Genomic DNA, 54755 nt, shown 5'->3' with positions numbered 1-54755 from the left:
CGCACACCGCGGAGGCCGCCAAGTGCAAGTGGTGGGCGCCGAAGGTCGCCCACGACGCCATCACGCAGTGCCTGCTGCTGCACGGCCAGTACGGCTACCGCACGGAGCTGCCGCTCGCACAGCGCATGAACGACGTGCTCGGCCTGCAGATCGGCGACGGCACCGCCCAGATCATGAAGCTCGTGATCGCCCGGCAGCGGGTCGGCCGCGAGCTCGCCCCGTAAGGAGGAACAGTGTCCAGGATCGCCATCGTGACCGGGGCCGGCCGCGGGATCGGCCGGGCCATCGCCGAGCGGCTCGCGGCCGACGGCGTCACGGTCGTCGCGACCGACGTCGACGAGGCCACGGCGAAGGAGACCGGGGAGGCCGTCGGCGGGGTCGGGATCCGCGCCGACGTGACCGACCGCGAGTCCGTGAACGCCATGGTCGCGCAGGTCCAGGAGCGGTTCGGCCGGATCGACGTGCTGGTCAACAACGCGGGCTGGGACAAGGCCGGCCCGTTCGTCGACTCCGACCCGGCCGACTGGGACACGGTCATCCGGATCAACCTCTACGGCGTCCTGCACACGTGCAAGGCCGTGCTGCCGATCATGATCGAGCAGGGCGGCGGCACGCTGGTCAACCTCGCGTCCGACGCCGGGCGGGTCGGCTCGTCCGGCGAGGCCGTGTACTCCGCGGCGAAGGGCGGGGTCATCGCCTTCACCAAGACCGTGGCGCGCGAGACGGCCCGGCACGGGATCAACGCCAACGTCGTGTGCCCCGGCCCGACCGACACCGCGCTGTTCGCCTCGATGGGCGGGGACAACCCGAAGCTGCGGGAGTCCCTGACCAGGGCGATCCCGTTCCGCCGTCTCGCCCAGCCCACCGACCTCGCCGGCGCGGTGGCCTTCTTCGCCTCGCCCGACGCCGCCTACATCACCGGGCAGACCCTCAGCGTCAGTGGCGGGCTGACCATGAGCTGAGCGCCCGTCACGTGAGACGGCGTGAAGGTTCCCGCGAGTCGGGAGTTCCGGCACCGCGAGTCGGGACTTCTGGCACCGCGAGTCGGGAGTTCCGGCACCGCGAGTCGGCAGTTCCGGGCGACCGAGTGTGCGATGTCGGGAGGCCCTGGGTCAGGTCGTGTCGCGGGTCAGACGGTGGAGCGTGACGCCGTCCTGCCCGGTCGGCCGGCTGGTCACGGTCCAGGTCGCCCGGGCGTCGGCGAGGAACTCGGGGGCCAGTGCTCGGCCGGGGTCCGTCAGCCACACCTCCCGCGCGAGCCGGGGGAGAACCGCCAGCAGCTCGACGACGTTGCGGTGCCCGTAGAGCAGGTCGGCGCCGAGCACCAGGTCGACGGGCTCCAGCGCCGGATCGGACCAGCTGCGCGCCTCGGCCCGCAGCACGAGGTCGTTCAGCTCGGCGCTGCGCCGGACCAGGCCGATCGCCGTCGACGACTGGTCGGTGGCGAGAACGTCGGCACCCGCCCGCGCGGCCGCGAGGGCGGGGAGCCCGAGACCGCAGCCGATCTCGAGCACCCGCGTGCCGGACGGGATCGCGGTGGCGGTGTGAGCCAACGCGATCCCGCTCGGCCAGATCTCCGCCCAGTGCGGGGGCAGCAGCTCGTCGCCGAGCTCGTCGAACGGCACCTCGACCCCGGATGCCGGCCGCACGACGACGATCTCGCCGCCCGGCAGCACCAGCGACTCCTGCACCACCTCGATCACGCCCCGACGCTGCCGGGTCCCCCGGGTTCCGGCAAGCCCACGATCCTGTGTCCCGGAATCGCCGACTCGGTGACCGGAGAGTGCCGACTCGCGGTGCCAAATCTCCCGACTCGCGGTGCCGGAGCTCGCGACTCGCGGTGCCGGAGCTCGCGACTCGCGGTGCCAAATCTCCCGACTCGCGGTGCCGGAGCTCGCGACTCGCGGTGCCGGAGCTCCCGACTCGCGGGAGGCGACAGAGCGACTCATGGGGCCACGGCGCGACTCGCGGGACCCACCTCCGCCCCATCTCCGCCCCGCCTCCGCGCCGAACCTCCCCCTCACGCCCGCCCGGGTCTCACCTCACCTCACCTCACCTCGCCCGCTCTGGTCACGACGTGGTCGACGAAGCCGTAGGCGAGCGCTTCCTCGGCGGAGAACCAGCGGTCGCGGTCGAAGTCCTCGGTGATCCGCTCGACCGTCTGCCCGGTGTGCTCGGCGATCAGCCGGGCCATCTCCTCCTTGTTGCGCCGCAACAGCTCCGCGCGGATCCGGATGTCGGTCTCCGCGCCCCCGACCCCGGCCGAGGGCTGGTGCATCAGCACCTTCGTGTGCGGCAGCACGTACCGCTTCCCGCGGGTCCCGGCGGACAGCAGCACCTGGCCCATCGACGCGGCAAGCCCCATGGCGTAGGTGGCGACGTCGCACGGGATGAACCGCATGGTGTCGAGGACGGCGAGCCCGTCGTGCACGGAACCGCCGGGCGAGTTGATGTAGAGGGAGATGTCCGCCTCGGAGTCCTCGGCCGCGAGCAGCAGCATCTGGCCGGCGATGCGGTTGGCGATGTCGGCGTCGACCTCCTGCCCGAGGACGACGATCCGGTGGGTCAGCAGCCGCTCGAACACCGAGTCGGCCAGGCCGGGCGCGGAGGCGGGTGCGCTCATCCGGACCGGGGGCAGCGGGCCCGACAGCGGCGTGGCGGGCAGGTGGAACGGCGGGTTCGGGGACGGGATCGGGACGGGCACGGGTACCTCCTCGCGGGCGACGCCGCGGACCGGAACGCGGTCGCGACGGCGGCGGGACCTGACCCGGCCGACGCTAGGGTCGGCCGGGCCACCGGGAACCCTGCTTCGCCCACGGCGAATCCGGGACCTGCGGTTTTCACCCACCGTGAACGCCCTGAACCTGGTCAGGCCGCGACCGGCGCGGCGAGAACCACGACCGCCGCGACCGGCGCGGCAAGAACCACGACGGCCGCGACCGGCGCGGCGAGAACCACGACCACCCCACCTCAGACCGCGACCGGTCCCCGCCGCAGCACCACGACCACCCCCACCGCCGCACCCACGAGGACGGCGCCGGTGACCGCGAGGGTCGCTGCGTCGGGGGCGATCAGCGACTGCCCCCGCAACGCCTGCCACGTCACGACCGCGAGCAGCCCGGCGTAGGTGGCCGCGGCGACCCCGATCAGCCCGGCCCGGACGTCGACGGACCGCAGCACCGCGACCCGTGCCGCCAGCAGCTCCAGCCCGACGAGCACGAGCGGGAGCACCTGCAGCGCGTGCATGCCCACGAAGTGCGGGATCCGCAGGTCGCCGGCCTCGGTGCTCCAGCCGAGCAGCGGCAGGCCCGCCCCGCCGTCGGCCAGCCCGACGGTGTGCGCCCCGGTGATCCCGGCCGCGGCGGTGGGCCCGGCGATCCCCGGCAGCGTCATCAGGACCCCCAGCCCCATCCCGACGACGGCGAGCACCGCGCCGGCGCGGACCGCCCGGCCGCGGGCGGGGTCGAGCCCGCGGACCCGGTAGAGCTGGGCCGCGGCGTAGAGCGAGGCGAGCCACACGGCGACGATCGAGACCGCCATGATCGTGAAGAGGGTCGAGTCGACCGGGGTCGTACGGTTGAAGTGGCTGGTGGTGCCCCGCACGACCTGCAGGACGATGATCACCAACTCCGCCCCGAGCAGCACCGCGGCGACGGTGCCGGCCCGGTGCGTCCACCGGGCCGCCTCGGGCCGGTGCTCGCGGACGAGGGCGACGAGCCAGGCCCAGGTCACGGCGTAGATCAGGGTCGAGAGGGCGAACTTGGTGGGCTTGGCCCAGATCGGCAGCCCGGTGAGCACCCGGTCGTCGGCGACGAGCCCGACGAGGCCGACGACGCTCAGCGCGGCCATCGCGACGGCGAGCACCATCAGCGGCCGGTGCCAGCCGAGGGCGCCGCGGAGGGTCAGGGACGGGACGGATCCGGTGGTGGCGGGCATGGCGTCTCCCGGGAGGGCGGTGGGAACCGTTGGGCGGACACGTGCTCCTGCGCGAGCCGGCGGAGGGCGGCGAGCAGCCGCTCGCCGAGGACCGTGCCGACCAGCGCGGTCTCCACGCGGGTCTCGGGGTCCTCGACGGCGGTGACCGTGTCGAGGTCGGCCTCGGCGATCCGTTCGGCGGCCTCGGCGTAGACGTCGGCCAGGCCGGTGAGCCGGTCGCCGGTCACGCGCTGCATCGTGGCGAGGACGTCGATCGCGGCCCGGCGGGCCAGCGGGTCCGGCGAGAGCCGCCAGCCCCGCTCCGCGACGATCGCGTCGAGCCGTGCGGCGGCGGCCGCGTGCAGGGGGTCGTCGACGGCAGGCGCGGGCGCGTCGGCGGCGTCGATGGTGAGGCCGAGGGTGTCGTGCAGCGGGACGGCCGGGTCGTCGATCGCGGCGAGGACGGCCCGCACCGCGGCGATCGACAGGCCGCCGACCTCCACCAGCGACCGGACGAGCGCGAGCCTGCGGACGTGCTCCTGGCCGTACCGCGCCTGGTTCGGCGAGGTCGTGACCTCCCCGCGGGGGAGGAGCCCCTCGCGGAGGTAGTACTTGATCGTCGCGACCGGCACCCCGGTCACGCGGCTCAGCTCGGCCATGCGCATGGCCGATACTTTAACTATCCGATAGCGACGCTGTCCACTATTTCTCGAGAGCCTTGCGGAGCAGGTCGGGGAGCGGGCGCTTGCCGGAGCCGTCCGTGGCGATCACGACGTAGACGGTGCGGCCCACGCACGTGACCTCGTCCCCGCGGCGCACCTCGAAGTGCAGGTCGAAGCTGGTGGTGCCGATCCGCCCGGCCGACACCGCGATCGCCACCGGGTCGCCCCAGCCGACCCCGGCCCGCCAGTCGATCTCCGACCGCACCAGCTGGACGTCGTACCCCGCCGCGACCAGGTCGCCGTAGGCGAGCCCGGCATGGTCGAGGAAACCGGACATCGCCTCGTCGAACCAGGCCAGGTACCAGGAGTTGAAGACGACGCCCTGCTGGTCGACCTCGTGGTACCGGACGTGCCACGGATGGACGTACTCCTGCGCCGTCGCCACGCCCGGAGCCTAGAGGCGTGCCCGAGGGGGATCGTTCGCGGCGGGTGATGCCGCTCCCGTCCCGCGGGGCGACGGTGGCGCGACCAGCGCCGCCGTCGAGGAGGAACCCATGACCGAGACCGCGATCGCCGACCACGGACTCATCGGCGACCTCCACACGTCCGCCCTGGTCAGCACCGAGGGCACGGTCGACTGGTTCTGCTGCCCGCGCGTCGACTCGCCCAGCGTGTTCGGCGCCCTGCTCGACGACGAGCGCGGCGGCCACTTCCGGCTGGCCCCGGTGGATCCGCACACCTCCCGGCAGATGTACTTCCCGGACTCGGCCGTGCTGGTCACGCGCTTCTTCACCGACTCCGGCGTCGGCGAGGTCGCCGACTTCATGCCGGTCCTGGGCCGGCACAACGGCGGGAGCCGACTGGTCCGGATGGTGCGCTGCGTGCGGGGGCGGATGCGCTTCGCGGGGCACATCGCGCCGCGCTTCGACTACGGCCGGCGCGCGCACCGGACCGAGGTCACGGATCAGGGCGCGGTGTTCGCCACCGACGCGCTCACGTTGACCCTGAACCCCGTCCGCGAGCCGGAGGACCCGCGCATCGCGCAGGTCAAGGTCGAGGAGGGCGACGTCGGGTTCACCCTGGAGCTCGCCGCCGGCGAGCTGCGCGGGGTGGTGCTCGAGGCCGACGCCACGGACCCGCCGCGCGAGATCAGGGTCGAGGAGATCAACCGGCTCTTCGACGACACCGTGGCCTTCTGGCACACCTGGCTCTCCCGCTCCACGTACCGCGGGCGGTGGCGGGAGATGGTGAACCGGTCGGCGATCACGCTGAAGCTGCTGACCTACGACCCGTCGGGCGGGCTGGTCGCGGCCCCGACCGCGGCCCTGCCCGAGCAGGTCGGGGGCGAGCGCAACTGGGACTACCGCTACACCTGGGTGCGCGACGCGTCGTTCTCGGTGTTCTCGCTGCTCAAGATGGGCTTCGTCGACGAGGCGTCGCGGTTCGGCGGGTGGCTGGGCGACCGGGTGCGGGAGCGGATCGGCGGCGAGGGCGGCCCGCTCAACATCATGTACCGCGTCGACGGCTCCTCGGACCTCAAGGAGGAGATCCTCGAGCACTGGTCCGGATACCGCGGCTCGTCCCCCGTCCGGATCGGCAACGGCGCGGCCGAGCAGCTCCAGCTCGACATCTACGGCGAGGCCGCGGACAGCATCGCGGCGCTGGACCGGGCCGGGCTCCGTGCCCCGCACCGCGGATGGCAGGCGATGACCGAGGTCCTCGACTGGCTCTGTGAGCACTGGGACCAGCCGGAGGAGGGCATCTGGGAGACCCGCGGCGGCCGGCAGTCCTTCACCTACGGCCGCGTGATGGGGTGGGTCGCGCTCGACCGCGGCATCCGGCAGGCGATCGAGTCCGGCCGCCCGGCGCCGCTGGAGCGGTGGCGCGAGGAGCGCGATCGGATCTACCGCCAGGTCATGGAGCGCGGCTGGAACGCCCGCCGCGGCGCGTTCGTGCAGCACTACGACACGGAGGTCCTCGACTCCTCCCTGCTGCGCATGGCGACCGTCGGCTTCATCACGCCGGAGGACCCGATGTGGATCTCCACGCTCGACGCGATGGAGGCCGAGCTGGTCACCGACAGCCTGGTGTACCGCTACGACCCGGCCGCCTCGCCGGACGGGCTGCGCGGTTCCGAGGGCACGTTCTCGCTGTGCTCCTTCGCCTGGGTCGACGCGCTCGCCCGGGCGGGCCGGCTCGACCAGGCGCGGCAGGCGTTCGAGAAGATGCTGACCTACGCCAACCACCTGGGCCTCTACTCCGAGGAGATCGCCCTCACCGGTGAGCAGATCGGCAACTTCCCGCAGGCGTTCACCCACCTCGCGCTGATCGACGCGGCCACCACGCTCGACGCCGCGCTGGACCGCCGGCGCTGACGGGAGGACACCGTGTGCCTGTTCGTCGGACTGCTGCTGTTCGGGCCGCGGATCGTGGACGTGCTGTGGTGGCTCGTCGACCCCGTCCGCTGGAACGCCACCTTCGACACCGTCCTGTGGCCGATCCTCGGCATCGTGTTCCTGCCGCTCACGACGCTGGTCTACGTCCTCGTCGCGCCCGGCGGGATCCACGGGTTCGACGCCGTCTGGCTGGCCCTCGCCTTCCTGATCGACCTGTCGGGGTACGCCGGCAGCCGGCGCTACGGCCGCCGGGGGAGGAGGGTCACGGCCTGACGGGATCACCTGCGCGAGGTGATGCGACCGGTCGGCGCGGCCGGACGATGGACCGTGCCTGGGGGAGGTGCGGCCGCCGCGTGGGACGGCCGCGCCGGGAGGGGGTTCCACGTGCTGCTCGTCCTGCTGCCGGTCGCGCTTGGCCTGCCGGTGCTGCTCATGCTGGCCGTCCTGCTGCTCGCCCGGCTCGAGGCGGCCCTGCTCGCCCCGGCGCGGCGCCGGCCCGCGCCCGGCGCGGCGCGGAACCCCCGGTCGCGGGCCGCGGCGGTCGCCAGGACGCGGGCCCGTCCCGCCCGGGTGGTGCCGCGCCCGGCGCCCGGCCCCACACCCGGCCCGACGCTGCCGTCCTGCCGGACGGCCCGCCCGCGCGTCCGGCGGTCCTGACGCCGCCCGTCACCCGCCGTTCTTCGTGGTGGCCCGCTGTACGGCGCCGAGCAGCAGCTTCGCCACCACGCCGACGGCGAGCAGCCCGGTGACCATCTGCGTCGTCACGATGATCCGCGCGACCTGCGAGACGGGCGTGATGTCGCCGAACCCGACCGTCGCGAACACGGTCACGGTGAAGTACAGCGCGTCCGTGCGGCCGAGGTTCTGCGTGAACGACGCGGGCGCGGCGGTCGACATGACCGTGTAGACCGACGCGTAGAGCAGAAGGAGTGCGGGCAGGCCGATCATCGCGGTCTCGGCCGCGCGCAGCCGGGGCACGTCGGACCGGATGATGGCCCGGGTCTGCCACACGACCGCGAGGGCGAGCGCGACCAGGCCGGCCACGAACCAGAACAGGGTCCCGGGATTGATCCCCCGGTCGAGGGGGGCCCGGTAGTAGACGACGACCAGCAGCACGGTGGTGAGCACGGAGCGGGTCAGGGAGGCCACGGCCTGGCGCCGCCGGGACCCGAGGCGCTCCGGGCGGCTGTTCATCCGCCGTGTCCGGCCGGTTGCCCCACGCCTCCCACCCGATGCCTCCCTCCGCGCGAGCGGCCAGTCTCGCCGCGGATCCGGGGCGGCGGGTCACCCGCCGGAGGTGGCCCCGGTCTGCGGCGAGCGCCGCGCGGGCGGGTGCTCGGAGCGCTCCCGGATCGTCCGGTTCACTGCGCGCCCGAACGCCGTGACCACGCCTTGCACCGTGACGGGCTTGAGCCGGGAGAGCGCCGCCGCCAGCCGGGACCGCTGCTCGGCGGGGCGGCCCGCGTCCCGGTACGGCTGCAGGACCTCCTCCTGGAACAGCGTCATCAGGTCGTCGGCGAGCGCGGAGGTGTGCCGGTCGATGACCTCGCGGGAGCGGCGCCAGAAGTCGGCCGGCAGCCCGAAGTCCAGCGCGTCGAGCCCCGCGCCGAGCGCGATCGGGCCCTGCACGCGGTAGCGGTCCCCGTCCACGGGCTCGACGGCGCCGTAGGCGACCAGCTTGTCGACGGCCCCCTCGTCGAGCCGGCGCCCGGCCTTGGCCTCCAGCCCGGCGTGGTCGACCTCGTCGAGCTGCTCGGGCGCCCACGGCGTGAGCAGCGCGAGCTGCAACGCGAGCTCCTCCGGCCCGGCCGAGTGGGGGAGCCGCTCGAGGTGCCGCTCGATCGCCGTCAGGGTGAAGCCGAGGTCGGAGAGCTCGGCGACCAGGAGCAGCCGGGCGACGTGGTCCGGCCCGTACAGCCCGGTGCGCCCGCGCAGCTGCGGCGGCGGGAGGAGCCCGCGACCTGCGTAGTAGCGGATCGTCCGCACCGTGGTGCCGGTGCGGGCGGCCAGCTGGTCGACCGTGAGGAGCTCGGGATCGGGTCCCGCAGGCGCTGGTGCTGCCATGGCGGCAGGTTACGGCACGGGTTGACCCATGTGACAGTCCTGCTGTAACAATTCTGGTGTCACGATCGGACGCGGGGCGGCGCCACCGCCTGCGCTCCGGGCAGACTTCTTCACGAGAGGGTTCGCATGAGCGAGACCGCCCCATCGATCCCACAGGCGTACGTCTACGACGCGATCCGGACCCCGCGGGGACGCGGGAAGGCCTCCGGCTCCCTGCACGAGGTCAAGCCGGTCTCCCTGGTCATCGGCCTGATCCAGGAGCTCCGCGCCCGGTACCCGGAGCTGGACCCGAACGTCATCGACGACGTCGTGCTCGGCGTCGTGTCCCCCGTCGGCGACCAGGGCGGTGACATCGCCAAGACCGCCGCCATCGCCGCCGGCCTGCCGCACACCGTCGCCGGCGTGCAGCTCAACCGGTTCTGCGCGTCCGGCCTGGAGGCGGTGAACACCGCCGCCCAGAAGGTCCGCTCCGGCATGGAGGAGATGGTCCTCGCCGGCGGCGTCGAGGCGATGAGCCGCGTGCCGATGGGGTCGGACGGCGGCGCCTGGGCCATGGACCCGGACACCAGCTACACCACCGGCTTCGTGCCGCAGGGCATCGGCGCCGACCTGATCGCGACGATCGAGGGCTTCTCCCGCGAGGACGTCGACACCTTCGCCGTCGAGTCGCAGACCCGCGCCGCCAAGGCGTGGGCCAACGGCTACTTCGCCAAGTCCGTCGTGCCGGTCAAGGACCGCAACGGGCTGACCGTGCTGGACCGCGACGAGCACGTCCGCGCCGGCGCCACGCTCGAGAGCCTGGCCGGCCTCAAGCCCTCGTTCGAGATGATGGGCCAGGAGGGCGGCTTCGACGCCGTCGCGCTCCAGCGCTACCACTGGGTCGAGAAGATCGACCACGTGCACCACGCCGGCAACAGCTCCGGCATCGTCGACGGCGCGTCGCTGTGCCTGATCGGCACCGAGGCGGCCGGCAAGGCCGCGGGCCTCACCCCGCGCGCCCGGATCGTCTCCACCGCGCTCTCCGGCGCGGACCCGACGATCATGCTCACCGGGCCCGCCCCGGCCAGCCGCAAGGCCCTCGCCAAGGCCGGTCTCACGGTCGACGACATCGACCTGTTCGAGATCAACGAGGCCTTCGCCGCGGTGGCCCTGCGGTACATGCGGGACATGGAGATCCCGCACGACAAGACCAACGTCAACGGCGGCGCCATCGCCATGGGCCACCCGCTGGGCGCCACCGGCGCCATGATCCTCGGCACCCTGCTCGACGAGCTGGAGCGCCGGGACCTCCAGCGCGGGCTCGCCACGCTGTGCGTCGGCGGCGGCATGGGCATCGCGACCATCATCGAGCGAGTCTGAGGGGAACGACAGCAGTGACCGACCAGAAGGCCGTGCGCTGGGAGAAGGACTCCGACGGGGTCGCGATCGTCACCCTGGACGACCCGAACGCCAGCGCCAACACCATGAACGACGCCTACAAGCAGGCCATGGGCGAGGTGATCACCGAGCTCGAGGCCGCGAAGGACGACATCACCGGCGTCGTGATCACCTCGGCCAAGAAGACCTTCTTCGCCGGCGGCAACCTCGACGACCTGATCTCGGCCAAGCCGGACGACGGCCCGGCGGTGTTCGAGAACGTCACCGAGGTCAAGGCGCAGCTGCGCCGGCTCGAGAAGCTGGGCCGGCCCGTCGTCGCGGCGATGAACGGCACCGCGCTCGGCGGCGGCCTGGAGATCGGGCTCGCCTGCCACCACCGGATCGGCCTCGACGCGAAGGGCGTGGTCTACGGCCTGCCCGAGGTCACCCTGGGCCTGCTGCCCGGGGGCGGCGGCGTCACCCGCATCACCCGGCTGCTCGGCATCGCAGGCGGGTTCATGAACGTGCTCGCGCAGGGCCAGCGGCTCACGCCGGAGAAGGCTCTGGAGCTGGGCGTGCTCCACGAGCTGGCCTCCTCGAAGGAGGAGATGCTGACCAGGGCCAAGGCCTGGATCGCGGCGAACCCCGAGGCGAAGCAGCCGTGGGACACCCCCGGCTACAAGATCCCGGGTGGCACGCCGTCGAACCCGAAGCTCGCCGCGATCCTGCCGGCCTTCCCGGCGAACCTGCGCAAGCAGCTCAAGGGCGCGCCGATGCCCGCCCCGCGCAACATCCTCTCGGCCGCGGTCGAGGGCGCGCAGGTGGACTTCGACACCGCCCTGCGCATCGAGAGCCGCTACTTCGTGGACCTGGTCGTGGGCCAGGTGTCGAAGAACATGACCAAGGCGTTCTTCTTCGACCTGCAGGCCATCAACGGCGGCAAGTCGCGCCCGGACGGGTACGACCGGTACACGCCGCGCAAGGTCGCCGTGCTCGGCGCCGGGATGATGGGCGCGGGCATCGCGTACGTCTGCGCCCAGGCCGGGTGGGAGGTCGTGCTCAAGGACGTCTCGCTGGAGGCGGCCGAGAAGGGCAAGGGCTACTCCGAGGGCCTGGTCGCGAAGGGCGTCAAGCGCGGCAAGGTGACCGTGGAGAAGGGCGAGGCGCTGCTCGGGCGCATCACCCCCACCGCGGACTACGACGACCTCGCGGGCTGCGACATCGTCATCGAGGCCGTCTTCGAGTCGGTGGAGCTCAAGCAGGAGGTCTTCCGCGAGGCGATGAAGGTCGTCGAGCCGGACGCGCTGCTCTGCTCGAACACCTCCACGCTGCCGATCACCGAGCTCGCGGCCGGCCTCGACCGGCCCGGCGACTTCATCGGCCTGCACTTCTTCTCACCGGTGGACAAGATGCCGCTGGTCGAGATCATCAAGGGCGAGCGGACCTCCGACGCCACGCTGGCCAAGGCCTTCGACGTCACCCTCGGGATCCGCAAGACCCCGATCGTCGTCAACGACTCGCGCGGGTTCTTCACCAGCCGCGTGATCGGGACGTTCGTCAACGAGGGCATCTCGATGCTCGCCGAGGGCATCGACCCGCAGACGATCGAGCAGGCGTCGGCCCAGGCCGGCTACCCCGCGCCCGTCCTGCAGCTGATGGACGAGCTCACGCTCACCCTGCCGCAGAAGATCCGCAAGGAGACGCAGGCGGCCGCCGGCGACTCCTGGGTCCCGCACCCCGCGGACGAGATCGTGGACCGCATGGTCGACGAGTTCGGCCGCAAGGGGAAGAGCTCCGGCGCCGGGTTCTACGAGTACGCCGAGGGCAAGCGCGTCCGGCTGTGGCCGGGCCTGCGGGAGCAGTTCGGGGCCACGAACCACGAGGTGGACCTGCAGGAGCTCTCCGAGCGCATGCTGGTGATCGAGTCCCTCGAGACGGTGCGCTGCTTCGACGAGGGCGTGCTCGAGACCGTGCCCGACGCCAACATCGGCTCGATCTTCGGCATCGGCTACCCGGCCTGGACGGGCGGCGTGATGCAGTACATCGAGGGCTACCCGGGCGGGGTCGCCGGCTTCGTGAAGCGGGCGGACGAGTTCGCGGCCAAGTACGGTCCGCGCTTCGAGGTCCCGGAGTCCCTGCGCAAGCGCGCCCAGGAGGCGGCTGCCGCGGCCTGATCGACGTTCCCATGAACGGCACTCTTGTGCGGTAGGTCCGCACGAGAGTGCCGCTCGTGCGTCCGGGGCTCGCCCTCGCTCAGGTTGTTTTCAGGCAAATCGGGCACCCTGGCTAGGTGGCCGACTGGGTTTTCTCGATCGTCGACCGTCTCGGAGCCGCCGGGGTGGGGCTCCTGATCTTCCTCGAGAACGTGATCCCGCCGATCCCGTCGGAGGTGATCCTGCCGCTCGCGGGCTTCCGCGCCCGGGTCGGCGCGATCGACGCCCTGTGGGTCTGGCCGGCCGCGACCGCGGGGTCCGTCGCCGGGGCGCTGGTGCTCTACGGGCTGGGCGCCTGGCTGGGCTACGAGCGGCTCTACGAGCTCGCCGGCAAGCGGTGGTTCGTGCTGTCCAGCCGCAAGGACCTCGAGCGCGGGTACTCGCTGTTCGCCAGGCACGGCAGTGCGATCGTGCTGCTCGCGCGGTGCGTGCCGCTGATCCGCAGCGTCGTCTCCATCCCGGCCGGCCTCGCCCGGATGCCGCTCTGGCGGTTCACCCTGCTCACGGCCATCGGCAGCGGGGTGTGGAACGCCGTGTTCCTCGGCCTGGGCTGGCTGCTGGGGGAGAACTGGGAGCGGGTCGAGGGTTATCTCGCGCCCGTCTCCAAGGTCATGCTCGTCCTCTGCCTCGTGGGGCTCGTCTGGCTGGTCGTGCGCCGGCTGCGGGGCCGGAACCGGCGGGGTGGCGCACACCGCGCCCGGTGAGCTTGCCCCCGAGGGCGGGACGGGCGACGATCGCTCACCGGCGGACGGCGGAGGGGTGAGCGGTGACCACGGAGCAGGACTGGGCGGAGGACCGGCGGCGCTTCGCCCTGCCCGACGACCGGATCGTCGGGCCGCTGGCCGGCGAGTTCGTGGCGCTGGCGTCCGCCCTGCTCGAGGCGGGCACCGTGCGCGACGTGCTGGACCGGGTGATCAGGTCGGCGAAGGCCGTGGTCCCCGGGGCCGACCTGGTGAGCGTCACGCTGCGCGACCCGGAGCGCGGCTTCCACACCCCCGTCGAGACCGAGGAGCTGGCCACCCGGCTCGACGAGCTGCAGTACCGGCTCGACGAGGGCCCGTGCGTGGCTGCCACCCGGCGCGAGGGGATGGGCCTGGTGCACGTGGCCGACCTCGTCGACTCGCGGGAGTTCCCGCGGTGGGGCCCGGCCGCCGCCGCGCTCGGCGTGCGTGCCGTGCTGGCCGTCGGCCTGTTCCCCGAGGGCGACACCCCGCGGATGGGTGCGCTGAACCTCTACTCGCGGGAGGTCGGCGGGCTGGACGTGGCCGAGCGGGACGTGGCGGTGGTGCTGGCGGCGCACGCGTCGACCGCGCTGGCCGCCACCCAGGCCTGTGCGGCGGCGGACCTGGAGACGGCGCAGCTGCGCCGGGCGCTGCAGAGCCGGGACGTGATCGGCCAGGCCAAGGGGATCCTGATGGAGCGCCGCGGAATCTCGGCCGAGGAGGCCTTCGACATCCTGCGGCGCACCTCGCAGGCGCTCAACGTCAAGCTCGCGCAGGTCGCCGAGACGCTCGCCAGCCGCCGGTCCGAGCTGTGAGCCGGCCCGTCACCCGGCCGCGGGCCTGGGCGGGCGGTGCGTCGACCCGGTCTTCAGGCGGCCGGCGAGGCGGACCAGCCCGCACAGCCCCTCGTGACACCCCGTGAGTGGCGATAGCTGCTCCAGCGACCATCGCCACTCACGACGCTCCGAGCCCCGGTCCGGGCCTCTCGGGCACCCCGTGGGTCCGGCGTTCCCGTCAGTCCGCTTGACACCGCCACCTCAGTGGCTGCATGGTTACCTACATGAGTAATGAACCAACGGACTGGGACCGGGCGGGGCGGTCGCCGTGATCGACGACGGGCGGCCCCTCTTCCTCCAGATCGCGGAGCAGATCGAGGCGTCGATCATCGACGGCTCGCTGCCGGAGGAGGGCCAGGTCCCGTCGACCAACGAGCTGGCCGCGTTCCACCGGATCAACCCGGCGACGGCCGCGAAGGGCGTGAACCAGCTCGTCGCCGACGGGGTGCTGTACAAGCGGAGGGGGATCGGGATGTTCGTCAGCACGGGCGCCCGCACGCAGCTGCTGGAGCGACGCCGCGAGGAGTTCGCGAAGCAGTACGTCGCGCCGCTGCTGATGGAGGCCCGCAGGCTCGGGATGGACGCCGAGCAGATCAAGAAGATGATCGACGTCTGGGGGGACGACGAATGACGGCGGTGCGGATGCGCGGGGTCGTGAAGCGCTACGGCGGCTTCACCGCGCTCGACGACGTGAACCTCGAGCTCAGGGAGAACACCGTCCACGGCCTGCTCGGCCGCAACGGTGCCGGCAAGACCACCATCATGCAGATCCTGACCGGGCAGGGCTTCGAGACGGCGGGCGAGGTCGAGGTCTTCGGCCTGCACCCGTACGAGAACCCAGCCGTGCTCGACCGGGTCTGCTTCATCCGGGAGGCGCAGAAGTACCCGGACAACTTCCGGGTGGGCGACGCCCTGCGCACGGCGGGGATGCTCTACCCGAACTGGGACGCCGGCTTCGCCGCGTCGCTGGTCGAGGAGTTCCACCTGCGCCCGAAGCAGATGATCAAGAAGCTCTCGCGCGGCCAGCTCTCGGCCGTCGGGGTGATCATCGGGCTGGCCTCGCGGGCGCCGCTGACCTTCTTCGACGAGCCCTACCTGGGCCTCGACGCGGTCGCGCGGCAGCTGTTCTACGACCGCCTGCTCGCCGACTACGCCGCGCACCCGCGGACGATCGTGCTGAGCACGCACCTGATCGACGAGGTCTCCGACCTGATCGAGCACGTCGTGCTGATCGACAGGGGCCGGATCCTGATGGACGAGGACGCCGACGTGCTGCGCGGCCGGGCCGTCACGGTCACCGGGCCGGCGGCCGCGGTGAAGGCCTTCGCCGAGGGGCACACCGAGCTGCACCGCGAGGAGCTGGGGGGCTTCCTGCGGGTGACGCTCGAGGGCGCCGACCCCGATACCCGGCTGCGCTCGGAGGGGCTGGAGTTCGAGCCCGTCTCGCTGCAGCAGCTCGTGGTCCGCACGACCCAGCTCGCGACGGAACCCCGGCGCGAGAACCACGACGGCCGGGAGGTGGCCGCGCGATGACGACCCCGACCACCGCACTCGACTCCGTCCCCGCCGCCCTGGACTCGCCGGGCCGGCGCCGCCGCCCGCTCGCCGTGGCGCGGATGCAGCTGGTCAACCTGCCGGTGCAGCTGGGCATGCCGTGGCTGATCCTCGGCATCGCCTTCGCGATCAACCTGGTGATCTTCGCGCTGGTCCCGGATCCGCCGGCCGGGGAGCCGAAGGTGACCGGCGGGCTCCTGTCGATCTACATCTTCGTGATCGTCGCCCACCTGGTGACCATGACGCAGGTCTTCCCGTTTGCCCTCGGGCTGTCGGTGACCCGCCGCGACTTCTTCACCGGCACGGCGCTGTTCGTCCTGGCCCAGTCCGCGGTGCAGGGCCTCCTGCTGACGCTGCTGCTCGCGCTCGAGCAGGTCACCGGCGGCTGGGGGATGGGGCTGCACTTCTTCGGCATCCCGTTCCTGACGCAGCAGAACTGGGCGCTCCAGTGGCTGGTCTACACGGTGCCGTTCGTGTTCTTCTCCTTCGTGAGCATCCTGGCGGGCACGATCCTCAAGCGGTTCGGCCAGGTCGGCATGTGGATCGCGTCCGTGGGGCTGCTGTTGCTCGCCGGCGTCGCCGCGGTGATCGTCACCTGGCAGGAGGCGTGGCCGGCGGTGGGTCGCTTCGTCAGCGACACGCCCGCGGCGGTGCTGTTCGCCGGCTACCCGGCGATCGTCGCGGTCCTGGCGGCCGGCGTCGCCTACCTGTTCCTGCGCCGCGCCTCGGTGTAGCGCACACGGCGGTGGGGGGACCGCCGAGGGGGGAGCGGGGGTCGTCGTCCCGGATCGGGGGGTCCGGGGCGGCGGCCCCCGGCGTTCCCAGGACGTCGGCCTTCTCAGGTCCGGACGACGACGTCGGGCCCGGGGGCGCCGGGGAAGTACCGGTGCTCCTGGGCGAGGAAGCGGGCGCGGTGCGGTGCGTAGCCCGGCCAGTCGGGGCGGGCGCGCAGCCGGCGCTCCCGCTCCCCGGGCGGGCAGTCCACCCGGATCGCGGTGCTGGTGAAGGGGCGCAGCGCGGCCGCACCGGAGCCGCAGCCCTCCAGCACGACCACCGGCACGCACGGCTGGGTGCGCGGGTCCGGCGAGCGCTCGTCGCGCTCCCAGACCCATGGCCACCAACGGGCGGGGCGGCCGTGGAAGAGCGGCTCGGCGATCCACTCGCGGGCCAGCGGGATCGCGGCGGCGAGACCGTCCCAGCCGGGGTAGAGCTCCTCGATCGAGAGGACCGGGGCGTCGAGGGCCCGGGCGAGCCGCACCGCGAGCGCACTCTTCCCCGAGCCGGACCAGCCGTCGACGGTGACGAGCCGGCACCCGCCCGGCCCGGGAGGACGCTCCCGGACGAGGTCGGGCAGGGCGCCGGCCGTCACCGTCACGACTGTCACGGCGTCAGCCTGCCGCGGCCTCCCGCTGCGCGGCGCGGTACCCCCGCCAGGCGTCGACCAGCAGGAACGCGAGCAGGCTGAGACCGAACAGCGGGGCCAGCCAGCCGATCGCCACCGCCGCCAGCACGACGGCGAAGCCGACGGGCTGGCTCAGCTCCCGGAACTGCCCGCGCCCGACGAGCGGGGCCGGGCGGCCGGCGTCGGGCCGCCGGACCCACCACATGCGGTAGCCCAGCAGGATCACCGTGACCAGCCCGATCCCGAACGCGACGAGCACGACCTGGTTGGCCACGCCGAAGAGCGCGCCCATGTGGGCGTCGATGCCCCAGCGGGCCAGCTTCGCCATGAACGGGTAGTTGGCGAACCGCACCTCGTCGACGACCGTGCCGGTGCCGGCGTCGATCGCGATCGAGTCGACCTGGGTGGGCCAGCTGCGCTTCACCTCGGTGACGGTCCAGGGCCCGCCCGCCTCCGCGGGCACGCCGACCTCGACCTGGCGCGCGTCGATGCCGGCGCCGCGGGCTGCCGTGAGCACGCTGTCGAACTGTCCCGGGCGGACGGGGACCGGCGCACCCGGGGCACCGCCGCCGTGACCGGCGTGGTCGCCGCCCCCGGTGTCGAGCGCGGGCGTGCTCCAGCCGACCTGCGCCCGGATGTCGCTGATCCCGGCGCCCGCGTAGGTCGACCAGGTCAACCCGGTCGCGGAGAGGAACAGCATGCCGAGCAGCAGCCACACGCCGAGCGCGCCGTGCCGGCCGAGCAGCCGGCGTCGGCCCTTCACCCCGCGCTCCGGCCGCACCAGGTCGGCCGCGCGCCGGATCCGCCGGGCGCGCCAGCGGGCGATCCACAGCACCAGCCCGCCGAGCGCGACCACCCACAACCACGAGGCCGCGAGCTCGGAGTAGAGCCGGCCCGGCTCGCCGAGCAGCAGGTTGCGGTGCAGCTGGTCGAGGGTCATCCGGAGCGGGAGGACGCCGCTGGTGCCGTAGGTGACCAGCTCGCCCCGGACCTCCGCGGTGCCGGGGTCGACGAAGACGGTCCAGCGCTCGGACTCGCCGAGGCCCTCCTGCGTGAACAGCACGCGGGTGGTGTCGCCGGGGTTCGGGGCGGGGCGGACGGCGTCGAGCGTGCCGGCCGGGTTCGTGGCCAGCGCCGCCGCGACCTGGTCGGCGAGCGGCAGCTCCCGGGAGGTGGCGGGAACGTGCAGGTGCTCGTCGTAGATCCACGACTCCAGCTGCGGGAGCAGCGCGTAGAGCACCCCGGTCACGGCCGCGACCAGGATGAACGGGCCCACGAAGAGCCCGGCGTAGAAGTGCATCCGCAGCGCCAGGCCCTTCCAGGCCGAGCGCCGGAGGTGCGGCGGTGCGGGCGGTGCGATCGGTGGGGAGGCGGTTCCCTCGGGGGTGGGTTCGGACACGAGCGACATCGGGGTCTCCGGGTGGGAGGGCGCGTGGGGGCGCGGGGGCACCGCCGGGTCCCGGGGAGGTGGGACGACGGCGGGGAGGACAGCGGATCCGGCCCGGGCCGATGCGCCGCGCGGCGCCGCGACTCCCGTCGGCGACGGATCCGTGTGGGTGGTCGACCGCGGAGGACGGGCGGCCGGTTCAGGGGGCGAGCGGTGGGCCGCGATGGACGATCGCGTGGCGCAGCCGCACACCCCGGACACGGGGCGCGACCGGGGCGGGGCGCCGGACGACTGGTCCGGCAGGACGCGGGAGAATCCGTCCGACCAGGGCGGTGACCAGGGCGAACAGCGCCGCGAGGGCGCGGCGGGACAGCTCGATGGCGCGGCGCTCGCCGCAGCGCAGCCACGCCGCCGCGACCGCGGCGGAGGCGAGGTGGGCGACGAGCACGATCCCGGGACCGAGGCCGTCGTCGTGACCGTGGGCGTGCCCGCCGACCGACGGGCCGGCGGTCGCCTCGAACAGGAGGTGCACCCCGAGCTGCGCGGCGAGCTGGGCCGCGGCGAGCCGTTCCCACCCGCGCTCGTCCCGCGCGAGCCACCATCCCGGACCGGCCAGGGCGAGCACCGCGAGGAGGACCCCGGCGGGCGTGGGCAGGTCGCCGCCGCCGAGCGCGTGCCCGCCGATCGCGGTGACCAGGGCCGTGAGCGTGACCGCCGCCGTCCGGGCGGTCCGCCCACACGGCACCGGACGGCGCGGGCCGTACCGGTGGGCGTGGTGGAGCACTCCGGACCTCCGCGGACGGCCGTCGCGTTCGGGGCGTGCGGGGCGTGCGGCAGCGTCGATCACCGAGCGTGCGCCACCGGTCGCTGTCTGAGTTGGACCATACGGGCGAGCCGGACCCGGGAGCAAGACGCCCACCCGTGGTCGCGCTCACGGTCCGCCGTCGTCGTCGCCGGCCCGGGGGCCCGATCCGGTTCGTTCACCGCGAATTCGGTCGACCGCGGACCGCCCCGCCCCCCAGACTCGGGGCCGTGTTCGTCACCCTTCGTCCCCTCGACGAGCCGCTGCTCGTCGCCCTGCTCGACGCCGCCGTCGCGGGAGCCGAGCCGGCCGAGGTCATGCCCCCGGTCGCCGGTGCCGAGGGCTGGAGCGACGCGGCCCGTGCCGCCTTCCTGACCTTCCACCGCAGCCGGTCGGTCGGCGCGGTCGCGCCGGTGGAGCGGACCTGGGTGATCCTCGAGGGCGACACGGTGGTGGGGGCGGGCCGGCTCGAGCCGGTGGCCGACGGCCTGGAGGTCGGGCTCTGGCTGGCCCGCGGCGCCCGCGGGCGGGGGATCGGCCACGCCGCCGTCCGCGAGCTGGTCGCGCGGGCCGGGGGCCGGCCGGTGGTCGCCGCGACCACCGCCGACAACGTGGCCGCGGTCGCGGTGCTGCGGGACCTCGGCGCGGTGCTGGTCGAGAGCGACGACGCGGTGCACGCGGTCCTGCCCGGCGAGCGCGTCACGGAGGTGGCCGGGCCGGGCCCGGCGCGCTGACGTCCCTCGGCTGCGCCGTGGTGCTCGCGCCGTCCGGGGGGTAGGCCTGTCGGTATGAGGGCTGCGTTCTACGACCACACCGGACCCGCGCGCGAGGTCCTGACCGTCGGCGAGGTCGACACCCCCCAGCCCGGGCCGGGGCAGGTCCGCGTCCGGGTGCGGGTGTCGGCGGTCAACCCGACGGACGTCAAGACCCGGGACGGCACGACGGCCCGGCCGTTCCAGGGCGTCCGCGTGCCGCACCAGGACGGCGTCGGCGAGATCGACGCCGTGGGCGAGGGCGTCGACCCGGTGCGCGTCGGCCAGCGGGTGTGGCTCTGGCTCGCCTCGCCCGGCGGGCCGGGTCCCGCGCCGGTCGCCGAGTGGGGCACCGCGGCCGAGTACTGCGTGGTCCCGCAGGAGCAGGCCGTCCCGCTGCCGGAGTCGGCGTCGGACGAGCTGGGCGCCTGCCTCGGCGTCCCGGCCATGACGGCGTACCACTGCCTGTTCACCGGCGGCTCCCCGGGCAAGTCGAACGTGCTGGTCGCGGGCGGTGCGGGCGCCGTCGGCCACTACGCGGTGGAGCTCGGGACCTGGGCCGGGGCCACGGTCGTCACCACCGTGTCGGGCCCGGAGAAGGCGGAGCTGGCCGCGCGGGCCGGCGCCGACCTGGTGGTGAACTACCGCGAGCCCGACGCGGAGCAGCAGATCCGCGCACTGGTCCCGCAGGTCGACCGGATCGTCGAGGTCGCGTTCGGGGCGAACCTCGACCTCGACCTGGCGCTGCTGGCCAACGGCGGCACGATCGTCACCTACGCCGCCACGCCCCAGGACCCCACGATCCCGGTCCGACGGCTCATGACCGCCAACGCCGTGCTGCGGTTCGTGCTGCTCTACGCCGTGCCGCGCGAGGACCTCGGCACGGCCGCGCGCGAGATCACGGTCGCGGTGTCGGAGGGGGCGCTGAGCCCGCTGCCGGTGCACCGCTTCGGGTTCGACGACATCGCCGCCGCCCACGAGGCCGTCGAGTCCGGCACGACGGGGAAGGTGCTCGTCGACATCGGGTGAGCGCTGAGGTCCGACTCACCCGCCCGGGTGGGACGCGGGGTGCGGTGGGTAGTCCTCGCGTATGCCGGACGAGCTGATCCCCGAGCCCGTCGGCCACGCGGCCGCGGACGGCGAGACCGAGACCGATACCGAGACCGTCACCGTCGTCGGCCTGCTCGCCGACCCGAACCTGCCCGGCGAGCTGGCCACCCGGCTCGCCGAGGGCCTGCCGCAGGTCCTGGCCGCGCGGCTGGACGCGCCGCGGACCTGGGAGGTCGAGACCGTCGTCGAGCCCTTCGAGGCCAACGACCGCGGCGAACGTGCCCTGGACCGGGCGCGCGAGCGGGTCCGCCGGACCCGCTGGGACGTCGCGGTGTGCCTCACCGACGTGCCGGCCAGGTCCAGCGGCGTCCCGGTCGTCGCGCAGGTGGGGGAGCGGGACCGGGTCGCGGTCGTGTCCGTGCCCGCCCTCGGCGGGGTGCGGCTGCTCCCGCGGGTCCGCGACGCCGTCGTCGAGCTGGTGGGGCGGCTGCTCGGGATCGACGCGGCGGCGGCGGCCCGCCGGCCGACCCGGCGCGCGGCCCTGCTGACCGATCCGGACGCGCTCGGCGACGACGCGGACGACTCCGACGAGACCGTGCTGACCCGGCGCGGCTCGCTGCGGCTGCTCGCCGGCATGGTGCGCACCAACCGGCCGTGGCGGCTGGCCGTCGGGCTCGGCACGGCCCTCGCCGGGGCTGCCGCCGGATCGGCCTTCGGGCTGCTCTACTCCAACCTCTGGACGCTCGCCGCCGCGCTCGAACCGTGGCGGCTCGGGCTCGCGTTCGTCGGCTCGATCGCGGTGTTCGTGGCCTGGCTGATCGTCGGCCACCGGCTGTGGGAGCGCGGGGACCCCGAGCTCGGCCTGGATCGGCTGCTCAACCTGGGCACGGTCCTCACGTTGGCGACCGGGACGGGCCTGTTCTCGCTGGCCCTGCTCGTGCTCAACTCGATCGTCGCGGCGGTGATCATTCCGGCGTCGTACCTGAGCCAGGTGCTCGGGCATCCTGCCGGGCTCGCCGACTACGTGCCGATCGTGGTCCTCGCGACGATCATGGGCGTCGTCGCCGGGGCGGTCGGGTCCGGGCTGGAGGACGACGCCACGGTGCGGCTGGTCGCCTACGGCCACCGGCAGCGGGAGCGCCGGGACATCGCGGCCCGGCTCGAGGCCGGGGCCCGGGAGGAGTGACTACCCCACGACCGTCGTGACGCCGTCGTCCCCGACCACCAGCCCCGTCCGGCCGCGTGCGGTGAGCCAGCGCGCCGCGTCGGGCCCGAGGGCGTAGGCGGCGGTGGCGTCGACGTCGGCCTCCGTGAGCGAGGGCGCGATCACGGTGACCGAGCCGAGGCCGGCGGGCGGCAGCCCGGTCCGCGCGTCGACCACGTGGGCGCCGCGGTGGGCCGCACCCGAGGTGGCGACGGCCCCGGTCCGGACGGGCACCACCGCGACCAGCCGCCGGGCGTCGCGGGGATCCTCGACGCCGATCCGCCACGGGGCGTCGTCGGGATGGAGGGTGCGGCAGGTCAGATCGCCGCCCGCGGAGAGGCAGAAGTCGGTGTCCGGCAGCGCGCGCAGCGGCGCGGCCGCCCGCTCCACGGCCCAGCCCTTGACCACGCCGGACGGGTCCAGGCGCCCGTCGCGCCGGACGTCGAACGCGCCGTCGGAGTCGCGGCGGGCGGCCTCGCCGATCGCCAGGACCTCGTGCAGCTCGGGCGGGCAGTCGGACTCGTCGAGCTCGCCCCGATCCAGCCGGGACACCACCGAGTCGGCCCGGAAGGTGCTGAAGACGCGGTCCGCCTCGCGCAGCACGGCGAAGGCCTCGGCCCAGGCGGCGCGGGCGTGGGCGTCGGTGGTGTGCCGGCCGCGCAGGGCGAGGCTGACCGGCAGCCCCATGACGTGCTCGACGTACCGCGCCGGGCGGGGTGCGACGGGCGCCGTCACGCGAGGCCCGCCTGGTCGAGGGCGCTCTGCAGGGACTCGAGATAACCCTGCGAGGTCACGGTCGCGCCGCTGACCATGTCGATGTCGGCGTTCTGCGCGCTGATCGTCTCCTTCGTCAGCACGGGCAGGGCGGACGCGTTGATCTGCTGGTCCTTGCCGTTGCCGTCCGGGTACTGCGGCACGGCGACGTCGGTGATCCTCCGGTCGGCCACGGTGATCGTGACCTGCACGGGTCCCAACCGGGTTTGGGCGACGGAACCGGTGTACGTGGTGGTTCCGGTGCTGCCCGAGGTGCCGGTGCTGCCGGTGCTGCCGGGGCTGCCGGTGCTGCCGGTGTTCGAGCCCGTGCCCGGTGCGGCGGCGACGGGTCCGAGGTGGGGGTGGCGGAGGCGCCGGTCGAGGTCTTGTAGCCGAACAGCAGCGCGACCACGGCGACCGTGCTCAGGAACCAGGTCAGGATGCGGCGCACGCGGTCACCATCCGAAGGTCTCGACGTGGATGCGGCTCGCCGGCACCCCGGCGGCGGCCAGGGTGCGGCGCACGGAGGCGGACCAGGCCTCGGGGCCGCAGAGGTAGACGTCCCGCTGGGCGACGTCGGGGATCAGGCCGAGCAGGACGGCCCGGTCGTCGCCGGGGCCGACCCCGTCGCCGAGCCAGGAGTCCGGCGCGCGGCGCGGTCCGGGGAGCCGGTGCACCTGCAGGCCGCGCTCGCGGGCGAGGACGTCGAACTCGGCGGCGAACAGCGGCGCGCCGCGCTGGAGCAGCACCGCGTCGCCGGGGGCGTAGGGCAGACCCTCGGCCAGCGCCCGCAGCGGGGTGATCCCCACGCCGGCGCCGATCAGCGCGACCCGGTCGCGGGTGCGCGGGCGGGCGGTGAGCCGGCCGTAGGGGCCCTCGACCAGCACGCGGGTTCCGGGGCGCAGGCTGCGGGTGAGCCGGCTGCCGTCGCCCAGGTCCTTGACGGTGATGCGCAGGCTGCGGCCGTCGGGGGCGGCCGAGAGCGAGTACGGGTGCGTGCGGGACCAGCCGGGACCGGTGAGGAAACGCCAGCTCAGGAACTGCCCGGCCGCGACCGGGAGGCGGTCCATGTGCCGGCCGGTCAGGTAGACGGACACGACGTCCGCGGCCTCGGGGACCACCGAGGTGACCCGCAGGTCGTGGCGCAGCGAGCGGACGAGGGGCAGGCCGACCCGCCAGACCAGGACCGCCGCGGCGGCCGCGGCCCACAGGGTCCACCAGTAGACGGTCGCGGCCGTCGAGGACAGGAACTCCTGCCCGGTCCACAGCTGGTGCGGCAGTGCGAGCCCGACACCGAGGTAGGCGTAGAGGTGCAGCAGGTGCCAGGACTCGTGGCGGAGCCGGCTGCGGGCGGCGCGCACACTCGTCACCACGACGAGAACCAGGCAGACGGTGCCGGCCAGCGCCAGCAGCATGCCGGGGTAGTCGACGGTGAGCGTCCAGAAGGTGCCGGGGACCGCGGTGAGCCGGCCGCCGGCGTAGCCCCACGTGATCAGCGCCAGGTGGACGAGCATCAGCGTGAACGAGCCGAACCCGGCGAACCGGTGGACGCGGGCGAGCCGGTCCTGGCCGACGGCGCGCTCCAGCGGCGGGATGCGGGCCATCAGCAGGACCTGGACCAGCAGGAGGTCCGAGGCGAGCAACCCCGTCCACCGGCCGAGCGAGGTCAGGCCGTCGGCCCAGGACGCGAGGTCCTGGATCCCGCCGCCCGCGACCCAGAGGTACGTGACGACCACGAGGCTCGCCGCGACCAGGGTGCCGGCGAGGTAGCGGACGGCGGCGTCGGTGCGGGCCGGGCGGGTGTCGATGCGCGAGCCGTGCCGGGGGACGGGCGGGTCGAGCGTGACGCTCACGCGGAGAGCCCGGTGGTGGTTCCGGTGGTTCCGGTACTCGAGCCGGACCCTGACCCGGTTCCGGCGCCGGTCCCGGTGCCGCCGGTTCCGGTGCCGCCCTGCGGGAGGGCCCCGTCGCCCGGCGTGCCGAGGCCCTGGCCGTCGCCCGGGGCCTGCCCGCCGAGGCGATGACGCTCCCCGCCGAACCCGCCGAGACCACTTGTCCCGCCGTCGATCCCGGCCGCGGGGGTCCCGCCGGTGGCGTGCCCGATCGCGTACCCGCCGGCCCCGCCGGCGAGCACGAGGCCGGCGGCGGCGGCCACCAGCACGACGGTCCGGCGCACGCCCTTTCGGCCGGATGGCCCGGCGACGGCGTGCGTGGCCGTCGAGGTGATGTCGTAGACGGGGTGCGGCGCCCGGTTCTCGCTGTGGTCGTCGGGCGTGATCGGCCCGTCGGGGTGGGCGAGGACGGGGCGCGGGGAGGAGAAGGGTTCCCAGCGGGACCCGCTGGAGGACAGGTCGTTGCTCACGGTGCTCCTTCGGCATCGGTCGAGGACCAGCGTCCGGGGCGTTCGTGGGCGGCGACGGTGTGCGGGCTGTGAACGGGCTGTGGGGCGCCGGCCCTTCCCCACCGGCGAACGGCGGGGTCGACCCGGCGGGGCGGCGGGCGTGAGGATCGGTGTCGTCGTCACGCGGAGGAGGTCGCATGCCCGTCGCTCACTTCCATGTCGTGCGGGCGGGCGTCGACCCCGCCCGGCGACGGAGGCTGCTGGTCGAGGCGAGCCGGATCTACGCCGAGGTACTGGACTCGCCGATCGAGAGGGTGCGCGTGTTCGTGGTCGAGTACGACGCGGAGGCCGCGGCCGTGGGCGGCGAGATCGTGGCCGAGGGAGCGCCGGCCGCGCCCTACTTCACCGCGATCGTGCTCGCGGGCAGGCCGGCGGCGCAGCGCGAGGAGCTGCTCGCGCGCCTGACCGACCTGGTCGTCGACGTGCTCGGGGTGGAGCGACGGCGGGTGCGCGGCCGGATCGTCGAGGTCGCGCCGGAGAACTGGGCCATCGGGGGTGTCGCCGCCGCGAGCGCCCGGGCCGACGAGATCGCCGCCCGGGCCGCCGCTCCGTAGCGCGGCCCGTCACGACATCAGACCGCGGCGCAGGGTGGCGAGGGCGCGGGCGAGCAGGCGCGAGACGTGCATCTGCGAGAGGCCGACCATCTCGCCGATCTCGGACTGGGTCTTGTTGCCGAAGAAGCGCAGCAGCACGATCCGCCGCTCCCGCTCGGGCAGCCCGGCCAGCAGCGGCCACACGCTGCGGCGGAACTCCACGTCGTCCATCGCGGGGTCGGCGTCCCCGAGCCGCTCGCCGAGCGGCGGCTCGCCGGGCTCGATCGACGCGTCGAGGCTGGCGCTGCGCCGCTCGGCCCGGACGGCGATCGCGTCGATCACGTCGTCGACGCGGACCCCCAGGTGCTCGGCGAGCTCGCTCGGCCGCGGCGCCCGCCCCAGCCGCTGGGTGAGCGGGCCGACGGCCTTGTCGAGCGTCACGACCAGCTCCTTCACCGGCCGCGACACCCGTACCGACCACGTGCGGTCCCGCAGGTGCCGCAGGATCTCCCCGCGCACGCAGGGCACGACGTACCCGAGCGCGTCGCCGCGCGCCGCGTCGGGATCCCAGTGGTCGATCGCGTGGATCAGCCCGATCACGCCCGCCTGCGTCAGGTCCTCCCGGGCGGCGTCGTCGCCGTAGCGCCGCGCGAGGTGCTGCACGACCGGCAGGAAGGCGAGGATCAGCGTGGACCGCAGGCCCGGCCGCCGCGGGTCGTCGCCCGGCAGCGCGGCGTACTCCGCGAGCGCCGGCAGGAGCCGGGCGTAGTCGCTGGGGGCGTCCACCGTGCGCGCAGCCTCCTCCGCGGAAGGGGGTGGATCCGGCGTGGCCGGAGGGGAGGACGGGACACGGCCGCCCGCTGCCGCCGCTGCCTGCCGGCGGGCCCGCCGCGCGGAAGCGCCGGGAGTGCGGGGCGGGTGCCCGGGGCCGGGCGGGCCAAACCGGCCACGCAGAGGTTTCCCGTGCTCACCGGCCCGGGGTTTGGCCGGCCCTGCCGGGGGCATGCGGAGCGACGATCCGGGCGGCGACGTGGACGTCGATCCGGACGGCGGGAAGGACTGGTGCGGGATGCAGCTGGTGCGGCATCGTGCGGGTGGCCGCGTGCCACCCGCGCTGGACGTCGAGGTCGCGGGGGTGCTCGAGCTCGCCGGCCTGCGACACGACCTGGGGCGCCTCGCCAGGGACCGCGGCTACGCCGTCGACCGGCAGGCGCGGCTGACGATCGCGGTGGACGAGGTCGTCGCGCACGCCCTGGACCTGGGCGCGCGGTCCGTACGGGTCCGGTGGTGCTCCCGCACCGACGGCGTCCGCATCCGGGTCGACATGGGGCTGTGCGACCCACCCGCCGCCGACGCCCTCCGGGTGGCCACGACGCTCGCGGAGGTCACCGTCCTGCATTCCGCCCGCGGCACCACGGTCCGGCTGGCCTTCCCCTCGTCCGTCGACGACCAGAGCGGCGGCGGGGCGGCGTAGGCAGCCGGACGGCGCCCGGCTCGACCTGCGAGGGGCCGCCCGCTGCGGCTGGGTTCGCGGTGGTTCCTGACCGCACCTGTCAGGGATCCACGGAAGCGTGGGGCGCATGGCGGAGGAGATGGCAGCACTGCGGGGCAGGGTCGCGCTGGTCGCGGGGGCGACCCGGGGCGCGGGGCGGGGGATCGCGCTGGAGCTCGCGGCGGCGGGCGCGACGGTCTACGCGACCGGGCGGAGCACGACCGGGAGGCCGTCGGAGTACGGCCGTGCGGAGACGATCGAGCAGACCGCGGAGCTGGCGGCGGGGTTGCCCGGGCGGGTGGTCCCGGCCGTGGTCGACCATCTGGACCCGGCGCAGGTGGAGGCGCTGTGCGCCCGGATCGACGCCGAGCAGGGCCGGCTCGACGTGGTGGTCAACGACATCTTCGGCGGCGACCCGCTGACCGAGTGGTTCCGCCCGGTGTGGGAGCACTCCCTCGACGACGGCCTGCACCTGCTGCGCCTCGCGATCGACACCCACATCGTGACGGCGCGGTACGCCTTCCCGCTGCTCGTCCGCGAGCCGGGCGGGCTCGTCGTCGAGATCACCGACGGCACCGCGGAGTACAACGCCGAGAACTACCGGCTGACCGTCTACTACGACCTGGCCAAGGTCGCGCCGATCCGGCTGGCGCGCAGCTGGGCGCACGAGCTGCGCGAGCACGGCGGCACCGCGGTCGCCGTGACCCCCGGCTGGTTGCGGTCGGAGGCGATGCTGGACCACTTCGGCGTCACCGAGGACACCTGGCGGGACGCGCTGACCACCGTGCCGCACTTCGCGATCTCGGAGACGCCGCGGTTCGTGGGCCGCGGGATCGCCGCGCTGGCGGCGGACCCGGACCGGGTGCGCTGGACCGGACGATCGACGTCGAGCGGCGAGCTCGCGCAGGTCTACGGCGTCGACGACCTCGACGGTTCCCGGCCGGACGCCTGGCGCTACGTCGTGGAGGTGCAGGACGCGGGCAAGCCGGCCGACACGACCGGTTACCGGTGATCAGTCGAGGGCGCCGCGCCGCGCGAGCCGGCCGATCACCAGCGCGCTGAGCAGCGGCACCGCGGCCAGCACCACCCACGCGACGACGGGCGGGGCGACGGCCGGGTCGAGCAGGGCGCCGGCCGCGGTGCTGCCGACCAGCACCGCGAGCCCGCCCGCCGAGGACAGCACGCCGAAGTAGGCGCCGAGCCGGCGCTCCCCGGCCAGCCGGGGCACGAGGTCCTGCGCGACCGGCACGGCGAGCATCTGCCCCGCGGTGAGCAGCACGACGAACGCGACCGCGGGCCAGAGCGCCGGGGGCAGTGCGGCGATCGCCACCGCCACGACCGCGAAGGCCGCCGCCATCAGCACGAATCCGAGCACCAGCGGCCGCAGCCCGCCGCGCCGCCGCGCCCAGCGCGTGACCGGCAGCTGCCCGACGATCACCATCACCGACGCCAGCACGAACAGCCAGCCCAGCGCCGCCCGGCCGCCGGTCGCGCGGGTGAGCTCGGCGGGCAGGGCCAGGTAGAGCTGGTTGTAGCAGAGCAGGTAGCCGGAGTAGCCCGCCGCGAACGCGAGGAAGCGCCGGTTGGCCAGCACCTCCGCCCACCCGGCGAGGATCGGCTCGCCCGCGTGCGGGGCGGGCCGGCGCGGCAGCCACGCGGCGTGCGCGGCCAGGATCAGCACGAACGCGCCGGCTGCGACCAGGCAGGCCAGCCGGAAGTCGACGAGCAGGAGCGCGGTGCCGAGCAGCGGCCCGAGCACCGAGCCGATCTGGCCGCTGACGGCGAACATCGCGAAGACGTCCGCCCGCGCGACCCCGCCGACCTCCTCCTGCGCCCCGGCCTCGCGGGCCAGCGACGACTCGACGGCCGGCGAGAACAGGGCGGCCGCGAACCCGGTGAGCAGCGCCCCGGCCAGCACGCCCGGCAGCGCCGTCGCGAGACCGAGGAGCACGAACCCCGCGACGCGCAGCACGCAGCCCGCCAGGACGACCGGTTTCGCGCCCCACCGATCGGCGAGTGCCCCGCCCACCACGAACAGGCCCTGCTGGCTGAACGTCCGCAGCCCGAGCACCAGCCCGACGACGCCGCCCGCGAGCGCGAGGTCCTCGGCGAGGTGGGTCGCCAGGTACGGCAGCACCATGTAGAAGCCGACGTTGAACGCCAGCTGCGTGGCCACGAGCAGCCGCATGACCGGCGGCAGCCGCCCGAAGTTCGCCAGGGCGGCGAACCGGCGCAGGCCGGCCCGTGCGGGGGATGGGCCCTCGGGCCGGGTTCCGGGCATAACCGCCCATTACTAGCATTTGCAGTGGAGACGCGATAGGGGACCCGAGCGATCATCGGTGCGGCATTCATGCAGGTCGATGCACATGATTGACAGCTTGTTCCGATGCACGGACGATCTCGGCGGCCCGGCGGCGCCTGCCGGCCCGGCGCCGTGCCGGCCACGAAGCCGGCCCACGGTGCCGAGACCAGGGTCGCGACCAGGGAGGCCTCGATGCCCCGCCCCACCTTGCCCCGTCCGGGCCGGCGCGCCCGTGTCCGGCCCGGCGTCGCCCTCGCGGTCGTCGCCCTGGTCGGTCTCGTCACCGCCTGCGGGTCCGGCGCGACGCCGACCGGCACCCCGGTGCCGGACGGCGAGCTCCGCCTGGCCGCCCAGTTCGCGCCGCGCTCGGGCTACGCGATGGACACCGACGACGCGTTCGTCCTCGCGCAGCTGGGGTCGGCCGAGGCGCTGGTGAAGGCCGGGCCGGACGGCACGCCGCAGCCCGGCCTCGCGACCTCCTGGGCGCAGACCACCGACCCGCGCACGTGGCGGTTCGAGCTCCGGCCCGGCGTCACCTTCCACGACGGCACCCCGCTCACCCCCGCGGCCGTGGTCACCGCGCTGTCCTGGGTCGCCGGCGTCGCCGCCCCGCCGCGGGCGATCAAAGGCATCGGGCTGCAGGTCGCCGAGGACGGCCCGGCCGCCGTCGCGATCACGACGGCGGAGCCGGACCCGATCCTGCCGTTGCGGCTGAGCAGCGTGAACACCGCGATCCTCGCCCCGTCCGCGTACACCGGCGGCCCGCCCGCCGCCGTCGGGACGGGGACCGGGCCGATGAAGCTGGTCGCCGCGAACGGCACCCAGTCGGCCACCCTCGAGCGCAACGACGCCTACTGGGGCGGGCGGCCGCAGCTGGCGAAGGTGAGCGTGCGGTACGTGACCGACCCGGCGGCCCGGGCGCTGGCGCTGCGGGCCGGGGACGTCGACGTCGCCCAGGGGCTGCCCGAGTCCGCGCTGCTCGAGTTCACCCCCGACAGCGGCTACGACGACCAGACCGTCGCCGCCCCGCGGACCGTCTCGCTGATGCTCAACCAGTCCGCCGCGCCCTTCTCCGACATCCGGGTGCGGCAGGCCGTCGCCAGGGCGATCGACCGCACCGCACTGGCCGAGCAGGCGCTGGCCGGGTCGGCCGTGCCGGCGTCGGAGCTCTACGGTCCGGCGGTCGCCTGGGGCAGCCAGGGCCCGCCGCCCGCGCCGGACCTGCAGGCCGCGAAGGATCTGCTCGCCCAGGCCGGCTACGGCCCGGACCGGCCGCTGACCGTGCGGCTGCAGACCTACCCGAACCGCTCCGAGCTGCCCACGCTCGCCACCGCGGTGCAGGGCATGCTCCGCGAGGTCGGCGTCGACGCGCAGATCCGGATCGCCGAGTACGGGCCGCAGGAGCCGGAGCTGCTGGCCGGCCGCTACGACATGTTCCTGCTGTCCCGCAACTACCTCACCGACGTGCCGGACACCGGGTCCACGCTGGTCACGGACTACTCCTGCGCCGGCTCGTACAACATCAACCGGTACTGCTCGGCGGAGTACGACGCGCTCCTCGCTCCGCTGGCCACGACCACGGACCCTGCGCAACGCCAGGAGGTGTTCAGAGCCGCGGCGGCGAAGCTGACCGCGGACGCCGTGGGCCTGCCGCTGGTGCACTCGCAGGAGAACGCGGTGACCAGGGGCGTCTCCGGGTACACCGTCGACCCGCTGGCGAAGTCGCTGGTCACGCCCGAGCTGACCCGCACCGGCTGAGTGGGCGGCACCCTCGCGCGCCGGCTGTCGACCCTGCCGGCGGTCCTGCTCGGCGCCTCGCTGCTGATCTTCCTGCTGCCGCGGCTGGCCGGCGTCGACACCGTCCGGGCGGTGCTGCGCGGCCGTGTCGCGGAGGCCGAGCCGGACCCGGCGGTGGCCGCGCGGGTGGCGGCCGAGCTGGGCCTGGACCGCTCGTGGGCGGAGCAGTACCTGCGCTGGCTCGGCCACGCGCTCACCGGGGACCTCGGCGTCTCGTACGCCACCCGCACGGCGATCGCGCCGCAGCTCGCGGCGGCGCTCGGGGTGTCGGTGGTGCTGGCGGCGCTCGCGCTGCTGGTCGCCGCGGTGGTCGGGATCCCGCTCGGCGTTCGGGCGGCCCGACGCCCGGGCGGCGTGCTGGACCGGGTGGTCACCGGGTGTTCGGTGCTGGGCGTGGCCGTGCCGGAGTTCGTGCTCGCGCCGCTGCTGGTGCTGTTGCTCGCGGTCGCGGTGCCGCTGTTCCCGGCGACCGGCTGGGGCACGCCCGCGCAGGCCGTGCTGCCGGTGCTGACCCTGGCCGCGTTCCCGGTCGCGCTGGCTGCCCAGCTCGCCCGTGCGGAGACGGTCGACGCCCTCTCCCGCCCGCACGTCGCCGTCGCCCTCGCCAAGGGGGTAGGCGGATCGCAGCTGCTCTGGCGGCACGGGGCGCGGCTGGCGCTGACCGGCGTCACGGCGCTCTCCGGGATGTTCTTCGCCGGCCTGCTCGGCGGCGCGGTGGTGGTCGAGGTGGCGTTCGGGATCCCCGGGCTGGGCCGGCTGCTCTACGACGCCGTGACCGCCCAGGACCTGCCGATGCTGCAGGCCGGGCTGCTGGCCGTGGTCGCGGTGGCGGTGCTGGCGGGGGTCGCCGCCGAGCTGCTGCAGCTCGCCCTGGATCCCGTGGCCCGGGCGGAGGTGGAGGTGTGAGGCGCGATCCCGTGCTCGTCGCGTTCGCGGTGCTCGCCGGGCTGCTGGTGGTGGCCGCGCTGCTGCCGGTCGACGCGCTCACCACCGACCTGTCCGACCGGTTCGCCGAGCCCTCCCTCGCCCACCCGCTCGGCACGGACAACCTCGGCCGGGACGTCGCGGCCCGGCTGCTCGTCGGCACCCGCCTGTCCGTGTGGTTCACCCTGGTCGCGGTGCTGGCCTGTGCCGCGGTCGGCACGCTGCTCGGGATCGTCGCGGGCTACGCGGGCGGGGTCGTGGGGCAGCTCCTGCAACGCACGCTCGACGTCCTGGTGGCGATCCCGACCGTGATCGTCGGCCTGGTCGTGGCGGCGGTCCGCGAACCCGGGCCGAGCACCCTGCTGATCGCCGTGCTGCTCACCGGCTGGACGCCGTTCGCCCGGCTCGCCTACCAGCTCACGGTCCGGGAACGGGCCCGCGAGTACGTGGAGGGGGCGGTCGCGCTGGGCGCCGGGCCCGGCCGGATCGCGGTGCGGCACATCCTCCCCAACGCGCTGCGTCCGCTGACGGCGCACGCCTGCCTGCGGTTCGCGAACGTGCTGCTCTCGCTCGCCGGGCTCTCGTTCCTCGGGCTCGGGGCCCAGCCGCCCACCCCGGAATGGGGCGCGATGCTCGCCGAGGGGCGGCAGTACCTGTTCGTTGCCCCGCAGCTCGTGCTGGTGCCCGCCGTGGCGGTCGTGGCGGTGTCACTGGCCGTCACGCTGCTCGGCCGGAGGCTGGAGTCGCGGTGTTCCGGCCGATAGGGTGCTCCTGCCAGTAACTTGCGAAAGGGGCTCCGGGTGGCGGTCACGAATGCGGGCGGGCGGCGGCACGGCGAGGTCCGGCCGGAGTGGAAGGAGACGCTCGGCGGCGTCGGCCGCGTCCCGCCGGTGGTGACCGACCTGCGCGCGGGCCTCGCGGCCGCGGGCGCGGCGATCGTCGCCGGCTACGCCACGCCACGGACCCCGAGCGGCTGGTCGACGCGGCCGCGACCGCGCTCGGCGGCCGCCTCCGCGAGCTCTTCGGCATCCGGCCGCAGGGCGGGCCCGACGCGCCTCCGCTCGGGCTGCACTCGGACGGGGCGAACGTCGTGGTCGACGTGCACGGCCGGTCCGTCCGGCTGCGGGACCCGGACGAGGACTGGCTGCTCATGCTGTGCGGCAGGGCGGCCGACGACGGGGGCGACTCCGTGCTGATCGACGGGTACGCGCTGGTCGAGGCGCTGCGGACCGCCGGTGAGCCCGAACTGCGCGAGGTGCACGACTTCCTCGTCGGCACGGACGTCGACTACTTCGGCACCTGGGTGAACCCGGCTCGAGGGGTGCCGGGAACCCCGTTGGTGCGGCGGCTGGTCGAGTACACCCGCGCCGGCCGCCGGGTGGTGCGGGCGAGCGACTACGCGGCCCCGGTCCCGCGCGAGCCGGAGTGGGACCGGCACCTCGAGCTGATCGAGCGGTACGCGGACGCGCTGGCCACCGCGATGGAGGTGGCCCCGCGCTTCCGGCTCGACGCGGGCGACCTGTTCGTGCTGGACAACTACCGGTTCCTGCACGGGCGGGACGGCTACCGGGGCGAGCGCACCCTGCACGTGCTCACGGTCCGCTCCACCGAGGCGGCGTAGCTCCCGCACCGGTGCACGTGCCGGCCCGGCCCGGCGTCGACCACCCGGCCGTCGGGCAGGCGGATCTCCGCCCGGGTCCCGGGCGGCACCTCGACGTCCACGAGCAGCCCGTCGGCGTCCCGCCGCCAGGCGCTGCGGATGCGCCCGTTCGGGCTGTCGTGGGTGGCGTCGGCCCAGGTCAGGCCGCCGCCGGGCTGCGGGGCGACCACGAACCGGCGATACCCCGCCGCCTCCGGCCCGGGGTCCTCGGGCAGCCGGATCCCGGCGACGTACCGGTGGAGGAAGCCGATCACCGCGCCCTTGGCGTAGTGGTTGAGCGAGCCGGGGCCGCGGGGGTCGTCGGGCCCGGCCCAGTTCTCCCAGATCGTGGTGGCGCCGCGGTCGATCATGCCCAGCCAGGACGGCTCGCCGGGGCTGAACAGGACCCGGTAGGCCTCGTCGAGGTGGCCGGTGTCGGCGAGGACGGGGAGCAGCAGGCCGGTGGAGAGGAAGCCCGTGGCCAGGTGGTGGTCGTTCGCCCGGAGCAGGCCGGTCAGCCGGTCTGCCACCGCCGAGCGCACGTGCGGAGGCACCAGATCGAACGCCAGAGCCCGGACGTGGTTCGCCTGCGTCGGCACGGCGAGCTCACCGTCCGCGGACAGGTACTCGCGCTGCCACGCATCCCGGGCGGCGTCGGCGAGCCGGTCGTGGCGGACCCGGTCGTCGTCGCGGCCGAGGAGCCCGGCGATCCGGCTCAGCAGCCGGGCCGAGCGCGCGAGGTAGGCGGTGGCGACGATCCCGTGGTCCCGCGCCGGGTCGAGGTCCGGGACCTCGCCGGGCTCGAGCCATTCGCCGAAGTGGAAGCCGGTGTCCCAGAGGAACTCCTCGTGCGGCGCCGGCGTGGGCCTGGCGGCCGCGCGGTCCGGGTGACGCCGCGAGCCTGCACACCCCGCGGCGTACCCGACCCACCGCACCATCGACGGGTACTGCCGGGCCAGCAGGTCCCGGTCCCCGTAGGCCCGCCACAGCGTCCACGGGACGATCACCGCGGCGTCGCCCCAGCCGGCGGAGCCGTCCATGGCGAGCGTGGCCGCGCCGCCCGCCGGGTCGGCCGGGTCGGGCACGATCGTCGGCACCCGCCCGTCGGCGCGCTGGTCCGCGGCCAGGTCCCGCAACCACTTGTCCCCGAACCCGGCCACGTCGTGGGTGAAGGCGGCGGCGTCGGCGAAGACCTGCCAGTCGCCGGTGAAGCCCGACCGCTCGCGCTGCGGGCAGTCGGTGGGGATGTCGCAGGCGTTGCCGAGGAAGCTTCGGACGGCGGCCTCGTGCAGCGCCTCGAGGCGGTGGTCGCCGCAGCGGAACCAGCCCGTGCGCGGCAGGTCGCTGTGGACGACGACGGCGCGGAGGTCGTCGGCGGCGAGGTCGGGACGGCCGTCGACCTGCACGTACCGGAAGCCGTGCGTGGTGTGCCGCGGCTCGGCGGTCTCCCCGCGCCGGCCCGCCGCGGTGACGGTGTCGACCTGGCCCGCGGGCAGCCGCTCCCCGGTGGCGAAGTCGAAGGCGCGCAGGTTCTCGGTGGTGACCCGCCCGGCGTCGTCGCGCAGTTCGCCGTGGGTGAGGGTCACGACGGTCCCGCGCGGACCGAGGTCCGCGAGGCGGACCCACCCGTTGAGGTTGATGCCGAAGTCCGCGACGGTCCCGCCGGGTACGCGGTGCAGCGCGACGGGCGCGAGCTCCTCCACGGCCCGGACCGGCGGGGCCACCGGCAGCTCCAGCCGGGCGGCGGGACGGTCGGTCACCGGTGCGGGTCGCCAGGCCGGATCGGCGGGGTCCCGCCGGCTGCCGGGGGCCGGAGCGCGCAGGTCGGTGTGCTGGCCGTCCATCAGGTCGGCGATGATCCCGCTCGGGCGCGACCACCAGTCCGGGCCCGTCGTGACCGTGCGGGTGTCCCCGCCGGGGAGCCGCAGGTCCAGCGCGAGCAGTGCGGCGGTGCGGGTGCCGTAGCCGTCGGCATGGCGCTCGAACCCGTGCCGGCCCCGGTACCAGCCGTCGGACAGCAGGATCTCGAGGTCGTTGGCGCCCGCCCGCAGCAGGCGCGTGACGTCGTGGGCGTGCACCTGCAGCCGGGTGCGGTAGGCCGTGAAGCCGGGGGTGAGCTCGGCGTCGCCGACCCGGTGCCCGTTGACGAACAGCTCGTACATGCCGTGCGCGGTGGCCCAGGCGACCGCGGCCGCCGGTGCCGCGGCGAGGGTGAAGGAGTGCTGGAGCCGGTGTGCGGGCCGCGAGCCGGGCGCAGCGGGCTCCGGCTCGTGCGGCGCGATCCAGACCGCCGCGTCGAGGCCGGGGAAGAGGGCCACGCTCGTCCACGGCGCGGGCTCCGACCAGCCGCTCGCGCTGCGGTCGGTCCACACCCGGATCTGCCAGGTCAGGGGATCGGCGGTGGCGGGGCGTCCGGTCAGCTCCGCCGGCACGTCGAGGTCGACCAGGGCCGACCCGCCGCCCGCGCGGCGCCCGGACTCCCACACCGGCCCGTCCGGCCCCGAGATCCGCACCGCGTAGGCCTGTTGCGCGGCCGTGCCGGCGGGCAGCCGCCACGAGCCGCGTGGCCGCGCGGCGCCACAGGCCTGGCCCGGCGGGAGGTGCTCCAGGCGCAGCCGGGTCGGGACGGTCATGCCTCGGCTCCGAGGGCGTTGGCCCGGGCGACGCGGCCCAGCCACGCCAGACTCGGCTTCGGGGTGCGGCGGAAGGTGCTGCGGTCCACCGCGACCAGCCCGAACGTGGGCCGGTAGCCCGCGAACCACTCGAAGTTGTCGAGCAGGCTCCAGTGCAGGTAGCCACGGACGTCCGCGCCGTCGGCCATCGCGGCGTGCAGACTGCGCAGCGCGCCCTCGGTGTAGGCGACGCGTTGCGCGTCGTCGGCCGTGGCGATGCCGTTCTCGGTGATCAGCAGGGGTGTCCCGGGCAGCACCTCGGCGGCCCGGCGGACCGCCGCGCCGAGCGCGCCCGGCCGGTACTCCATGTCCGCGAGCGTGCGCAGGTCGTCGGGCGGGGCTACGGGGCCGTCCGGGCCGATCCGGGCGCAGCTGTAGACCTGCAGCCCCACGAAGTCGTCGTCCGCCGCGGCCGCGAGGAACTGGTCCTCCATGGCCGCGCGGTGCGCCGCCATCTCCTCGACCGCGCCGTCCTCGGCCAGGAACTCCTGCCCGACGAGGGTGAGGCCGGAGGGCGGGGCGCCGCCGTCGCGGAGCACGGTGCGGGCCCGCCGGTGCAGCTCGAGCAGGGCCTCGGCCGTCTCCTGGTCGGGCCGCGGCAGCCCGCCGACCCGCTCTCCGCGCGCGGCCGTCGCGGCCAGGACGGGCATGCAGGCCATCAGGTTCGGCTCGTTGACCGTGCAGACGTACCCGGCGTCGGCGACGACCGGCAGCACCGTCTCGGTGAACCGGGCGAACCGGTCGCCCGCCTTCGGCCCGGTCCAGCCGCCGTCGCGGGCCATCCAGCGGGGCATTGTGAAGTGCGCCAACGTGACCACGGGGGCGAGCCCGCGATCGCGGCAGCCCGCGACCATCCGCCGATAGTGGTCGAGCGCGGCCCGCGAGATCTCGCCCTCCTCGGGCTCGATGCGGCTCCACTCCAGGCTGAACCGGTAGGCGGTGAGCCCGGCCGCGGCGAGCAGGTCGAGGTCCTCGGCCCAGCGGTGGTAGTGGTCGCAGGTGTCGCCGCTGGGCTCGGCGAAGGGGCCGTGCGGGTCGTGCTCCCACTCCCAGTAGTGGTTGCCGACGTTGCCGCCCTCCACCTGGTGCGCCGCCGTGGCCGCACCCCACAGGAAGCCCTCGGGGAACCGGGTCACCGGGCGCCCCGGATCGGGAGGATCAGCAGCGCACCGAGGAGCCCGGCGACGGCGCCGAAGAGGAACAGCGCCGTGAAGTTCTGCGGGTGCGCGGCGCTCGCGCCCACCGCGAGCACGGCGGGCGCGACCGCCGGCACGATCGTCGACGGCAACGTGTTCGCCAGGTTCATGATCCCGAGGTCCTTGGCCGGGTTGGCGGGGTCCGGCAGCACCAGCGTGACCAGCGCGATGTCCACCGCGAAGTACACGCCCTGACCCAGCCCGATCACGCCCATCGCCACGAGGAAGGCCGGGAAGCTCTGCGCGACGGACGCCAGCGCGAGCCCGACGGCGAAGATCACCGCGGCGCCGATGACGAACGGCTTGCGGCGGCCGATCCGGTCGGAGACCTTGCCCGCGACGGGGGCGAAGAGCAGGGCGGCGGCGGTCAGCACGAGCGTCGACAGGAACACCGCGCCGGCCACCTCCGCAGGGGCGAAGTGCAGCACCGCGATCAGGTAGAACGCCTGGTAGGCCTGCACGGCGGCCACGCCGAGGAACAGCAGCAGCCGGCTGGCCCACGCCCAGGCGAAGTCGGGGCTGCGCCGCGGGCTGACCCAGAAGGTGCCGAGGAAGGCCCGCCAGTCGAACGGGGGCCGCTCGGCGGCGGTGATCCGGCGGTCGCGCAGCACGGCGGCGAACAGGAGCGAGCCCAGGGCACCGACCGCGGCCGGGACCAGGATCATCAGCGGCAGGCTCGGCGCGAACAGCTGCGCCAGGAACAGCCCGACGACCGCGCCGACCGGCAGGCTCAGCCCGACGATCGCCGAGGCCGGGCCACGGCGGTCCGGCGCGAACTGGTCCGGGATGGCGGCGGTGCACGCCACCATCGACGCGCTGAAGCCGACCTGCGTGAGGATCCCGGCCAGCGCGAGCACGGGCGTGCTCCCGGCGACGACGGTGCCCAGCGCGCCGAGCAGCACGAGCACCGCACCGGCCAGCAGGAACGGGCGGCGCCGGCCGAGCCGGCTCGTCGTCCGGTCGCTGAGCCGGCCGAGCGCCGGGAACGCGACCAGGGAGAACACCGACCCGACGGCCACCACCACGGACAGGATCGAGGTGGCGTTCGCCGGGTCGATCACCGTGGCCTTGAGGGACAGGGTCAGGACGAGCGGGACCAGGTTCGCCATGGCCGCGCCGATCGCGGCGACGCCGAGGAAGAACAGGAAGCCGCGGCGCGGGTTCGTCCAGGTCGGCACGGACTCCGGGGTGCGGGTGCCGGGCGCCCCGGTGCCCTCGAGCGGTGAGGTGGTCATCTCCGAGCTCCTTTGCTGGTGGACCGGTCGGGATCAGCCGGCGAGCGCCGGGGTGGGGTGGGAGGTGTGGGAGGCGCCGCGGGCGCGGTCGAGGACGGCGGCGGCGTGCCGGGCGTCGGACCCCCGCCAGGCGACGTGCTGGTCCGGCCGGACCAGCAGCAGCGGTGCGCCGTAGGCGTCGGCTGTGCCGGGCACGTCGAGCAGGGTCAGCGGCACCCCGGTCCGGGCGGCCGCGGCGGTGAAGGGCCCGGCGTCGGCGCGGGGATCGAGGCGGAGCAGGGTGAACCCGGGGCCGAGGTGGTCGAAGAGCGACGACCCGTCGGCCAGCCAGCGGTGCGGCAGCCGGGCCCCGGGGCGGGGCGAACCGTGGTAGCGCAGCGGCTCGTGCGTCGGGACCGGCGAGCCGTCGTCGACCACGACCGGGGAGTCCGCGTAGTGGTAGCCGAGCACCAGACCGAGGCTGTGGAACTCGCCGCGCTTGGCGGCCAGCGCCTCGGCCGCCGCGGCCCGGCGGGCGACGCCGGCGGGCCCGGCGGCGTCGAGGTCGGGGTGGGCGAACGCGTGCGCGAGCAGGGGTTCCTGCGCGGCCGCGTCGTCGATGGTCTGCCGGGCGACGGGCCGGCGCTCCGGTTCGTAGCTGTCCAGCAGCGCCGGACCCGCCCACCCGTGCAGCACGGCGGCGAGCTTCCAGGCGAGGTTCACGGCGTCGCCGACGCACGTGTTGTAGCCGTGCCCGCCCCACGGCGGGTTGAGGTGCGCCGCGTCGCCGACCAGGAAGGTCCTCCTGCCCCGGTAGCGGTCGACGAGGAGCATCCGCGCCTCCCACGGGTCGGCCGCGCGCACCTCCACCGGCACGTCCGCGCCGATCAGCCGCCGCACGAGCCCGACCGGGTCGGTGCCCGGCGGCACGTTCTGCGCCACGGTCCACCAGGTGCCGTCGAGGTCGGCGCGCCCGACGATCCCGCCGGCGTCGGCGCCGAGGACCCAGTAGTGCACGGCGCGGGCGCAGAGCAGGTCGTCGCCGAGGCCGGGGGCGCGGAAGGTGACGTTGAGGTTGGGTCGGGCGCCGCTGCCGCCGGCGTACCGCGCCCCGATCGCCGCGCGGGCCACGCCGTTCGCGCCGTCGCAACCCAGCAGGTAGTCCGCGTGCACCTCGCGCTCGCCGACCGGCCCGGAGACCGCGGCGCGCACGCCGTCCGGCCCGTCGACGGCGGAGACCAGCCGGTGGCCGAGCAGGAGGTCGACGGTCGGCAGGGCGGCGACCGCCTCCCGCAGCACCCTCTCGACGACGGGCTGCGGGATCTGCTGGCCGCACTCGGCGAGCTCGTCGCGGCGCTCCGCGTAGAGGCCGAAGGCGTTGCGGAAGCGGGTGATCTCGCGGCCGGCGAGCCGCGTGCAGAACACGACGTCCTGGGCGTAGGAGACCGGCAGCGGCGCGGCCGCCCGGACCCGGTCGACCAGGCCCCACCGGCGGAACAGCTCCATCGTGCGGGCGCTGGTCGTCTTCGCCTTGGGCGGGTCGGCGGCGACCTCGGTGCGCGGCTCGACGACCGCGCACCGCACCCCGGCCCGGCCGAGCTCGATCGCGGCGGCCAGCCCGCTGGGCCCGCCGCCGGCGATCAGCACCGGGTACCGGGTCGTCACCGCTCCTCCGGCCCGACGATCGGGGTGCGGAGCACGCCCAGGCGGTCGACCTCGACCTCGACGACGTCGCCGGGGCGCAGGAACCGCGGTGGCGTCCGGACGTAGCCCACGCCCTCGGGGGTGCCGGTGAGCAGCACGTCGCCCGGCTCGAGCGTCAGGGTGCGGCTGACCAGCGACAACACCGTGCCGACGCCGAAGATCAGGTCGCGGGTGTCGCCCTCCTGCACCACCTCGCCGTTGACCCGGGTGGTCAGCCGCAGCCCGGTCGAGAGCGGGCCGGACTCGTCGACGGTGACCAGCGGGCCCATCGGGCCGCTGCGGTCGGCGTTCTTCCCGAGCGTCCACTGGGCGGTGAGCTTCTGCGCGGTGCGGGCGGTGAGGTCGTTGACCACGGCGTGGCCGAGGACGGCCCGCTCGGCGGTGGCCGCGTCGACGTCGGACAGCCGATCCCCGACGACGGCGGCGACCTCGCCCTCCCAGTCCAGCCCGGGTTCGTTCGCCGGGACCGGGACCGGGGTGTCGCCGACGGTCAGCGAGCGCGTCCAGCGGCCGAAGATCGTCGGGTGGTCCGGGACGCCGTAGACGCCCTCCTCGGCGTGCCGGCGGTAGTTGAGGCCGAGGCACAGGACCCGCGCCGCGGCGGGCACGGGCGGGGCGAGCCGCGCCCCGGCCAGCGGCCGCTCGCCGGCCGTCACCGCCGCCGCGGCCGCCCGCCACTTCAGCACGTCGGCGTAGAAGTCGTCGACCTGGGCCACCGGGGTGAGCCGGTCGCCGAGGACACGGGAGACGAGCACGTCCCGGCCGTCGCGCAGCCCGACGAGCCTCACCGCGCCACCGCCGCGGGCACGCGCACCGGCACCAGCCGGACGTCGAACGGGAACTCCAGGAACGGCCCGTCGACCTGCCACCGGGCGGACTCCGCGGGGTCGGTCCGCGGCACCGGGGTCACGACCAGCGCGTCCTTGACCGCGAAGGCCGCGTCCGAGTCGAGGTACGGGTCGTCGGCCACGAAGACGTGGGTGGTCACGGGGCGGTGGCCGGGCGCCTCGACCCGCAGGTGCACGTGGGCGGGGCGCATCGGGTGCCGGCCGAGCGCGGTGAGCAGCTCGCCGACCGGGCCGTCGGTCGGCACCGGGTAGCTGGCCGGGAGCACGCTGCGGAACCAGTACCCGCCGTCCGGACCGGTGGTGAACAGCCCACGCAGGTTGCCGCGCGGTTGGGCGGGGTCCTGGGTGTCGTAGCGGCCGTCGTCGTCGGCCTGCCACACGTCGACCGTCGCGCCGGCGATCGGCACGCCCTCGGTGTCGGTGACCCGCCCGTGCACCACCATCTGCTCGGCGCGGGCGCGCTCCGGCCCGTCGGCGATCCAGGCGCCCGGCGGCCGGGCGGGCGCGGGCGAGTGGAAGGGACCCTCGACCGACGACGGCGTGGCGTCGGCGGGCCCGGCGTGGTTGACCTCGTCGACGGCGGAGGTCAGGCCGAGCATGTCGGACAGCAGGATCAGCTCGTTGCGCTCGGGCGTGCAGGTCTGCCCCACGCGGACCAGGAAGTCGATGCCGCGCAGCCACTCCTCCTCGGTGGGGCGCAGCTCGCGGACGAAGGCGTGGAGGTGGCGGACGGCCCCGGTGACGACCTCGGCGAGGCGCGGGTCGTCGGCGCGGACCTGGGCGAGGACCTCGCCGAGCAGGCGGTCGAGCTCGTGGTCGGTGCTCATGGCTCTCCTGTGTGCGGCAGGGCGCATCGCCGCGCGGGCCGGCGGCCGGCGCGGGACGGGTGTGGGTGGTCAGCTCAGGTGGTGGCGGAGGAAGTCGAGGGTGAGGTCGAAGGCGGTCCGGGCGTGCTCGGGCGTGCCGAGCCACATGTGGTCGGCGCCCTCGAGGAGCTGCAGGTCGTGCGGGGCCCCGGCGGCCGCGAGGGCCTCCGCCAGCCGCTCGGACTGGCGGCACGGGACGAACCGGTCCGCGGTGCCGTGGACCAGCAGGAAGGGGGGTGCGGCGGGGTGCACCCGCGCGACCGGGGAGGCGGCCCGGGCGACCTCGGCCGCCGCCTGCGGGGGCGCACCGAGCAGCAGGGCCTCGCGCGAGTCCGGCGCACCGGGGTCGGTGACCGCGATGCCGGTGGCGGCCGCGTCCGCGGGCAGGGCGGCCAGGTCGGACGGGCCGTACCAGTCGGCGACCGCGCGCACGCCCGGCTCGGTGAGACCGAGCAGGGCGGCCAGGTGCCCGCCCGCGGACTCGCCCCACACGGCGGTGCGCCCGGTGTCGAGGCCGAGCTCCGCGGCGTGCTCGCGCAGCCAGGCGAGGGCGGCGGCCACGTCGTCGAGCTGGGCGGGGAAGCGGGCCTCGCCGCTGAGCCGGTAGTCGACCGAGGCGACGGCGAACCCTGCTCCGACCAGCCGCGCGAACGGCGACGGGTCCCAGTCGGCGAACGCGGGACCGACCGCTGCGCGGCTGCCGACCCGCCAGCCCCCGCCGTGCAGGAACAGCACCAGGGGCACGGTCGCGGTGGTGTCCGGCCGGTGCAGGTCCAGCAGCAGCGGGCGGTAGCCGGGGACGACGGCGTACTCGACGGCCCGCCGGGTCGCGACGCCGCCGGCCCGCTCCGGTCCGGGGATCGGCGCCGGTCGCAGCGGCGGCGGCCCGGCCGGGGCGTCAGTCGAGGAGGCGGACATCGTGGCGGAAGTCGTTCCGGTACTCGCGGGCGGCCGCCCCGAGCTGCTCCGGCGAGGGGACGACCGGCGTCGCCGGCGGCATCCGGGAGTCGGTGCGCTCGCCCGCCGCGGCGAAGAAGCGCTCGAACCCGCCGGTGTTCACCCCGAGCGTGCGGGCGCGGTGCGACTCCACCCGGAAGGTGTGCAGGTGCCCGGCCGGCACGTACCCGAAGTCGCCGCTGGTCAGCAGGCGGTCGTGGCGCACGCCGTCGGCGTCCTCCACGACCACGCGCACCTTCCCGTCGAGCACGTAGAAGATCTCGTGGACCGCCGCGTGCGAGTGCACCGGGATCGCCTGCCCCTTCGGCGCCTCCATGGTGAACACGCCGAACTGGCCGTCGGTCTCGTCGCCGGACAGCAGCACGGTGAAGAGCTGGTCGAACAGGTGGGCCCGTTCGCCCTCGCCCGCCTCGAGGAAGAACGGAACGGGCTTGCCGGGCAGCGCGAAGTGCGGGCCGCCCGCGGCGGGAGTGGCGAACTCCAGGGTCATCGAGGTCCTCCGGGTCGGATCGTCGGTGGTCCGGCGTGCGGCCCAGGATGGGGGGCCCGCCGACCGGTTGTCCGTGGGCGTTCCAGTGAATGGCATGCGATCCTCGTACCGTGGACGCGCCGCCGCGGCGGGGGAGGAAGCCCCTGCAGGGGGACCCGGTCGTCCTGCGTGCGCTGGCCCTGCTGGCGGCGTTCGACGCCGAGCACCGGGCGCTGAGCCTGGCCGAGCTGGCCCGCCGGGCCGCGACCCCGCCCAGCACCACGCTGCGCCTGGCCCGCCGGCTGGTCGAGTGGGGCGCCCTGGAACGCGACGACGAGGGCCGCTACGTCGTGGGCCTGCGGCTGTTCGAGATCGCCTCGCTGGCGCCGCGCAGCCACGGCCTGCGCGAGGTGGCGCTGCCCCACCTCGAGGACCTGCACGAGGTGTCGCGCCAGCACGTCCTGCTCGCGGTGCGGGAGGGCGAGGAGGCGCTGCTCGTGGAGCGGCTCTCGGCGCACGGCGCGGTGGAGATCGCGTACCGGGTCGGCGGGCGGATGCCGTTGCACGACACCGGCGTCGGCCTCGTGCTGCTGGCCGGGGCCGAGCCCGAGGTGCGGGCCGGGTACCTCGGGAGCCTCGAGCCCGCCGCCGCGGAACGGCTGCGCCGCCGGCTCGCCGACGTCCCGCGGCTGGGCGTCGCGATCTTCGACCGGCGCCGCCCCGCGCCCGTCTCCTCGGTCGCCGCGCCCGTGCGCGACCGGACCGGGCGGACGATCGCCGCGGTGTCGGTCGTCGTCCCCGCGGGGAGCGCGCGGCCGCAGGCCTACGAACAGGTGGTGCGGGCGACGGGACTCGCCATCTCCCGCGAGATGGGGCACCGCCGGAGCGGGTGAGTCAGCCCGCGCTGCGCACCGTCAGGTCGCCCAGCAGGGACCACACCCGCAGCCGGACGACGGGCGCGCCGGGCACCCGCGGCACCGGTGCGAGGTCCACCTTCTGGTCCCCGAGCAGCGAGAACCCGCCGATCTCGACCTCGACTCCCTCCGGCACGGTGAGCTGCACGTCGCCGATCAGCGACCAGGTGTCGACCACGATCGGCTCGTCGGACGTGCCCTGCTCGACCACCGCGCCGCGCAGGTCCAGGTCGACGTCGCCGAGCAGGAGCAGCACGGTGGTGCGGCGGCGCAGCGACCAGCGGCCCTTGCGCCGCAGGTCGCCCAGCACGCCGACCAGGACCGAGCGGCCGGGACGGGTCGCGCCCACCACCGGCGTGGGCAGGTCGGTGAGCAGCCGCTCGATCGCCACGCCGTCCTCGGCCGCCCACACCCGGCCGACCCGGTCGGTGAACTCGTCGAGGGTCAGGCGGCCCTCGCCGACGGCGCGTTCCAGCCGCTGCTGCGCGTCGCGGCGTCGGGGTTCGAGGTCGTCGGGCACGGCGGCGGTCACGGCCCGACCGTACCGATGATCGTGATGCCGTCCAGCGGGTTCCGGCGGGACATGATCCACGGCCCGGCAGGGGAACGTCCGGTGACCGAGCGTTCTGCTTCCCGGACGGGGATCACCGAAGGGAAATCGGTGGCGGCGACACCCGGACCGCCCCACCCTTCACCGACGATGACCATCCTCTCCGCCGCCCAGGTCCGCGCCTTCGTCGACGACGGGTTCGTCCGGCTCGAGGAGGCCTTCCCCCGCGCGCTCGCCGACGAGTGCCGCACCCTGCTGTGGGAGCAGGTGCGCACCGAGACCGGCGCCGCGCCCGACGACCCCGCCACCTGGACCGTGCCCGTCCACCGCATCGGCGGCCGCGCCGACCCGCCCTTCCGGCGGGCCGCGACCACCGGGCGGCTGCACGGGGCGCTGGACCAGCTCGTCGGGCCGGGGCGGTGGCGGCCGCGGCTCGGTCTCGGCACCTTCCCGATCCGGTTCCCGCACCCCGACGACCCGGGCGACGCCGGCTGGCACGTCGAGGGCAGCTTCGCCGGCCCCGACGGCGGGTTCCGGCTGAACCTGCGCTCGCGCGGCCGGGCGCTGCTGATGCTCTTCCTGTTCTCCGAGGTCGGCGAGTCGGACGCCCCCACCAAGGTGCGGATCGGGTCGCACCGGGAAGCGGCGCGACTGCTCGCCCAGCACGGCGACGAGGGCGCGGACTTCTTCGCCTTCGCCGGCGAGGCCGTCCCGGCCACCGAGCACCTGCCCGTCGCGCTCGCCACCGGCCTGCCCGGGGACGTCTACCTCGTCCACCCGTTCCTGGTGCACTCCGCGCAACCGCACCGCGGGACCCGGCCGCGGTTCATGGCCCAGCCGCCCCTCGACCCGACGGGCCTGCTGGACCTGCACGCGTCCGACCCGACGCCCGTCGAGGAGCCGGTGCTCGCGGCGCTGACGGCCGCCGGGTGAGCCTCGACCTCGTCCGCGACCCACGCTACCCGCGCTCCGCCGGCGACGACGCGGCCTGGCTGGTCGCCTGCGACCGGGGCCCGAACCCGTTGTGGCTGCTCGCCGCCCGGTGGTGGGGACGCCGGCGCCGCCGGTCAGCGTCCGGTGGCGGCCGGGGGTGCGGCGCGGTCGGCCAGCGCCCGGATCTCGCCGGCGACGCGCGGCCAGAGCTCCCGCGGCAGGTCGTGGCCGACGCCGGGCAGCAGCACCAGGCGGGCGCCCGGGATCGCGGCCGCGGTGGCCCGGGCCGCCGACGGGCGGACGACCGGGTCCTGCTCGCCGTGCAGGACCAGCGTGGGCGTGCGGACCGCGGCCAACCGGCCGCCGCTCCACGGCGCGCCCGTCTGCCTGCCCTGCGCCCCGGCGTCGTGGAGGCCGTGGGAGATCGCCAGCTCCCGCCGCACGGCGGTGCGTGCGGTGGTCTCGTCGAAGGCGTACCCGGGTGAGGAGATCCGCCGGGCCAGCGCCACCCCCGCGGCGACGTGGCCCTCGTCGTCCTCCGGGGTGGCGAGCCGGGACGCCCGGAGCACGAAGCCGAGGCGGACGTGCCGCAGCTGCGCGAGCCCGCGCGCGTCGCTGGGCATGGCGCCGGAGACCGTGATGGTCCGGGCCCGGTCCGGGTGGCGCAGCGCGAAGCGTTGCGTGAGCAGGCCCCCCAGCGAGTGGCCGAACAGGTGCGCGGTGTCCCAGCCCATCGCGTCGAGCACCGCGACGGCGTCGTCCGTCATGTCCTCCGCCGTGTAGGCCACCGGCCGCCGCCGGAAGAGCCCGACGAACGGGTGCACCTGCTCGTGGTCGGTGAAGTGCGTGGACTCGCCCGCGTCCCGCTGGTCGTAGGAGACGACGTGGAAGCCCGCCTCGACCAGGGCCGCCACGAACCCCGCCGGCCACCAGGCGCGGGAGGCGCCGAGGCCCATGACCAGCAGGAACGGCTCGCCGCCGGCTCCACCCAGGTCCTCGTAGGCGATCCGGACCTGGCCGTTGTGGGCGTACCGCGTCACCACCGCTGCCTCCTTCGCGATCGGCGTTCGCAAACAACGGTAGCCGATCGCGTACGTCGTTCGCAAAGTGCGGGGCGGAACGCTTCCCCTCGCAGCGGGTCGCTGCCACGATGGCCGCATGAGCGGGATCAGGAGGGTGGCGGGCGCCATCCTCGCCGTCGCCGACCAGGACCGGATGCTGGACTTCTTCGGGCGGCTCGGGTTCGAGACCGTGACCGACGCCGAGATGTGGCCGGGTGCGCGCTGGGTGGAGGTGCGGCCGCCGGGAGCGGAGACGTCGGTGGTGCTGAGCGCGGCCAAGGACTTCGGCCGCGACCCGGACCAGGGCTACCCGATGACCTTCGCGACCGACGACGTCGCCGCCTTCGCCGCCGAGGCCCGGGCCGCCGGCGTCGAGGTGTCCGAGCCGACGACCGAGGGCTGGGGCACGTTCGTCAACGTCACCGACCCCGAGGGTCGGCAGCTGCTGGTGGCCGAGCGGACCTGACCGGCCCGGCTCAACCCGCCAGTCGCACCGCGGCGGTGGCGGTGCGCCACCGCTCGTCGAGCCGCGTGGAGTTCGCCGTGCCCGCGCGGTGGCAGTCCTCGATGGTGCCGATGAGCCGGTAGAGGGCCTCGGCCACGAAGCCGCCGGGCAGCGTGGCGACGGCCGTGCTCGCCTCGGAGATGGCCCGGGAGACCTGCGGCGACCGCGGCGCGTGCCGCAGCGCGGCGACCGCGAAGTAGACCGCGCGGAGGGCGCGGCGCAGCTCCCGGTCCGGCGCCGTCGCGCGCCGGTCGCGCTCCGCCCGGCCCTGCTGGTGGATCCGCCCGTCCATCCGCACACACACCTCCTGCGTCGGTGTCCCGTCGGTGCCCGTCAATACCGAGTTGACGTTCGTCAACCTATCATTGACGAGGGAGGCGTCAAGCTAGCATTGACGCGTGTCGGCTGACGGTGGCCTCAAGCACGTGCAGAAGGCCCTCGACGCCCTCGCGGCCGCCGGGAGCCCCCTCGAGGCCCTGGCCGCGGCGAGGGACCTGCGCCGTGCCGCTGAGGAGGTCGAGCGCCGCCGCGCGGCCGAGGCCCGCGAGGCCGGCGCGAGCTGGTCGAAGATCGGCGCGCTCTACGGCACGACCAAGCAGAACGTCCAGCAGCGCTTCGGCGCCGCCCGGAAGCGGGCGGGGAACGAGCCGGCCTGATCCGCCGCTCAGGCCCGCGTGGCGAGGGCCGAGGCGAGGCGGTCGGGGTCGGGCTGGGCGGGCCCGGGGACCGCGTCGTGGTGGGTGGCCTGCACCTCCCGGACCCGGGCGACGACGGCGGGGTCGGTGTAGACGTCCTCGGGGCGGGCGAGCATGCCCCGCACCGAGGTGGCGGCGCGGAAGAGGGGCGCGTCGACCAGGGCCGCGGCGGAGAGCTCGTCGAACCCCACCCGGTCGGCCGACGGGGCCGGCGGCGGGGGCGCCGCCGGTGCGGCGGGCCGCCCGGCGAGCACGCCCCGCGAGTGCAGCACCCCGCGGACCCGGGCGAGCCGGGCCGCGTCCGTGCGTGCCTGGTCGACGTAGAACGGCTCGACGCCCTCGGTGATCGCCGCGTCGTGCGCCAGGGCGCGGGCGTGCGGGTCGCGGGGGTGCGCGGCGAGGACGTCGACGAGGTCGAGCGCGGTGCGGAGGGCCACGCCCAGCCCGCGGGCGAGCGTCGGGTTGGTGGTGCAGACGCCGTCGCCCACGGCGTGCAGCCCCAGGGCGATCGGGCCGGCCTCGTCGACCAGCCGGTGCAGGGTGTTGTGGAGACCGCCCATCGGGAACACGTCGCTGATCGGTTCCAGCACGTCGAGCCAGCCCCGCAGGCCCGGCACGGTGGCGAAGACCGCGGTGAACACGTCGGGGTCCTTCAGGACGCGGAATCGATGGTCCTCGGCCAGCGGGCACAGCCCCAGCACGACGGTCCCGTTGTCGGCGCCCCACATCCCGGCGACGAACTCGTCGAGCGGGAGGATCGTGCGGTTGTCCGCGCGCCCGGGCAGGCCGTCCGTGCTCCGCAGCCGGTAGTGCCGGCTGTAGTAGGCGAGGCCGCAGTCGGCCGTGACGAGGGGCCGCGGCCGCGCGCCTGCGTCGGCCAGCCAGCCGTCGATCCGGGACCGCCGCCCCGCCGCGTCGACCACGACGTCGGCGGCCACCTCGCCGTGGCCGAGGCGGACGCCGGTGATCTCCGGCGGGGCGCCGCCCCGGGTCCGCAGCCCGCGGACGGTCGCGCCGGTGCGCAGCGTGATCCCGGGCTCCGCGCGCACGCATGCGTCGAGGACCCGGTCCAGCGTCGACCGGCGGGTGAGCAGCATGGTGTAGCGGTCGTCGTCGGGCTCGGGGACGAGGCCGCGGAGCGTGGGCGGGAGCTGGGCCTCGAGGCGGGACTCGACGGCACCGTCGCCGACCAGCCCCGCGTGGACGTCCGGCAGGTGGTCGCGCAGCAGGAGCCGGTAGCGGGCGAGCAGCACGTGCGGCTGCACGATCTGCGGCGCGGTGCGGCGGAAGGCCCGGCCGGCGGCCTCCTCGACCGACCCGGCGGGCTCCAGCGCCTCGCGCTCCAGCACGGTGACCTGGTGCCCGGCGCGCGCGGCCAGCAGCGCGGCCATCAGTCCGGCCGCACCCGCGCCCACGACCACGACCTGCATGCCGCCCCCCGGAGTCGTCCCCGCCTCAGTGGAGCAGCATCTTCAGCCCGATGACCAGCCCGCCCAGCGCCGCGCTGCACAGGCCCCAGCCGACCGCCTGGACCACGGAGGCCCCGGCCCGGCGGGCCGCCACGTGCCCGAAGCCGCCGAGCATGACCGTGGCGAGGCCGAGCGCGACGAACACTGCGAGCGGGAGGCGCCCGGTGAGCAGCGCGAGGACGACCAGCAGCACGAGCGGCGTCAGCCCCGCCTCGACGACGGGGAGCCCGCGCCGCAGCGCCGCCCGCACCCGCTCGGCCCGGCCGCCGGCGTGGACGGCGGCGGCGAGCACGTCCGCGTACCGCTCGGCGGCCCAGTACACGGCGACGGTCACCACCACGGTGAGGACGATCTCGCGGAGGTCGCCGTGCGCGCTGCCGACCGCGATCCCGGCCGCGCCGATGACGGTGCCGTAGATCGCCTGGGAGAGGTCCTCCTCGCTGTGCCACCGGTACCGGCTGAGCGGGGTGTGCCGGAACAGCCTGCGGGGCAGCCCGGGACGGGTCGACGCGGCGGGGGAGCCGCCCGTCGCCACCCCGCTGCCGTGACGATCGGGTGTGCGGGCCACGGCCCGACGATGGACCTGCGGCGGCCGGGGGCCGTCACCCCGCACGGGTGAGACGGACCCGCCCACACCGCCGGGGTGAGGGGGCGCGCCGCCGGTCGCGCCATGCTGGGCGGCGTGAACGGGGAGTCCTCGCCGGTCCCGGGCCTGGCGATGCTGCGGTCCTACCGCCGGGCGTGGCTGCCCCGCGACCTCGTCGCCGGCCTGGTCCTGACGGCGCTGCTCGTGCCGCAGGGCATGGCCTACGCGGAGCTGGCGGGGCTGCCCGCGATCACCGGCCTGTACACGTCGATCCTCTGCCTGCTCGCCTACGCGGTCTTCGGCCCGTCGCGGATCCTCGTGCTCGGGCCGGACTCCTCGCTCGGCCCGATGATCGCGGCGACGGTCCTCCCGCTCGTCGCGGCGGACGGCGACCCGCAGCGCGCCGTCGTGCTGGCGTCAGCGCTCGCGCTGATGACCGGCGCGATCATGATGGTCGCCGGGCTGGGCGGCCTCGGGTTCGTCGCGGACCTGATCTCGAAGCCGACGATGATCGGCTACATGAACGGGCTGGCCCTGACGATCTTCGTCGGGCAGCTCCCGAAGCTCTGCGGGTTCTCGGTCGACGCCAAGGGCTTCGGCGGCGAGGTCGCCGGGTTCGTGCAGGGCGTGCTCGCCGGTGAGGTCGTGCCGGCGGCGCTGGCCGTCGGCCTCGGCGGCCTGATCCTCATCGGGGTGCTGCCGCGGGTGCTCCCGCGGATCCCCGGGGTGCTCGTCGTGGTCGTGCTGTCGATGCTTGCGGCGGCCCTGTTCGGGCTGGACGAGCGGGGCGTCGTGCTCGTCGGCACGCTGCCGCAGGGCTTCCCGCCGCCCACCCTGCCCCTGATCGGGCTGTCGGACGTCCTCCCGCTGCTGGCCGGCGCGGCCGGCATCGCGCTCGTCTCGCTGACCGACACCATCTCGACCGCCTCGTCCTTCGCGGCGCGGGAGGGCCGGACGATCGACGGCAACCGGGAGATGGTGGGGATCGGCGCGGCGAACCTCGCGGCCGGCTTCTTCCAGGGCTTCCCGGTCAGCACGAGTGGGTCGCGCACGGCCGTGGCCGTGCAGGTCGGGGCGCGCACGCAGGTGACGGGCCTGGTCGGGGCGGCCGCGATCACGCTGATCCTGCTGCTGGCCCCGGGCCTGCTGCGCACCCTGCCGCAGCCGACGCTCGCGGCCGTCGTGATCGCGGCATCCGTCTCGCTCGCCGACGTCCCCGGGACGGTGCGGCTGTTCCGGGTGCGGCGGACGGAGTTCGCGCTGTCGGTCGCGGCCTTCCTCGGGGTGGTGCTGCTCGGCGTGCTGCCGGGGATCGCGGTGGCCGTCGCGCTCTCGATCGGCAACGTGTTCCGCCGCGCGTGGTGGCCGTACCAGACGGTGCTCGGCCGGGTGCCCGGCCTGCCGGGCTTCCACGACGTCCGCAGCTACCCCGAGGCCGAGCTGCTGCCGGGCTGCGTCCTCGTCCGGTTCGACGCGCCGCTCTTCTTCGCGAACGCCCGCACCTTCCGCGAGCAGCTGGAACGGCGCAGCCGCAGCGACCCCGCGCCCCGCTGGATCGTGGTGGCCGCCGAGCCGATCACGGACGTCGACACGACGGCGGCGGACATGCTCCACGACCTGGACGTCGCCCTCAACGGCCGCGGCGTGCACCTCGTGTTCGCCGAGATGAAGGACCCCGTGCGCCGCAAGATCGACCGCTACGAGCTGACCGGGACCCTCGACCCCGCGCACTTCTTCCCGACCCTCGACGCCGCCGTCGACGCCTTCCGGCGGGAGACCGGCGCGCGCTGGACCGCGCCGCAGCCGGGGTGACGGTCAGGTCCGCCGGCCCCGGCGCCGCCGGTGGACGACGATCCACGCCGCCCCGGCCAGCGCCAGCCCGCCGAGGAACACCGCCGCCTCCGCAACGACCAGGCCGACCAGGATGCACAGCGCGGCCAGCGTGACCAGCACGGGCAGGAGCCAGCGGCGCCTGCCGGTGGGCGGCCCGAGGCCGCGCCCGAGCCGTTTGTCCAGCTCCGGGTCCTCCGCGCGGAGCTGGCGCTCGATCGCCGTGAGCAGGCGTTCCTCGTCGCCGCTCAGCACGCTGCACGCCCCGTGCCGGGCGTGCCCGTCCGTTCGTCCGCCGCAGGCACCGCGACCTCCCCCGCTCGCCGTGCATCGGACGATGGGCGGCCCGCCGTCCCCGCGCCTCGCCCCGGTGGGGTGAAGGTCGGTCGGGTGTGGAGCGATCGGCCGGGCGGGGGCTGCCGAACAGGGCTTTCGTCACTTCCCAGCCCTACCGCCCCGGTGCGACCGTGCCCTGACCATGGCCCGCACCGAGTACTACCACCATCCGGACCCGCCGCGGCCCACCCTCGTCGCGCCGAGCGTCTTCGCCGTGGTGCGCGACGACGCCGACCGGGTCCTGCTCGTGCGGCGCGCCGACGACGGGTTCTGGGAGCTCCCCGGCGGCCGCGTCGAGGTCGGCGAGTCGGCGGTCGACGCGGCCGAGCGGGAGGTGGCGGAGGAGAGCGGGGTCGCGATCAAGGTGCTGCGGGTGGCCGGGGTCTACAGCGACCCCGGCCACGTCATCGTCGACGGCACCGGCGAGGTGCGCCAGCAGTTCGCGGTGTGCGTGCACGCCCGGCCGGTGTCCGGGGACCCGCGGCCCGACGGCGAGGAGACGAGTGAGGCGGACTGGGTGGCCCTCGACCGGCTCGACGGGCTGGCGATGCACCCGGCCATGCGCGAGCGGCTCCGGCACGCCCTCACCGAGCCCGGCCACGCGCACGCCGGATGAGGGGCGCGCCGCCCGGGACCGGAGGCGTGGGGCCCTGTCGGAACGGCCACGTCGCCGGGAAGACTGTGGCGCGTGACAGGTGACCAGGCTCCCGCGGCCGAGCAGCTGCTGCGCGTGGAGTCGCGCCGGGCGGGGCCCGCGATGGTGGTGACGGTCGCGGGGGAGGTGGACATGTTCACCGCCCCGCGGGTGGAAGCGGCGGTCGGCCGGGCGCTCGCCGACCCCGCGGTGGACGTGATCGTGGTCGACCTCACACAGGTCGAGTTCCTCGACCAGGCGGGGCTGAGCGCGCTGGTCACCGCGCATCGGGCGGCCCAGCGGCAGGACGAGCCGCTGCGGGTGGTCGTCGACCACAACCGGCCGGTCGTCCGGCCGCTCGAGATCACCGGCCTGGAGCGCGTGCTCGCCCTGTACTACGACGTGGCCGAGGCGCTCGGCGAGCCGCGCGGCAGCGGGGGCTGACCCGGCGGGACGCCGTGCGGCGGCCCGGCTGGTCCTGCGGGGGCAAGGCGCGTCACACTCTCGGGTAGTGCCAGCGCATCGGGACCAGTCTGACCGTGCGGGCCCGCCTCCGGGCGTGGGCCCGGGTCGTGCCGCGCCCCGGGCCGCCGGGCATGGACACGCCTGGGAGATCCGCCTCCCCGCCGTGCTCGAGACGCTGGGCCTGGTGCGCACCGGGCTGCGCCGCCGCTTGGCGCAGCTCGGGTGGCCGGAGGACGCCGCCCTCGACGTCCTCCTCGCGGTCAACGAGGCGGTGAGCAACGCCGTGGAGCACGCCTTCCCCCCCGGGGCGCCGGACGGGACGGTCGAGGTCGTCGCCGAGGTCGAGCCGGTCGACCGGCAGCGGCGGCTGCGGGTCCGGATCCGCGACACCGGCCGCTGGCTCCCGCGGCCCGGCCCCGAGGAGGACGTCAATCGGCGCCGCGGGCTGCCGATGATGTCCGTGCTGATGGCGGAGGTCCTGATCCACCGCGGCGGCCCGGCGCCCGCCGACGGCACGGTGGTGACCCTGCTCAGCCCGCCCGTCCCCACCCTGTGAGTGGCGATGGTCGCTATAGCGACTATCGCCACTCACGGGGTCAGTAGTGCCAGGGGTAGGGCGACCAGTCGGGGTCGCGTTTCTGCAGGAAGGAGTCGCGGCCTTCGACGGCTTCGTCGGTCATGTAGGCCAGGCGGGT

General features: G+C 75.2%; 61 protein-coding genes and 1 pseudogene (1 of these 62 running past the window's edge). 30 read left to right on the top strand and 32 right to left on the bottom strand.

What is annotated here, in order from left to right; genetic code table 11:
• Both PKE99_RS32270 and PKE99_RS32265 read left to right on the top strand, forming a co-directional pair.
• Window positions 1-224, top strand: the 3' portion of a protein-coding gene (locus PKE99_RS32270; protein ID WP_037052138.1) for an acyl-CoA dehydrogenase family protein. The gene continues 913 nt to the left of window position 1, outside the view; the window shows 224 of its 1137 coding nt (coding positions 914-1137); the start codon falls outside the window, past its left edge; its stop codon occupies window positions 222-224.
• 9 nt (window positions 225-233) lie between these two features.
• Window positions 234-962, top strand: coding sequence for an SDR family NAD(P)-dependent oxidoreductase (locus PKE99_RS32265; protein ID WP_037052135.1), 729 nt, complete (start codon window positions 234-236; stop codon window positions 960-962).
• A gap of 150 nt (window positions 963-1112) precedes the next feature.
• Here the strand turns inward: PKE99_RS32265 and PKE99_RS32260 are convergent, their stop codons facing one another.
• The 5 genes from PKE99_RS32260 to PKE99_RS32240 form a co-directional block, all read right to left on the bottom strand.
• The gene (locus PKE99_RS32260) at window positions 1113-1703 is read right to left on the bottom strand and encodes a class I SAM-dependent methyltransferase (protein ID WP_051738136.1); all 591 of its coding nucleotides are present in this window, start codon (window positions 1701-1703) and stop codon (window positions 1113-1115) included.
• Window positions 1704-2047: 344 nt separating this feature from the next.
• Window positions 2048-2623 carry a ClpP family protease gene (locus tag PKE99_RS32255; RefSeq protein WP_037052201.1) on the bottom strand — a complete coding sequence of 192 codons (576 nt, stop codon included), beginning with the start codon at window positions 2621-2623 and terminating at the stop codon, window positions 2048-2050.
• A gap of 347 nt (window positions 2624-2970) precedes the next feature.
• A complete protein-coding gene (locus PKE99_RS32250) occupies window positions 2971-3936 on the bottom strand; it encodes a hypothetical protein (RefSeq protein WP_081924647.1) in 966 nt (321 codons plus the stop codon).
• A complete protein-coding gene (locus tag PKE99_RS32245; RefSeq protein WP_051738135.1) occupies window positions 3903-4580 on the bottom strand; it encodes a MerR family transcriptional regulator in 678 nt (225 codons plus the stop codon). The genes PKE99_RS32250 and PKE99_RS32245 overlap by 34 nt, the downstream gene beginning before the upstream one ends.
• 37 nt (window positions 4581-4617) lie before the next feature.
• Window positions 4618-5022 (bottom strand): acyl-CoA thioesterase, encoded by a 405-nt coding sequence (locus tag PKE99_RS32240; protein WP_037052132.1) that lies wholly within the window; start codon window positions 5020-5022, stop codon window positions 4618-4620.
• A gap of 109 nt (window positions 5023-5131) precedes the next feature.
• On the opposite strand from PKE99_RS32240, the gene PKE99_RS32235 reads away from it, so the two are divergent.
• The 3 genes from PKE99_RS32235 to PKE99_RS32225 are packed head-to-tail and all read left to right on the top strand — an operon-like array spanning window position 5132 to window position 7630.
• Window positions 5132-6952 (top strand): glycoside hydrolase family 15 protein, encoded by a 1821-nt coding sequence (locus PKE99_RS32235; protein WP_037052129.1) that lies wholly within the window; start codon window positions 5132-5134, stop codon window positions 6950-6952.
• A gap of 12 nt (window positions 6953-6964) precedes the next feature.
• Window positions 6965-7246, top strand: a complete 282-nt coding sequence (locus PKE99_RS32230) for a hypothetical protein (RefSeq protein WP_037052126.1) — start codon at window positions 6965-6967, stop codon at window positions 7244-7246.
• Window positions 7247-7300: 54 nt separating this feature from the next.
• Entirely contained in the window at window positions 7301-7630 is a 330-nt protein-coding gene (locus tag PKE99_RS32225) for a hypothetical protein (protein WP_156068038.1), read from the top strand.
• Between the two features lie 9 nt (window positions 7631-7639).
• Here PKE99_RS32225 and PKE99_RS32220 read toward each other — a convergent pair whose 3' ends face one another.
• Both PKE99_RS32220 and PKE99_RS32215 read right to left on the bottom strand, forming a co-directional pair.
• Complete coding sequence (locus PKE99_RS32220; protein ID WP_037052119.1) at window positions 7640-8167, bottom strand: potassium channel family protein; 528 nt, start codon at window positions 8165-8167, stop codon at window positions 7640-7642.
• Between the two features lie 90 nt (window positions 8168-8257).
• Entirely contained in the window at window positions 8258-9037 is a 780-nt protein-coding gene (locus tag PKE99_RS32215) for a MerR family transcriptional regulator (protein WP_037052116.1), read from the bottom strand.
• Window positions 9038-9163: 126 nt separating this feature from the next.
• Between PKE99_RS32215 and PKE99_RS32210 the strand changes: the two genes are divergently transcribed.
• The 7 genes from PKE99_RS32210 to PKE99_RS32180 all read left to right on the top strand — a co-directional run bounded on the left by PKE99_RS32210 (window position 9164) and on the right by PKE99_RS32180 (window position 16452).
• Window positions 9164-10396, top strand: a complete 1233-nt coding sequence (locus PKE99_RS32210; protein WP_037052113.1) for an acetyl-CoA C-acetyltransferase — start codon at window positions 9164-9166, stop codon at window positions 10394-10396.
• 14 nt (window positions 10397-10410) lie between these two features.
• Window positions 10411-12567 (top strand): 3-hydroxyacyl-CoA dehydrogenase NAD-binding domain-containing protein, encoded by a 2157-nt coding sequence (locus PKE99_RS32205; RefSeq protein WP_037052111.1) that lies wholly within the window; start codon window positions 10411-10413, stop codon window positions 12565-12567.
• A gap of 116 nt (window positions 12568-12683) precedes the next feature.
• The gene (locus PKE99_RS32200; protein ID WP_037052108.1) at window positions 12684-13310 is read left to right on the top strand and encodes a DedA family protein; all 627 of its coding nucleotides are present in this window, start codon (window positions 12684-12686) and stop codon (window positions 13308-13310) included.
• Between the two features lie 62 nt (window positions 13311-13372).
• The gene (locus PKE99_RS32195; protein WP_037052105.1) at window positions 13373-14143 is read left to right on the top strand and encodes a GAF and ANTAR domain-containing protein; all 771 of its coding nucleotides are present in this window, start codon (window positions 13373-13375) and stop codon (window positions 14141-14143) included.
• 292 nt (window positions 14144-14435) lie between these two features.
• Entirely contained in the window at window positions 14436-14795 is a 360-nt protein-coding gene (locus PKE99_RS32190; RefSeq protein ID WP_037052192.1) for a GntR family transcriptional regulator, read from the top strand.
• Entirely contained in the window at window positions 14792-15697 is a 906-nt protein-coding gene (locus PKE99_RS32185; protein WP_037052103.1) for an ABC transporter ATP-binding protein, read from the top strand. Before PKE99_RS32190 ends, PKE99_RS32185 begins: the two co-directional genes overlap by 4 nt.
• The gene (locus PKE99_RS32180; protein WP_197040841.1) at window positions 15694-16452 is read left to right on the top strand and encodes a hypothetical protein; all 759 of its coding nucleotides are present in this window, start codon (window positions 15694-15696) and stop codon (window positions 16450-16452) included. Before PKE99_RS32185 ends, PKE99_RS32180 begins: the two co-directional genes overlap by 4 nt.
• Window positions 16453-16556: 104 nt before the next feature.
• Here the strand turns inward: PKE99_RS32180 and PKE99_RS32175 are convergent, their stop codons facing one another.
• From PKE99_RS32175 to PKE99_RS32165, 3 genes are all read right to left on the bottom strand, one after another.
• Window positions 16557-17102: a nucleoside/nucleotide kinase family protein gene (locus PKE99_RS32175; RefSeq protein WP_063739871.1), complete on the bottom strand. Its 546-nt coding sequence runs from the start codon at window positions 17100-17102 to the stop codon at window positions 16557-16559.
• 4 nt (window positions 17103-17106) lie between these two features.
• Window positions 17107-18528, bottom strand: coding sequence for a PepSY-associated TM helix domain-containing protein (locus PKE99_RS32170; protein ID WP_081924646.1), 1422 nt, complete (start codon window positions 18526-18528; stop codon window positions 17107-17109).
• A 178-nt stretch (window positions 18529-18706) separates the two neighbouring features.
• A complete protein-coding gene (locus tag PKE99_RS32165) occupies window positions 18707-19291 on the bottom strand; it encodes a hypothetical protein (RefSeq protein WP_051738133.1) in 585 nt (194 codons plus the stop codon).
• Window positions 19292-19539: 248 nt separating this feature from the next.
• Here PKE99_RS32165 and PKE99_RS32160 point away from each other — a divergent pair, with 248 nt between their 5' ends.
• The 3 genes from PKE99_RS32160 (at window position 19540) to PKE99_RS32150 (ending at window position 22297) form a co-directional block, all read left to right on the top strand.
• The gene (locus PKE99_RS32160) at window positions 19540-20043 is read left to right on the top strand and encodes a GNAT family N-acetyltransferase (RefSeq protein WP_037052100.1); all 504 of its coding nucleotides are present in this window, start codon (window positions 19540-19542) and stop codon (window positions 20041-20043) included.
• A 54-nt stretch (window positions 20044-20097) separates the two neighbouring features.
• Window positions 20098-21090 carry an NADPH:quinone reductase gene (locus tag PKE99_RS32155; RefSeq protein ID WP_037052097.1) on the top strand — a complete coding sequence of 331 codons (993 nt, stop codon included), beginning with the start codon at window positions 20098-20100 and terminating at the stop codon, window positions 21088-21090.
• Window positions 21091-21151: 61 nt separating this feature from the next.
• On the top strand, window positions 21152-22297 hold the full coding sequence (locus tag PKE99_RS32150) for a hypothetical protein (RefSeq protein ID WP_051738132.1): 1146 nt from the start codon (window positions 21152-21154) through the stop codon (window positions 22295-22297).
• Here PKE99_RS32150 and PKE99_RS32145 read toward each other — a convergent pair whose 3' ends face one another.
• The 4 genes from PKE99_RS32145 to PKE99_RS32130 all read right to left on the bottom strand — a co-directional run bounded on the left by PKE99_RS32145 (window position 22298) and on the right by PKE99_RS32130 (window position 25430).
• The gene (locus PKE99_RS32145; protein ID WP_037052095.1) at window positions 22298-23050 is read right to left on the bottom strand and encodes an FAD:protein FMN transferase; all 753 of its coding nucleotides are present in this window, start codon (window positions 23048-23050) and stop codon (window positions 22298-22300) included.
• Window positions 23047-23280, bottom strand: coding sequence for an FMN-binding protein (locus tag PKE99_RS32140; protein ID WP_231498396.1), 234 nt, complete (start codon window positions 23278-23280; stop codon window positions 23047-23049). The genes PKE99_RS32145 and PKE99_RS32140 overlap by 4 nt, the downstream gene beginning before the upstream one ends.
• Window positions 23281-23523: 243 nt before the next feature.
• A complete protein-coding gene (locus tag PKE99_RS32135) occupies window positions 23524-24921 on the bottom strand; it encodes a ferredoxin reductase family protein (protein ID WP_156068036.1) in 1398 nt (465 codons plus the stop codon).
• Window positions 24918-25430, bottom strand: a complete 513-nt coding sequence (locus tag PKE99_RS32130) for a hypothetical protein (protein WP_037052094.1) — start codon at window positions 25428-25430, stop codon at window positions 24918-24920. Before PKE99_RS32130 ends, PKE99_RS32135 begins: the two co-directional genes overlap by 4 nt.
• A 176-nt stretch (window positions 25431-25606) precedes the next feature.
• Between PKE99_RS32130 and PKE99_RS32125 the strand changes: the two genes are divergently transcribed.
• Window positions 25607-26023: a tautomerase family protein gene (locus PKE99_RS32125; RefSeq protein WP_037052092.1), complete on the top strand. Its 417-nt coding sequence runs from the start codon at window positions 25607-25609 to the stop codon at window positions 26021-26023.
• Between the two features lie 9 nt (window positions 26024-26032).
• On the opposite strand, the gene PKE99_RS32120 is transcribed toward PKE99_RS32125, so the two are convergent.
• On the bottom strand, window positions 26033-26788 hold the full coding sequence (locus PKE99_RS32120; RefSeq protein WP_037052091.1) for a sigma-70 family RNA polymerase sigma factor: 756 nt from the start codon (window positions 26786-26788) through the stop codon (window positions 26033-26035).
• 217 nt (window positions 26789-27005) lie between these two features.
• Here PKE99_RS32120 and PKE99_RS32115 point away from each other — a divergent pair, with 217 nt between their 5' ends.
• Both PKE99_RS32115 and PKE99_RS32110 read left to right on the top strand, forming a co-directional pair.
• Window positions 27006-27476 (top strand): ATP-binding protein, encoded by a 471-nt coding sequence (locus PKE99_RS32115; protein ID WP_037052090.1) that lies wholly within the window; start codon window positions 27006-27008, stop codon window positions 27474-27476.
• Window positions 27477-27582: 106 nt separating this feature from the next.
• Window positions 27583-28506, top strand: a complete 924-nt coding sequence (locus PKE99_RS32110; RefSeq protein WP_081924643.1) for an SDR family oxidoreductase — start codon at window positions 27583-27585, stop codon at window positions 28504-28506.
• Here the strand turns inward: PKE99_RS32110 and PKE99_RS32105 are convergent, their stop codons facing one another.
• On the bottom strand, window positions 28507-29775 hold the full coding sequence (locus PKE99_RS32105) for an MFS transporter (protein WP_081924642.1): 1269 nt from the start codon (window positions 29773-29775) through the stop codon (window positions 28507-28509).
• Window positions 29776-29988: 213 nt separating this feature from the next.
• On the opposite strand from PKE99_RS32105, the gene PKE99_RS32100 reads away from it, so the two are divergent.
• The 4 genes from PKE99_RS32100 (at window position 29989) to PKE99_RS32085 (ending at window position 34138) form a co-directional block, all read left to right on the top strand.
• A complete protein-coding gene (locus tag PKE99_RS32100; protein ID WP_051738131.1) occupies window positions 29989-31554 on the top strand; it encodes an ABC transporter substrate-binding protein in 1566 nt (521 codons plus the stop codon).
• Window positions 31555-32499, top strand: a complete 945-nt coding sequence (locus PKE99_RS32095) for an ABC transporter permease (RefSeq protein WP_037052089.1) — start codon at window positions 31555-31557, stop codon at window positions 32497-32499. It begins immediately after the preceding gene.
• A complete protein-coding gene (locus PKE99_RS32090; RefSeq protein ID WP_037052087.1) occupies window positions 32496-33281 on the top strand; it encodes an ABC transporter permease in 786 nt (261 codons plus the stop codon). Before PKE99_RS32095 ends, PKE99_RS32090 begins: the two co-directional genes overlap by 4 nt.
• Window positions 33282-33367: 86 nt before the next feature.
• Window positions 33368-34138: a TauD/TfdA family dioxygenase gene (locus PKE99_RS32085; protein ID WP_156068035.1), complete on the top strand. Its 771-nt coding sequence runs from the start codon at window positions 33368-33370 to the stop codon at window positions 34136-34138.
• Here PKE99_RS32085 and PKE99_RS32080 read toward each other — a convergent pair.
• The 8 genes from PKE99_RS32080 to PKE99_RS32045 all read right to left on the bottom strand — a co-directional run bounded on the left by PKE99_RS32080 (window position 34081) and on the right by PKE99_RS32045 (window position 44103).
• On the bottom strand, window positions 34081-36789 hold the full coding sequence (locus tag PKE99_RS32080) for a family 78 glycoside hydrolase catalytic domain (RefSeq protein ID WP_063739870.1): 2709 nt from the start codon (window positions 36787-36789) through the stop codon (window positions 34081-34083). The two genes, PKE99_RS32085 and PKE99_RS32080, sit on opposite strands and share 58 nt — an antisense overlap.
• The gene (locus PKE99_RS32075) at window positions 36786-37964 is read right to left on the bottom strand and encodes a glycoside hydrolase family 1 protein (RefSeq protein ID WP_037052085.1); all 1179 of its coding nucleotides are present in this window, start codon (window positions 37962-37964) and stop codon (window positions 36786-36788) included. The genes PKE99_RS32080 and PKE99_RS32075 overlap by 4 nt, the downstream gene beginning before the upstream one ends.
• Window positions 37961-39259, bottom strand: coding sequence for an MFS transporter (locus tag PKE99_RS32070; RefSeq protein ID WP_051738129.1), 1299 nt, complete (start codon window positions 39257-39259; stop codon window positions 37961-37963). Before PKE99_RS32070 ends, PKE99_RS32075 begins: the two co-directional genes overlap by 4 nt.
• A 33-nt stretch (window positions 39260-39292) precedes the next feature.
• Window positions 39293-40903, bottom strand: a complete 1611-nt coding sequence (locus PKE99_RS32065) for an FAD-dependent monooxygenase (RefSeq protein WP_037052083.1) — start codon at window positions 40901-40903, stop codon at window positions 39293-39295.
• A complete protein-coding gene (locus tag PKE99_RS32060) occupies window positions 40900-41730 on the bottom strand; it encodes a fumarylacetoacetate hydrolase family protein (RefSeq protein WP_037052080.1) in 831 nt (276 codons plus the stop codon). Before PKE99_RS32060 ends, PKE99_RS32065 begins: the two co-directional genes overlap by 4 nt.
• Window positions 41727-42617: a dioxygenase family protein gene (locus PKE99_RS32055; protein WP_037052077.1), complete on the bottom strand. Its 891-nt coding sequence runs from the start codon at window positions 42615-42617 to the stop codon at window positions 41727-41729. The genes PKE99_RS32060 and PKE99_RS32055 overlap by 4 nt, the downstream gene beginning before the upstream one ends.
• A 69-nt stretch (window positions 42618-42686) precedes the next feature.
• On the bottom strand, window positions 42687-43574 hold the full coding sequence (locus PKE99_RS32050; protein WP_037052074.1) for an alpha/beta hydrolase: 888 nt from the start codon (window positions 43572-43574) through the stop codon (window positions 42687-42689).
• Window positions 43555-44103 (bottom strand): quercetin 2,3-dioxygenase, encoded by a 549-nt coding sequence (locus PKE99_RS32045; RefSeq protein ID WP_037052071.1) that lies wholly within the window; start codon window positions 44101-44103, stop codon window positions 43555-43557. The genes PKE99_RS32050 and PKE99_RS32045 overlap by 20 nt, the downstream gene beginning before the upstream one ends.
• Window positions 44104-44213: 110 nt before the next feature.
• On the opposite strand from PKE99_RS32045, the gene PKE99_RS32040 reads away from it, so the two are divergent.
• Entirely contained in the window at window positions 44214-44975 is a 762-nt protein-coding gene (locus PKE99_RS32040; RefSeq protein WP_231498395.1) for an IclR family transcriptional regulator, read from the top strand.
• Window position 44976: 1 nt separating this feature from the next.
• Here PKE99_RS32040 and PKE99_RS32035 read toward each other — a convergent pair whose 3' ends face one another.
• Window positions 44977-45528, bottom strand: a complete 552-nt coding sequence (locus PKE99_RS32035; RefSeq protein WP_037052058.1) for a DUF1707 SHOCT-like domain-containing protein — start codon at window positions 45526-45528, stop codon at window positions 44977-44979.
• A complete protein-coding gene (locus PKE99_RS32030) occupies window positions 45525-45704 on the bottom strand; it encodes a hypothetical protein (RefSeq protein ID WP_197040839.1) in 180 nt (59 codons plus the stop codon). The genes PKE99_RS32035 and PKE99_RS32030 overlap by 4 nt, the downstream gene beginning before the upstream one ends.
• Here PKE99_RS32030 and PKE99_RS32025 point away from each other — a divergent pair.
• Window positions 45697-46479: a phytanoyl-CoA dioxygenase family protein gene (locus PKE99_RS32025; protein WP_037052056.1), complete on the top strand. Its 783-nt coding sequence runs from the start codon at window positions 45697-45699 to the stop codon at window positions 46477-46479. The genes PKE99_RS32030 and PKE99_RS32025 overlap by 8 nt on opposite strands.
• 134 nt (window positions 46480-46613) lie before the next feature.
• On the opposite strand, the gene PKE99_RS32020 is transcribed toward PKE99_RS32025, so the two are convergent.
• Window positions 46614-47522: an alpha/beta fold hydrolase gene (locus tag PKE99_RS32020; protein ID WP_197040838.1), complete on the bottom strand. Its 909-nt coding sequence runs from the start codon at window positions 47520-47522 to the stop codon at window positions 46614-46616.
• A 115-nt stretch (window positions 47523-47637) separates the two neighbouring features.
• On the opposite strand from PKE99_RS32020, the gene PKE99_RS32015 reads away from it, so the two are divergent.
• A complete protein-coding gene (locus PKE99_RS32015) occupies window positions 47638-48006 on the top strand; it encodes a VOC family protein (RefSeq protein WP_037052055.1) in 369 nt (122 codons plus the stop codon).
• Between the two features lie 10 nt (window positions 48007-48016).
• On the opposite strand, the gene PKE99_RS32010 is transcribed toward PKE99_RS32015, so the two are convergent.
• The gene (locus PKE99_RS32010; protein ID WP_037052053.1) at window positions 48017-48337 is read right to left on the bottom strand and encodes a hypothetical protein; all 321 of its coding nucleotides are present in this window, start codon (window positions 48335-48337) and stop codon (window positions 48017-48019) included.
• Window positions 48338-48443: 106 nt separating this feature from the next.
• Between PKE99_RS32010 and PKE99_RS32005 the strand changes: the two genes are divergently transcribed.
• Complete coding sequence (locus PKE99_RS32005) at window positions 48444-48701, top strand: hypothetical protein (protein ID WP_037052050.1); 258 nt, start codon at window positions 48444-48446, stop codon at window positions 48699-48701.
• Window positions 48702-48709: 8 nt separating this feature from the next.
• Here the strand turns inward: PKE99_RS32005 and PKE99_RS32000 are convergent, their stop codons facing one another.
• The gene (locus tag PKE99_RS32000; protein WP_051738128.1) at window positions 48710-50170 is read right to left on the bottom strand and encodes an FAD-dependent oxidoreductase; all 1461 of its coding nucleotides are present in this window, start codon (window positions 50168-50170) and stop codon (window positions 48710-48712) included.
• 25 nt (window positions 50171-50195) lie between these two features.
• Entirely contained in the window at window positions 50196-50777 is a 582-nt protein-coding gene (locus PKE99_RS31995; RefSeq protein ID WP_231498394.1) for a hypothetical protein, read from the bottom strand.
• 114 nt (window positions 50778-50891) lie between these two features.
• Between PKE99_RS31995 and PKE99_RS31990 the strand changes: the two genes are divergently transcribed.
• On the top strand, window positions 50892-52607 hold the full coding sequence (locus PKE99_RS31990; protein ID WP_231498393.1) for a SulP family inorganic anion transporter: 1716 nt from the start codon (window positions 50892-50894) through the stop codon (window positions 52605-52607).
• A gap of 3 nt (window positions 52608-52610) precedes the next feature.
• Here PKE99_RS31990 and PKE99_RS31985 read toward each other — a convergent pair whose 3' ends face one another.
• A complete protein-coding gene (locus PKE99_RS31985; RefSeq protein WP_037052044.1) occupies window positions 52611-52880 on the bottom strand; it encodes a DUF3040 domain-containing protein in 270 nt (89 codons plus the stop codon).
• 223 nt (window positions 52881-53103) lie between these two features.
• Here PKE99_RS31985 and PKE99_RS31980 point away from each other — a divergent pair, with 223 nt between their 5' ends.
• The 3 genes from PKE99_RS31980 to PKE99_RS31970 all read left to right on the top strand — a co-directional run bounded on the left by PKE99_RS31980 (window position 53104) and on the right by PKE99_RS31970 (window position 54616).
• The gene (locus PKE99_RS31980; RefSeq protein WP_037052041.1) at window positions 53104-53577 is read left to right on the top strand and encodes an NUDIX domain-containing protein; all 474 of its coding nucleotides are present in this window, start codon (window positions 53104-53106) and stop codon (window positions 53575-53577) included.
• A gap of 72 nt (window positions 53578-53649) precedes the next feature.
• Window positions 53650-54039: an STAS domain-containing protein gene (locus tag PKE99_RS31975; RefSeq protein WP_051738127.1), complete on the top strand. Its 390-nt coding sequence runs from the start codon at window positions 53650-53652 to the stop codon at window positions 54037-54039.
• A 184-nt stretch (window positions 54040-54223) separates the two neighbouring features.
• Window positions 54224-54616: an ATP-binding protein gene (locus PKE99_RS31970; RefSeq protein WP_051738126.1), complete on the top strand. Its 393-nt coding sequence runs from the start codon at window positions 54224-54226 to the stop codon at window positions 54614-54616.
• Window positions 54617-54656: 40 nt separating this feature from the next.
• Here the strand turns inward: PKE99_RS31970 and PKE99_RS31965 are convergent.
• Window positions 54657-54755: pseudogene (locus PKE99_RS31965) on the bottom strand (1,4-dihydroxy-2-naphthoyl-CoA synthase); the annotation flags it as partial.

It is taken from the genome of Pseudonocardia halophobica, assembly GCF_027922425.1.
In the GTDB taxonomy this organism is placed as follows: domain Bacteria; phylum Actinomycetota; class Actinomycetes; order Mycobacteriales; family Pseudonocardiaceae; genus Pseudonocardia; species Pseudonocardia halophobica.
This window is presented reverse-complemented; position numbering and strand designations above follow the sequence as displayed.

Coding starts and splice junctions, on each gene's coding strand:
- PKE99_RS32055 (WP_037052077.1), bottom strand. CDS start 42,617: ATGAGCACCGACCACGAGCTCGACCGCCTGCTCGGCGAGGTCCTCGCC.
- PKE99_RS32025 (WP_037052056.1), top strand. CDS start 45,697: ATGACCATCCTCTCCGCCGCCCAGGTCCGCGCCTTCGTCGACGACGGG.
- PKE99_RS32180 (WP_197040841.1), top strand. CDS start 15,694: ATGACGACCCCGACCACCGCACTCGACTCCGTCCCCGCCGCCCTGGAC.
- PKE99_RS32045 (WP_037052071.1), bottom strand. CDS start 44,103: ATGACCCTGGAGTTCGCCACTCCCGCCGCGGGCGGCCCGCACTTCGCG.
- PKE99_RS32125 (WP_037052092.1), top strand. CDS start 25,607: ATGCCCGTCGCTCACTTCCATGTCGTGCGGGCGGGCGTCGACCCCGCC.
- PKE99_RS32255 (WP_037052201.1), bottom strand. CDS start 2,623: ATGAGCGCACCCGCCTCCGCGCCCGGCCTGGCCGACTCGGTGTTCGAG.
- PKE99_RS32110 (WP_081924643.1), top strand. CDS start 27,583: ATGGCGGAGGAGATGGCAGCACTGCGGGGCAGGGTCGCGCTGGTCGCG.
- PKE99_RS32215 (WP_037052116.1), bottom strand. CDS start 9,037: ATGGCAGCACCAGCGCCTGCGGGACCCGATCCCGAGCTCCTCACGGTC.
- PKE99_RS32235 (WP_037052129.1), top strand. CDS start 5,132: ATGACCGAGACCGCGATCGCCGACCACGGACTCATCGGCGACCTCCAC.
- PKE99_RS32220 (WP_037052119.1), bottom strand. CDS start 8,167: ATGAACAGCCGCCCGGAGCGCCTCGGGTCCCGGCGGCGCCAGGCCGTG.
- PKE99_RS32050 (WP_037052074.1), bottom strand. CDS start 43,574: ATGTCCGCCTCCTCGACTGACGCCCCGGCCGGGCCGCCGCCGCTGCGA.
- PKE99_RS32185 (WP_037052103.1), top strand. CDS start 14,792: ATGACGGCGGTGCGGATGCGCGGGGTCGTGAAGCGCTACGGCGGCTTC.
- PKE99_RS32100 (WP_051738131.1), top strand. CDS start 29,989: ATGCCCCGCCCCACCTTGCCCCGTCCGGGCCGGCGCGCCCGTGTCCGG.
- PKE99_RS32070 (WP_051738129.1), bottom strand. CDS start 39,259: ATGACCACCTCACCGCTCGAGGGCACCGGGGCGCCCGGCACCCGCACC.
- PKE99_RS32245 (WP_051738135.1), bottom strand. CDS start 4,580: ATGCGCATGGCCGAGCTGAGCCGCGTGACCGGGGTGCCGGTCGCGACG.
- PKE99_RS32210 (WP_037052113.1), top strand. CDS start 9,164: ATGAGCGAGACCGCCCCATCGATCCCACAGGCGTACGTCTACGACGCG.
- PKE99_RS32010 (WP_037052053.1), bottom strand. CDS start 48,337: ATGGACGGGCGGATCCACCAGCAGGGCCGGGCGGAGCGCGACCGGCGC.
- PKE99_RS32115 (WP_037052090.1), top strand. CDS start 27,006: ATGCGGAGCGACGATCCGGGCGGCGACGTGGACGTCGATCCGGACGGC.
- PKE99_RS32000 (WP_051738128.1), bottom strand. CDS start 50,170: ATGCAGGTCGTGGTCGTGGGCGCGGGTGCGGCCGGACTGATGGCCGCG.
- PKE99_RS32170 (WP_081924646.1), bottom strand. CDS start 18,528: ATGTCGCTCGTGTCCGAACCCACCCCCGAGGGAACCGCCTCCCCACCG.
- PKE99_RS31980 (WP_037052041.1), top strand. CDS start 53,104: ATGGCCCGCACCGAGTACTACCACCATCCGGACCCGCCGCGGCCCACC.
- PKE99_RS32030 (WP_197040839.1), bottom strand. CDS start 45,704: ATGGTCATCGTCGGTGAAGGGTGGGGCGGTCCGGGTGTCGCCGCCACC.
- PKE99_RS32250 (WP_081924647.1), bottom strand. CDS start 3,936: ATGCCCGCCACCACCGGATCCGTCCCGTCCCTGACCCTCCGCGGCGCC.
- PKE99_RS32105 (WP_081924642.1), bottom strand. CDS start 29,775: ATGCCCGGAACCCGGCCCGAGGGCCCATCCCCCGCACGGGCCGGCCTG.
- PKE99_RS32080 (WP_063739870.1), bottom strand. CDS start 36,789: ATGACCGTCCCGACCCGGCTGCGCCTGGAGCACCTCCCGCCGGGCCAG.
- PKE99_RS32155 (WP_037052097.1), top strand. CDS start 20,098: ATGAGGGCTGCGTTCTACGACCACACCGGACCCGCGCGCGAGGTCCTG.
- PKE99_RS32150 (WP_051738132.1), top strand. CDS start 21,152: ATGCCGGACGAGCTGATCCCCGAGCCCGTCGGCCACGCGGCCGCGGAC.
- PKE99_RS32015 (WP_037052055.1), top strand. CDS start 47,638: ATGAGCGGGATCAGGAGGGTGGCGGGCGCCATCCTCGCCGTCGCCGAC.